Annotated in this window: 48 protein-coding genes (2 of these 48 only partly in view); 19 read left to right on the top strand and 29 right to left on the bottom strand. The window is 71.9% G+C overall.

The genetic code is table 11. The features are described 5' to 3' along the window. From hemE to WMF12_RS45010, 7 genes are all read left to right on the top strand, one after another. A protein-coding gene (hemE, locus tag WMF12_RS45040) for a uroporphyrinogen decarboxylase (RefSeq protein WP_437547498.1) crosses the window boundary here: on the top strand, nt 1-29 show its final stretch. 1,021 nt of this gene lie to the left of the window's left edge; only the last 29 of its 1,050 coding nucleotides appear in the window; its start codon lies off the left edge, out of view; its stop codon occupies nt 27-29. A 234-nt stretch (nt 30-263) separates the two neighbouring features. Beyond that, the gene (locus tag WMF12_RS45035; protein WP_272096333.1) at nt 264-1,049 is read left to right on the top strand and encodes a class II glutamine amidotransferase; all 786 of its coding nucleotides are present in this window, start codon (nt 264-266) and stop codon (nt 1,047-1,049) included. A gap of 1,060 nt (nt 1,050-2,109) precedes the next feature. After that, nucleotides 2,110-3,009, top strand: coding sequence for a diguanylate cyclase (locus tag WMF12_RS45030; protein WP_437742902.1), 900 nt, complete (start codon nt 2,110-2,112; stop codon nt 3,007-3,009). Between the two features lie 43 nt (nt 3,010-3,052). Further along, complete coding sequence (locus WMF12_RS45025) at nt 3,053-4,411, top strand: aspartate aminotransferase family protein (protein ID WP_437854890.1); 1,359 nt, start codon at nt 3,053-3,055, stop codon at nt 4,409-4,411. 40 nt (nt 4,412-4,451) lie between these two features. Continuing rightward, complete coding sequence (locus tag WMF12_RS45020; RefSeq protein WP_437854888.1) at nt 4,452-5,654, top strand: acyl-protein synthetase; 1,203 nt, start codon at nt 4,452-4,454, stop codon at nt 5,652-5,654. Beyond that, the gene (locus WMF12_RS45015) at nt 5,654-6,775 is read left to right on the top strand and encodes an acyl-CoA reductase (RefSeq protein WP_437873957.1); all 1,122 of its coding nucleotides are present in this window, start codon (nt 5,654-5,656) and stop codon (nt 6,773-6,775) included. Before WMF12_RS45020 ends, WMF12_RS45015 begins: the two co-directional genes overlap by 1 nt. 133 nt (nt 6,776-6,908) lie before the next feature. Beyond that, nucleotides 6,909-8,471, top strand: a complete 1,563-nt coding sequence (locus WMF12_RS45010; RefSeq protein WP_437854887.1) for a GAF domain-containing protein — start codon at nt 6,909-6,911, stop codon at nt 8,469-8,471. A 27-nt stretch (nt 8,472-8,498) separates the two neighbouring features. Here WMF12_RS45010 and WMF12_RS45005 read toward each other — a convergent pair whose 3' ends face one another. After that, entirely contained in the window at nt 8,499-8,639 is a 141-nt protein-coding gene (locus tag WMF12_RS45005) for a hypothetical protein (RefSeq protein ID WP_012241230.1), read from the bottom strand. 115 nt (nt 8,640-8,754) lie between these two features. Between WMF12_RS45005 and queD the strand changes: the two genes are divergently transcribed. Then, the gene (gene queD / locus WMF12_RS45000) at nt 8,755-9,117 is read left to right on the top strand and encodes a 6-carboxytetrahydropterin synthase QueD (RefSeq protein WP_012241229.1); all 363 of its coding nucleotides are present in this window, start codon (nt 8,755-8,757) and stop codon (nt 9,115-9,117) included. A gap of 4 nt (nt 9,118-9,121) precedes the next feature. Then, nucleotides 9,122-9,406: a (2Fe-2S)-binding protein gene (locus WMF12_RS44995; RefSeq protein ID WP_272096324.1), complete on the top strand. Its 285-nt coding sequence runs from the start codon at nt 9,122-9,124 to the stop codon at nt 9,404-9,406. 58 nt (nt 9,407-9,464) lie between these two features. Here WMF12_RS44995 and WMF12_RS44990 read toward each other — a convergent pair whose 3' ends face one another. Both WMF12_RS44990 and WMF12_RS44985 read right to left on the bottom strand, forming a co-directional pair. Continuing rightward, nucleotides 9,465-10,292, bottom strand: coding sequence for a class I SAM-dependent methyltransferase (locus tag WMF12_RS44990; RefSeq protein ID WP_437854883.1), 828 nt, complete (start codon nt 10,290-10,292; stop codon nt 9,465-9,467). Then, a complete protein-coding gene (locus WMF12_RS44985) occupies nt 10,292-10,969 on the bottom strand; it encodes a HEAT repeat domain-containing protein (protein WP_437713732.1) in 678 nt (225 codons plus the stop codon). Before WMF12_RS44985 ends, WMF12_RS44990 begins: the two co-directional genes overlap by 1 nt. Nucleotides 10,970-11,182: 213 nt before the next feature. On the opposite strand from WMF12_RS44985, the gene WMF12_RS44980 reads away from it, so the two are divergent. Continuing rightward, on the top strand, nt 11,183-12,118 hold the full coding sequence (locus WMF12_RS44980) for a M23 family metallopeptidase (protein ID WP_437854881.1): 936 nt from the start codon (nt 11,183-11,185) through the stop codon (nt 12,116-12,118). Here WMF12_RS44980 and WMF12_RS44975 read toward each other — a convergent pair. Next, nucleotides 12,100-12,789 (bottom strand): response regulator transcription factor, encoded by a 690-nt coding sequence (locus tag WMF12_RS44975; RefSeq protein WP_437713728.1) that lies wholly within the window; start codon nt 12,787-12,789, stop codon nt 12,100-12,102. The two genes, WMF12_RS44980 and WMF12_RS44975, sit on opposite strands and share 19 nt — an antisense overlap. Nucleotides 12,790-12,971: 182 nt before the next feature. Continuing rightward, nucleotides 12,972-15,326: a hypothetical protein gene (locus tag WMF12_RS44970; protein ID WP_437854878.1), complete on the bottom strand. Its 2,355-nt coding sequence runs from the start codon at nt 15,324-15,326 to the stop codon at nt 12,972-12,974. A 674-nt stretch (nt 15,327-16,000) separates the two neighbouring features. On the opposite strand from WMF12_RS44970, the gene mgtE reads away from it, so the two are divergent. Both mgtE and WMF12_RS44960 read left to right on the top strand, forming a co-directional pair. Then, nucleotides 16,001-17,386, top strand: coding sequence for a magnesium transporter (gene mgtE / locus WMF12_RS44965; protein ID WP_437854877.1), 1,386 nt, complete (start codon nt 16,001-16,003; stop codon nt 17,384-17,386). A gap of 254 nt (nt 17,387-17,640) precedes the next feature. Beyond that, nucleotides 17,641-18,258, top strand: coding sequence for a single-stranded DNA-binding protein (locus WMF12_RS44960; RefSeq protein WP_437854874.1), 618 nt, complete (start codon nt 17,641-17,643; stop codon nt 18,256-18,258). Nucleotides 18,259-18,380: 122 nt separating this feature from the next. Here WMF12_RS44960 and WMF12_RS44955 read toward each other — a convergent pair whose 3' ends face one another. From WMF12_RS44955 to WMF12_RS44940, 4 genes are all read right to left on the bottom strand, one after another. Further along, on the bottom strand, nt 18,381-19,043 hold the full coding sequence (locus WMF12_RS44955; protein WP_437854873.1) for a hypothetical protein: 663 nt from the start codon (nt 19,041-19,043) through the stop codon (nt 18,381-18,383). Continuing rightward, the gene (locus WMF12_RS44950; RefSeq protein WP_437854870.1) at nt 19,024-19,389 is read right to left on the bottom strand and encodes a MerR family transcriptional regulator; all 366 of its coding nucleotides are present in this window, start codon (nt 19,387-19,389) and stop codon (nt 19,024-19,026) included. The genes WMF12_RS44955 and WMF12_RS44950 overlap by 20 nt, the downstream gene beginning before the upstream one ends. Nucleotides 19,390-19,400: 11 nt before the next feature. Beyond that, complete coding sequence (locus tag WMF12_RS44945) at nt 19,401-19,706, bottom strand: integration host factor subunit alpha (RefSeq protein WP_012241218.1); 306 nt, start codon at nt 19,704-19,706, stop codon at nt 19,401-19,403. 319 nt (nt 19,707-20,025) lie between these two features. After that, complete coding sequence (locus tag WMF12_RS44940) at nt 20,026-21,591, bottom strand: glycosyltransferase family 2 protein (RefSeq protein ID WP_437854868.1); 1,566 nt, start codon at nt 21,589-21,591, stop codon at nt 20,026-20,028. A gap of 505 nt (nt 21,592-22,096) precedes the next feature. Here WMF12_RS44940 and WMF12_RS44935 point away from each other — a divergent pair. Beyond that, entirely contained in the window at nt 22,097-23,137 is a 1,041-nt protein-coding gene (locus WMF12_RS44935) for a hypothetical protein (protein WP_437854866.1), read from the top strand. A gap of 82 nt (nt 23,138-23,219) precedes the next feature. Here WMF12_RS44935 and WMF12_RS44930 read toward each other — a convergent pair whose 3' ends face one another. The 16 genes from WMF12_RS44930 to WMF12_RS44855 form a co-directional block, all read right to left on the bottom strand. Continuing rightward, nucleotides 23,220-23,594 carry a response regulator gene (locus WMF12_RS44930; RefSeq protein WP_012241215.1) on the bottom strand — a complete coding sequence of 125 codons (375 nt, stop codon included), beginning with the start codon at nt 23,592-23,594 and terminating at the stop codon, nt 23,220-23,222. Between the two features lie 272 nt (nt 23,595-23,866). Further along, the gene (locus tag WMF12_RS44925) at nt 23,867-24,625 is read right to left on the bottom strand and encodes an ABC transporter ATP-binding protein (protein ID WP_437742887.1); all 759 of its coding nucleotides are present in this window, start codon (nt 24,623-24,625) and stop codon (nt 23,867-23,869) included. Further along, nucleotides 24,622-25,422: an ABC transporter ATP-binding protein gene (locus WMF12_RS44920; RefSeq protein ID WP_437854863.1), complete on the bottom strand. Its 801-nt coding sequence runs from the start codon at nt 25,420-25,422 to the stop codon at nt 24,622-24,624. Before WMF12_RS44920 ends, WMF12_RS44925 begins: the two co-directional genes overlap by 4 nt. Beyond that, entirely contained in the window at nt 25,419-26,669 is a 1,251-nt protein-coding gene (locus WMF12_RS44915) for a branched-chain amino acid ABC transporter permease (protein WP_437854861.1), read from the bottom strand. The genes WMF12_RS44920 and WMF12_RS44915 overlap by 4 nt, the downstream gene beginning before the upstream one ends. A 56-nt stretch (nt 26,670-26,725) precedes the next feature. Beyond that, the gene (locus WMF12_RS44910; protein ID WP_437742884.1) at nt 26,726-27,448 is read right to left on the bottom strand and encodes a ClpXP protease specificity-enhancing factor SspB; all 723 of its coding nucleotides are present in this window, start codon (nt 27,446-27,448) and stop codon (nt 26,726-26,728) included. A gap of 205 nt (nt 27,449-27,653) precedes the next feature. Continuing rightward, the gene (locus tag WMF12_RS44905; protein WP_437854859.1) at nt 27,654-28,976 is read right to left on the bottom strand and encodes a phenylacetate--CoA ligase family protein; all 1,323 of its coding nucleotides are present in this window, start codon (nt 28,974-28,976) and stop codon (nt 27,654-27,656) included. Nucleotides 28,977-29,259: 283 nt separating this feature from the next. Then, entirely contained in the window at nt 29,260-30,183 is a 924-nt protein-coding gene (locus WMF12_RS44900) for a DMT family transporter (protein ID WP_437742882.1), read from the bottom strand. Between the two features lie 55 nt (nt 30,184-30,238). Then, complete coding sequence (locus tag WMF12_RS44895) at nt 30,239-31,948, bottom strand: IgGFc-binding protein (RefSeq protein WP_437854857.1); 1,710 nt, start codon at nt 31,946-31,948, stop codon at nt 30,239-30,241. A gap of 578 nt (nt 31,949-32,526) precedes the next feature. Beyond that, nucleotides 32,527-35,571, bottom strand: a complete 3,045-nt coding sequence (gene uvrA, locus WMF12_RS44890; RefSeq protein WP_437854855.1) for an excinuclease ABC subunit UvrA — start codon at nt 35,569-35,571, stop codon at nt 32,527-32,529. Between the two features lie 137 nt (nt 35,572-35,708). Beyond that, nucleotides 35,709-36,479, bottom strand: coding sequence for a PP2C family protein-serine/threonine phosphatase (locus WMF12_RS44885; RefSeq protein WP_437854852.1), 771 nt, complete (start codon nt 36,477-36,479; stop codon nt 35,709-35,711). A gap of 454 nt (nt 36,480-36,933) precedes the next feature. Next, entirely contained in the window at nt 36,934-37,377 is a 444-nt protein-coding gene (locus WMF12_RS44880; RefSeq protein WP_437854850.1) for a hypothetical protein, read from the bottom strand. Between the two features lie 13 nt (nt 37,378-37,390). Further along, nucleotides 37,391-38,368 (bottom strand): DUF2894 domain-containing protein, encoded by a 978-nt coding sequence (locus WMF12_RS44875; protein ID WP_437854848.1) that lies wholly within the window; start codon nt 38,366-38,368, stop codon nt 37,391-37,393. 29 nt (nt 38,369-38,397) lie between these two features. Next, nucleotides 38,398-39,030, bottom strand: coding sequence for an OmpA family protein (locus WMF12_RS44870; protein WP_437742875.1), 633 nt, complete (start codon nt 39,028-39,030; stop codon nt 38,398-38,400). Between the two features lie 115 nt (nt 39,031-39,145). Next, nucleotides 39,146-42,535, bottom strand: a complete 3,390-nt coding sequence (locus WMF12_RS44865; protein WP_437854846.1) for a hypothetical protein — start codon at nt 42,533-42,535, stop codon at nt 39,146-39,148. Nucleotides 42,536-42,553: 18 nt separating this feature from the next. Continuing rightward, nucleotides 42,554-43,360 (bottom strand): hypothetical protein, encoded by an 807-nt coding sequence (locus WMF12_RS44860; protein WP_437854844.1) that lies wholly within the window; start codon nt 43,358-43,360, stop codon nt 42,554-42,556. Nucleotides 43,361-43,552: 192 nt separating this feature from the next. Next, complete coding sequence (locus tag WMF12_RS44855) at nt 43,553-45,691, bottom strand: prolyl oligopeptidase family serine peptidase (protein ID WP_437854841.1); 2,139 nt, start codon at nt 45,689-45,691, stop codon at nt 43,553-43,555. A gap of 374 nt (nt 45,692-46,065) precedes the next feature. Here WMF12_RS44855 and WMF12_RS44850 point away from each other — a divergent pair, with 374 nt between their 5' ends. After that, nucleotides 46,066-47,172 (top strand): AraC family transcriptional regulator ligand-binding domain-containing protein, encoded by a 1,107-nt coding sequence (locus WMF12_RS44850; RefSeq protein ID WP_437854839.1) that lies wholly within the window; start codon nt 46,066-46,068, stop codon nt 47,170-47,172. Nucleotides 47,173-47,433: 261 nt separating this feature from the next. Next, complete coding sequence (locus tag WMF12_RS44845; protein ID WP_437854837.1) at nt 47,434-48,231, top strand: alpha/beta fold hydrolase; 798 nt, start codon at nt 47,434-47,436, stop codon at nt 48,229-48,231. A 127-nt stretch (nt 48,232-48,358) separates the two neighbouring features. On the opposite strand, the gene WMF12_RS44840 is transcribed toward WMF12_RS44845, so the two are convergent. After that, nucleotides 48,359-49,279, bottom strand: coding sequence for an AraC family transcriptional regulator N-terminal domain-containing protein (locus WMF12_RS44840; protein ID WP_437854835.1), 921 nt, complete (start codon nt 49,277-49,279; stop codon nt 48,359-48,361). 111 nt (nt 49,280-49,390) lie between these two features. Here WMF12_RS44840 and WMF12_RS44835 point away from each other — a divergent pair, with 111 nt between their 5' ends. The 4 genes from WMF12_RS44835 to WMF12_RS44820 all read left to right on the top strand — a co-directional run bounded on the left by WMF12_RS44835 (nt 49,391) and on the right by WMF12_RS44820 (nt 53,586). Then, nucleotides 49,391-50,278 (top strand): SDR family oxidoreductase, encoded by an 888-nt coding sequence (locus WMF12_RS44835; RefSeq protein WP_437854833.1) that lies wholly within the window; start codon nt 49,391-49,393, stop codon nt 50,276-50,278. 211 nt (nt 50,279-50,489) lie between these two features. Further along, entirely contained in the window at nt 50,490-52,820 is a 2,331-nt protein-coding gene (locus tag WMF12_RS44830; protein ID WP_437854831.1) for a nitric-oxide reductase large subunit, read from the top strand. After that, nucleotides 52,817-53,128 (top strand): hypothetical protein, encoded by a 312-nt coding sequence (locus WMF12_RS44825; RefSeq protein ID WP_437854829.1) that lies wholly within the window; start codon nt 52,817-52,819, stop codon nt 53,126-53,128. The genes WMF12_RS44830 and WMF12_RS44825 overlap by 4 nt, the downstream gene beginning before the upstream one ends. 224 nt (nt 53,129-53,352) lie before the next feature. Beyond that, a complete protein-coding gene (locus WMF12_RS44820) occupies nt 53,353-53,586 on the top strand; it encodes a hypothetical protein (RefSeq protein WP_437854827.1) in 234 nt (77 codons plus the stop codon). Between the two features lie 248 nt (nt 53,587-53,834). Here the strand turns inward: WMF12_RS44820 and WMF12_RS44815 are convergent, their stop codons facing one another. The 3 genes from WMF12_RS44815 to WMF12_RS44805 form a co-directional block, all read right to left on the bottom strand. Beyond that, on the bottom strand, nt 53,835-54,119 hold the full coding sequence (locus WMF12_RS44815) for a hypothetical protein (protein WP_437854825.1): 285 nt from the start codon (nt 54,117-54,119) through the stop codon (nt 53,835-53,837). Between the two features lie 209 nt (nt 54,120-54,328). Then, nucleotides 54,329-56,599 (bottom strand): hypothetical protein, encoded by a 2,271-nt coding sequence (locus WMF12_RS44810; protein WP_437854823.1) that lies wholly within the window; start codon nt 56,597-56,599, stop codon nt 54,329-54,331. A gap of 153 nt (nt 56,600-56,752) precedes the next feature. Then, nucleotides 56,753-57,018 carry the end of an aldo/keto reductase family oxidoreductase gene (locus WMF12_RS44805; RefSeq protein ID WP_437854821.1) on the bottom strand. The gene runs 595 nt beyond the window's last position, so 266 of the gene's 861 nt are visible here — the last part of the coding sequence; its start codon lies beyond the right edge, outside the window — the gene reads right to left on this strand; the stop codon is at nt 56,753-56,755.

The raw sequence follows: 57,018 nt of genomic DNA, 5'->3' as shown, positions 1-57,018 counted from the left end.
CGTCGCTCCAGGGCGAGCCGGATCGCTGACGCCGCGCATCGCGCCGCGGCGTCGACCGGGATCGCGCGGCGGGCGCCAGGCCGCGCCGGCGCATCGCGCCGCGCCAGCGCATCGCGCCGCGCCAGCGCATCGCGCCGCTGACCAGGATCGTGCGACGAGGAGCGAGGCCGCGCCGCTGCCTGGCCCTGATGAAGAAGCCGCATCGGCGCCTCACCGTCGAGATCTCAGACCCCCTCCCGGGGTGATATGGTCCAGCCGCGAGCATGTGCGAGCTCCTCGGGATGGAGTGCAACGTCCCCACAGACATCGTCTTTTCGTTCAACGGCCTCCGGCACCGGGGCGGCCGCACCGGTCCCCACGCTGACGGTTGGGGCCTCGCGTTCTTCGAGGGGCGCGCCGCGCGCGTGTTCCTCGATCCGAGCCCCGCCGCGGAGAGCCCGCTGGCGCGATTCCTCAGCGAGACGCCCATCAAGACGCTGCTCGCGATCGGCCACATCCGGCGCCGTACCCGCGGCGACGTGCTTCTCGCCAACACGCACCCGTTCGTGCGCGAGCTCTGGGGACGCCACTGGGTCTTCGCGCACAACGGCACGCTCCCTCGCGTCCGGCGTCGCGCGCTGGGCCGCTTCAACCCCATCGGAACGACCGACAGCGAGCACGCCTTCTGTTACCTGCTAGAGGGCCTCCGCAGCTCGTTCCCCGGCTATCCGCGCCGGCCCAGCGAGCTCTGGGAGGCGATCGCGGCGCTCGGCGGCGAGCTCGGCCAGGACGGCACGTTCAACTTCCTGCTCGGCGACGGGCGCCACCTCTTCGCCCGCTGCGCAACCCGGCTCTGTCACATCATCCGCAAGGCCCCCTTCGGCATCGCGACGCTCCTGGACGACGATGTCCGCGTCGACTTCTCGGCCGTCACGACCCCGAAGGATCGGATCGCGGTGGTCGCGACGAGCCCGCTCACCGCGAACGAGACCTGGACCACGGGACGACCGGGCGAGCTCTGGGTATTCGACGGCGGCGAGCTGCGCGCGACGCTGTCGTCGCTCGCCTGACCGACGCGCCAGCGCGGTGTCCACCCCTCGCGCGCTGTCGTGCCGCGGCCTGGAGATGGGCACGGCAGCCTGAAAAGAAAAACGCCGCGACGGACCTGGGGGGGGAAGGTCTCCGCCGCGACGCAGGTCTATCCTACGCACCCTGTGTGCCAAGTCAACTAACCGGCACGCTGGCGGGGCCGCTGCGCGGTCGCGGCGCACGCGGTTCCGCTCCGTTCCGCTCGGTTCCGCTCCGTTCCGCTCCGTTCCGCGCCGCTTCACGCCGTTCTGCTCGGCTTCGCTCGGTTCCGCTCCGGTGCAGCTCCGTTCCGTGCCGCTTCGCTCCGATGCAGCTCCGTTCCGTGCCGCTTCGCTCCGATGCAGCTCCGTTCCGTGCCGCTTCGCTCCGTTCCGCTTCGCACGGTTCCGGTCCGCTGCGTTCCGCTTCGCTCAGTTCAGCGTTGTGATGCGCCATGGTTTTGAGGCAGAACTCACAGAGCCTCGTCCCCGCAGAACGCGGACATGCCAGGCGAACAGACACATCGTGTTCCAGCGAACCATTCTCTCCCTTGCCGGCTCAATCGCTCGCCGGACGGGTGGCGGCGCGCTCGGGAAACGCATAGAGAGACCCGCGTCCTCGGCAGCTCGGGCTGCACAAGAGGAAAGAGATGGGGCGTCAACTGCGATAGCAGCGCACAGCGCCCCACAAGGCGCATCGGCGAGCACCGGCGGTGCGGGGCGCCGCGTGAGCGGCGGCAAACGGCGGCGAGGGGCGGACGGCGTGCGGGGAACAAGCCGAGAACGTGGAAGGGCGCGACGAGCGCAACGAGCGCGACGGAGCGCAGAGGGCGACGTAGGCCCTTGTCGGGTCGGGAAGGCGGAGGAAGCACTGAAGACGGCTCCGCCCGGATGGCCGTCTTGACGGGAGTCGGGGCATGTCAGTACGCTTTGACGTTGGGCGAGCTAGGGCATATCGAACCGTTGCATCGCGACCGAAGAGCCACGCCCGGGTAGGTTCCGTCTCGGGAAGAGCTCGAACGATGTCGAGGCTAGGTCGCACGACGGGTTGGGCTGAGCGCGCGTGAGTGACTTCGACGAAAAGACTCGTGTAACGCAGGTGGTCCAGCCCCCACCGGGCGGCGGCAGCAAGAACACGACCGACTGCCTGGTCGTGATCTACACGAAGGAGCCCACGCTGCTCGGCAAGCGGTTCGTGCTGGAGAACAACCCGACGCGGGTCGGTCGCGGCGCGGACAACCACATCGTGCTCGACGGCGACTCCGTGTCACGAAGGCACGCCCATTTCGAGCAGCGGCCGAACGCCTGGATGGTCGTCGACGATGGGAGCACCAACGGGACGTACTGCAACGATGAGCAGATCTCCCGCGAGGTGGTGCTGAAGAACGGAGACCGGGTGAAGATCGGCCCCACGATCTTCAAGTTCCTGTCCGGCGCCGACGTGGAGGCGCAATACCACGAAGAGATCTACCGGATGACCATCATCGATGGTCTCACGCAGATCCACAACAAGCGCTACCTCTACGAGGCGCTCGAGCGCGAGATCATCCGCGGCCGCCGCCACGAGCGGGACCTCGCGATCCTCCTGTTCGACATCGACCACTTCAAGCGCATCAACGACGTCCACGGCCACCTGGCCGGCGACTTCGTGCTGAAGGAGGTCGCGCGCATCGTGCAGAGCCGCATTCGCCGCGACGAGGTCTTCGCGCGCTACGGCGGCGAGGAGTTCGCCATCATCCTGCCGGAGACGTCCATCGAGGGCGCGGCGGCCCTCGGCGAGACCCTGCGTCAAAAGGTCGCGGAGCACCTGTTCGTGTTCCAGGCCGACAGCATCCGCGTGACGATCAGCGTCGGCGTGGCGCTCCTCCAGGAGGGTGATCGCACCGCGAACGACCTCATCAAGCGCGCGGACGAGCGCCTCTACCACGCGAAGAACAGCGGAAGAAACCGGGTGTGCGCCTGAGCAGCCGCCCGCGGGCGCGCTAGGTTCCGGCGGAGGAAGGACGATGCCGAACAGCGATCTGCCGCTGCCGGCGGCGCCGGACGCGGGCAGCGGCGCTGAGCTGCCCGCGATCCTGTCGACGCCGCCTGGTCCCCTGTCGCGGAGCGCCCTCGAGCGCCTCGAGCGCGTCGAGTGCCCGGCGTTCGGCCGGCGGCGCGAGGCGCGGGCGCAGAAGAGCGGCGCCGACATGCTGCCGATCGTGCTGTCGCACGGGCGCGGCGCGAACGTCTGCGACGTCGACGGGAACCGCTACGTCGACCTGTGCGCCGGCTTCGGCGCGCTGCTGCTCGGCCACTCGGCGGCGCCGGTGCGGCGTGCGGCGGAGGAGCAGCTGTCGCGGCTGACCCTCGCGCTCGGCGACGTGTACTCGGCCGACGTGAAGATCGCCCTGCTGGAGCGCCTCGCGGCGCTGCACCCCGGGCCCTCGCCCATGGCGCTGCTCGGCCAGAGCGGCAGCGACGCGATCACCGCGGCCGTCAAGACGGCGGCGCTCTCGACGGGACGGCCGGGGCTCGTCGCGTTCGAGGGCGCGTACCACGGGCTCGGGTACGCGCCGCTCGCGGCGTGCGGGCTGCGCGAGAGCTACCGGTCGCCCTTCGCGGAGCAGCTCAACCGGCGCGTGACGTTCGCGCCCTACCCACGCGACGAGGCGGGCGCCGCGCGCTCGGTCGACGCCGTCGAGCTCGCGCTGCGCGGGGGCGACGTCGGCGCGGTCCTCCTCGAGCCGATCCTCGGGCGGGGCGGCTGCGTCGTCCCACCCGACGCGTTCCTGCGCGCGGTCTGCGAAGCGGCGCACCGGCACGGGGCGCTCGTGATCGCGGACGAGATCTGGACCGGCCTCGGTCGCTCGGGGGCGATGACGCGGACGGGAGAGCTCGGGGCGCCGGTCGATATCCTCTGCTTCGGCAAGGGGCTCGGCGGCGGGCTGCCCATCTCCGCGTGCGTGGCGCCCGAGCCGATCATGCGGGCGTGGGCGCGCGAGGGCGAGGTGGTCCACACGTCGACGCACTCCGGATCGCCCCTCGCGTCGAGCGCCGCGCTCGCGACGCTCGACGCCCTCGACGAAGGTCGGCTGGCCGCGCGCTCGCGCGACGTGGGCGCTCGCTTCCAGGCGATGCTGCGAGAGGCGCTCCCGCGCAGGGCAGGCGTCGTCGACGTGCGGGGCGCGGGGCTCATGGTCGGCGTCGAGCTCGAGAGCGCCGAGCTGGGGCTCCGGGCCATGCGCGGGATGCTGGCCGAAGGGTACCTGGTCCTCACGGGCGGGGTGCGCGGCGAGACGCTGACGCTGACGCCGGCGCTCACCATCCCCGAGGCGCTGCTCTCGGCCGCGGCCGGCGCGCTCGCGCGCGTGTTGACGGCCTAGCGCGCGAGCGGAGCAGGACGCGCGTGCTATCCCGGTGCCCGTGGGACCGATAGACCAGAGCGAGGCGCTGCACCGCCGCGCGCGGGCGTTCATCGAGGCGGCGGCGCTCGGCGTGGACAGGGCGGGCTCGACAGGCGCCGGCCGAGCGGCGGCCGCCTCTCCTCCGCAGGACCAGGGCGAGCGCGGGGCGCTCCCGGAGACCTTCGATGCGCTCGCGATCGCACTCGCCCGGCACCAGGCCGCGCATTGCGCGCCGGTGGCCCGCCTCTTCGAGGCGCGCGGCGCGGACGTCGCCGCGATGGATCACGCGGCGCAGATCCCCGCTGTGCCGTGCGACGTGTTCCGGTTCGCGCGCGTCGCGGCCCACCCGCCGGAGGCGGACGAGCGCGTCTTCCGCACGAGCGGAACCTCCCTCGGCGCGGCGTCCCGCGGCGAGCACCCGTTCCGCACGACCGCCACGTACGAGCTGGCCGCGCTCGCGTGGGGGGAGCGCCTGCTGTGGCCCGACGGCGCGCGGCTCCGGGCGATCGTCCTCGCGCCGCCGCTCCACGAGGCGCCGGACTCGTCGCTCGGGTTCATGATCGACCGCTTCGCCGCGCGCCTCTCGGGGCCGGCGAGCTGGCACGTTCGTGGCGGCGAGCTCGACGCCGCGGGGTTCGCCCGCGCGTGCGCCGAGGCGCGCGCCTCGGGAGAGCCGGCGCTCGTGCTCGGCACGTCGTTCGCTTTCGTTCATCTGATCGAGCACCTGATCGAGGCGCGGCTGCCTGAAGGCGCGGCGCTGCTGCCCGAAGGGAGCCGGGTCATGCAGACCGGCGGCTACAAGGGCCGCTCGCGCGAGGTGCCCGCGGAGGAGCTGCGGGCGTCGATCGCGCGGGCGCTGGGGGTTCCCCTCTCGCACGTGGTGAGCGAGTACGGCATGACCGAGCTCTCCAGCCAGCTCTACGAGGGCACGCTCGCGGCGGCGCTCGCCGGCGCACCGGGCGCGGCGCCGGGGCTGTACCTCGCGCCTCCCTGGACGCGCGTCACCGCGGTGGACCCCGAGACGCTCGCGCCGCTCCCTGCGGGCGCGATCGGGCTCGCGCGGATCGTCGATCTCGCGAATGTCGACTCGGCGGTCGCCATCCAGACCGCCGACCGCGTGCGCGTCACCGCGGAGGGCGTCGAGCTCCTGGGCCGCGCGTCCGGGGCGCCGCCGCGCGGCTGCTCGATCGCGATGGACCAGATGCTCGGCGGCGGGCCGTGATGATGGACGACGGCGCGGCGCGGCGCCTCCGGGTCGAGCGCGCGGTCGCCGCGGCGGCGCGGATCGCGGACGCGCGCGATCCGCTGGGCGAGGAGGCGCGCCAGCGGTTGCCTTCCACGAGCGGCCTCTCGCCCGAGGGCGTGGAGCTCGCGCTCGACCGCCACCTCGAGATCGCGCCGAGCGACGGCGAGCTCGACGCGCTCGTGGCGTCCTCGGGGCGCGCGCGCCGCTGCCACGTGGTCCTGGCGGCCAACGTCTGCACGGCGCCGCTGCGGGCCATCGCCGTCGCGACGGCCACAGCGCCGGAGGTCTTCGTGCGCCCGTCCCGCCGCGATCCCGTCGTCGCGGAGCTCCTCGTGCGCGCGCTGCAGGCCGACGAAGGCTTCCGCCGCGCCGGCGGGGCCATCGCGCTGGTCGCCGACATCACGCTCGGGGACGCCGGAGCGGCGGCCGGCGAGCGGGTTCCCGGGGATCTGCCGCACGCCGAGCTGCACGTCTACGGCTCGGACCAGACCGTGGCGACGCTGCGGGCCCAGGCCGGCCCGGGCGTGCTCGTGCGCGGGCACGGCGCCGGCCTGGGGCTCGCCGTCGTCGGCCTGGACGCAAGCCTCGTCGAGGCGGCGCGGGACATCGCCGGGGACGTCGTGCCGTTCGATCAGCGCGGCTGCCTGTCGCCGCGCTTCGCGCTGGTGGAAGGCCCGGCCGAGCGCGCGGAGGCGCTCGCGCGCGGCCTGCACGAGGCGCTCGAGGAGGCGGGCGCGCGCGTCCCGCGCGGGCCGCTCGACGGCGCCGCCCGCGCGGAGGTCACCATGTACCGGGCCACGCTCGACGCCGTGGGCTCGTTCTGGGAAGGTCGAGGACACGGGGTCGGCCTGGATCCGGCGCCGCGATCGCTGCTGCTGCCGCCGGCGGCGCGCGTCGTCCACGTGGCGGCGAGCAGCGCCGAGGCCGCTCCGGCGCTGCTCGCGCCGATCCGCGGCGCGATCACCGCGATCGGCGCGGGCGGAGGCGGGATGCTCGCGCGCGCGGCGGCCGCGGCTGCCCCACGCGCCCGGCTCTCCGCGCTCGGGCGGATGCAGCGCCCGCCCCTCGACGGCCCTGTCGATCTGCGGACGCCCTGACGTCCAGCTGCCCGCGCTGGCGGCTCGCAGCGAGCGCGCACGTCGCGCGGCCACGCCGTCCAGACCGCGACACGATCGGGACGTGGTGGGAGCAAGGTGCGCTCGAGCGACGGTGTGTGATAGCGATCATGGCATGTCGTCGCGCACCGATCCGAAGGCGACCCATCCGCCCACGGAGCTCGAAGCGATCGCGAGCCCGTCGGCGACGCCGTCCGGCGTGGAGGGCTCACGGGACAGCCTCGTGGACCGCGCGCTGGACGAGCTCCGCCCCGACGAGGAGGACGCGTCCCTCTCGAGCGATCCGGCCGGCAGCTCGGCCCGCGTCGCGAACGCCGACGATGAGGGCGCGCCGCCGTCGGTCGCCTCCGCGAGGATCCAGGTGCGCCGCGACGAGCGCCTGGATCTCGTGATCGAGTACCTGGCCTTCGTGGCGAAGCCGATGCCGCTGTCGCTCCTCCTCGACGAGGCGCCGCAGCGGATCGCCGCGATCCTCGGCGCCGACGTGGCCTCGCTGTACCTCCTCGAGGGCGACGGCGACGAGCTGGTGCTGCGAGGCAACGTCGGCTTTCCGCGCGAGGCGCGCGGCACGGTGCGGCTCTCGGTCGGGCAGGGCATCACGGGCATGGCGGTCGAGTGCCTGCGGCCGATCTCGGTCGTCCAGGCGACCGAGCACGAGCGCTATCGAGCGTTCCCTGAGCTCCGTGAAGAGCGCTTCCCGGTCTTCCTCGCGGCGCCCATCCTCGGCAGCGGCCGCCCGCTCGGCGCCCTCGTCGTGCAACGGGCGGGCGATCGCGCCTTCACGGCGCGGGACGTCGAGCTCGTCATGGCGCTGACCGCTCCGATCGCGGCCGGCGCTCGCCACGCGCAGGTGCTCGACGAGCTGCGCGAGCGGCGGCGGCGCACGGGCGGTGGCACGCGCAAGGTCACGCTGCCGGGGTTGCCCGTCGTCGCCGGGCGCGCGCTCGGCGCCATCGCGGCCCTGCGGCGGCCGGCGACCTCATCGCTCGGCGCGCGGCAGGGCAGCGGCGATCCGAAGCTCCTGCGGCTCGCGTTCGACATCGCGGAGAAGGCGCTCCTCGACCTCAACGCCCGCGCAGCGAAGCGAGGGCTCGCGCAGGAGGCGGCGTTCCTCTCGACCTACCTCCTGATGATCGGCGACGGCCGCCTGCGCGCGCGCGCCTTCGAGCTCGCGGCCAGCGGGCGCAACGTCGCGCAGGCGCTCGGGACGGTCGCTCGCGAGGTGGCGCGGGCCGCCAACGGGATCGTCGGTGACCCGTTCCTGCAGGATCGCGCCCGTGACATCGAGGATCTCTGCGATGCGATCCTGATGCTGGCGACCCCGGATGCCCGGGCCGAGCTCCCGTCGAAGGCGGTCCTCGTGGGAGACCAGCTGACGGTCTTCGACCTCTTGATCTCCGCCCGGGCCCACCCGGTGGGCGTCGCGCTCAGCGACCGGTCCGGGCCGCGCTCGCTCGTGCTCCTCCAGCTGCTCGGCGTGCCGTCGATCGTGGATGTGGCGGGGGCGTTCCGCTGGGCGTCGCCAGGAGACGTCGCGCTCCTCGACGCGGATCACGGCTTCCTGGTGATCAACCCGTCCCGGGCCGAGGTCGCGACCGTTCGCGCGGCGCGACGCAGGGGCCCCGCGTCGCCGGAACCCGACGAAGACGACGACGAAGAGGACGAGCCGGCGAACTGAGCACTGGCCGGGGCCAGTGCTCGCGGCTCAGCTGCCGGACCGCGCGGCGGCGGCCGGCTCGGCCGGCGTTCCCTGGGCGCTCTGCAGCTCCTTCTTGGCGCGCCAGTTTGCCAGGCGCTTCGTATCGCGACGCTTCTTCTTGGCTCTCACTGCGGGCTTCTGCGGCATGGCCGGCGGTATAGTCGCTCGAGCCCCTCGAGGGAACCCCGTACCTCACGCCGCCCCCTGTTCAGGCCACGGGGCGTTGACGCCCCACGGCGACCGCCCCATGACCGCTGCTCCGATGAACGTCCGTCTCGTACACGAGTTCCGCTTCGAGGCCGCCCACCGCCTTCCCAAGGTGCCGCAGGGGCACAAGTGCGCGCGCCTCCACGGTCACAGCTTCAAGGTCGAGGTCGCGATCCGCGGCCCAGTGAACGAGGAGACGGGGTGGTTCATCGATTACAGCCACCTCTACGAGGCCTGGGCTCCCCTCCACGACCTGCTCGATCACCACTACCTGAACGAGGTCCCCGGGCTGGAGAACCCGACGAGCGAGGTGCTCGCACGGTGGATCTGGACCCGCCTCGCGCCGTCGCTGCCGTCCTTGAACCGGGTCACCATCTTCGAGACCTGCGACGCCCGCTGCGAGTACGAGGGCGACTAGGTCGATGAAGACGCTCGTCTGCCGCTGCGAGGACGTCACGCTGCACGAGCTCGAGGCCGCGATGGATCGCGGCTACAAGGACATCGAGTCCGTCAAGCGCTACACGGGCTTCGGCACCGGCTGGTGCCAGGGCAAGTGGTGCCTCGCGCTCTGCGCGCGGCTCATCGAGGAGCGCGGGGGCGACGCCCGGAAGCCGATCACCCCGCGGCCGCCGTACCACCCGGTCTCGCTCGCGGCGCTCGCCGGGCTCGACGAGCTCGGCCTCCGCGGCGGCGGGCGCGAGCGCTAGCCGCGCTCGCTGGCCGCGCTCCGCGCGATCAGCGCCCTGGCCCGATCGTCGATCGTGATCAGACGAGGGGGCGCCGAGCGCTCGCGCACCCGACGTTCACGGTCAGCTCGAAGACCCCTTCGGACCAGTACTTCGAGACCGCGTGGTGCAGGTACTTGAGCATCGAGTCGATGATCTGCGGCTCGACGTCGAGCATCGCCGTCGACTCCGGGATCACCATCAACCTCGAGATGGGATCCTCGAGGAACTCACGCCCGCTCTCGAACGACACGGCGATGAGCTGGACGTCGACCTCGACCTCGTCGAGCCCCGCGCCCTCGATCTCCTCGGCGATGGTCTCGATCGTGGGGCGGCTGACGGCGGCGGCGTCCACCGCGGCGCCGAGCTCCGAGAGATCTTGCTTGAGCGCGCACTCCCGCGCGATGTCCGCGATCTCCGGGAACGAACCGCGCAACGGCAGCGCGATGAGCGCCTGGCCGCCGGGGACGAGGACCCGGCGCAGCTCGGCGAGGAGCTGCGCCCGCTCGCTCGGACGGCAGACCGGGTGCAGCGTGAACGCGTGGGAGAAGCTCGCGTCCGGCAGCGGCGTCGGAAGGGCGTCGGCGAGCACGTAGCTCGCGTTCATCCCGGAGAACAGCGCGGCCTTGTCGCGCGCGAGCTCGAGCGCGGCGGCGGAGCCGTCGACGCCCACGAGGGTCGCGCCGGGCAGCTTGTCGGCCACGATCGCGTCGGGGAAGCCGCTCCTGCAGCCGAGGTGGACGACGCGCGCCGCCTCGGAGGGCAGCAGCATCTCGACCGCCAGCGAGGCGAAGAACGAGAGGTAGCGCGGGACGACCGCGTGCTCGAACAACACGGCGTCCGCCGCGCTCAGCGGCGGGCCGATCATCAGGCGACCCCGTCCTCCTCGTCGTCGTAGGGCGCGAGGAGGCTGAGCGCCTCTTCGGCGAGCTCGCCGATCGTGACCTCCGACGTCGCGTCGTCGCCGCCGTCGTCCGCGAGCTCGACCGTGCGCTTGTCGTCGAGCAGCGGCTGGATGAGCGGCGCATGCGCCGGGTCACCGATCTCGACCAGCGTCTCGATCGCCGCCGCGACCGCGTCCGGATCCTTGTGGCCCAGGAACTGGCTGAGCAGCTTCGGCACGCCCGGCTCCGGCACCTCGGCGATGAGGTACGGCAGCTCCGGGAGCGCCGACGAGCCCACCGGCAGCCGCTTCAGCGCGCGCTCGATCGCCTGCGCGACCTCCTTGAACCGATCGTAGGCCAGCGTTTCGATCTCCTCGCCCGCGGCCTGCCGCGCCTCGGGGTGCTCCGACGCGAGCACATCGATGAGCGCGTCGAGCGCGCGCGGCCCCTCGTGCTCGCCGAGCAGCGACGCGATACGCACCAGCCGGAGCGCCGCCTCGTCCTCGTCGTTCTCGCGCGTCGCGGCCGCGATCGCGTCCGTGAGGACATCCAGCAGCCCATCGCCGGGCATGGCCGTCAGGTCGTCGTGGAGCCGGCGAGCCGTGCGCTCCGCGTCGAACAGCTTGTTCAGGGTCGTCTCGATGGCTTGACGATTTTGCACGAAGAGGAGCTATCAACAGCGCGTCGCCTCCGCAAGCCGGCAGGCAACAAGGGCCTGTTCCTCGCGAATTCCCGTCCACGGCGGGCGCGGCCGCGCGTGCCCGGCGCCGCCCACGCCGGGACCGCCGCGCGCAGGCCGGGCGGGACGAGCACGCCGCCGCTGCATCGAGCTCGCCCGCCGCGCGCGATGCGGTAGACCGTTCGTGGCATGCGTGTGTCCGGCTCATTGCAAACCCGCCCGGCGAGGGCGGCGGTCTCCCCTTCCCCGCTGGTGCGCGGCGCCGCGGCGTCGGCGCTGGTCCTCGCGCTCGGCGGCATCGACGATCCCGAGCCGCCGCCGCCCGCGGTCGTCCCTCCGGCGGCCGCGGCGCGCGGCGCCGCGGGTGCGGCGGCGCTCTGCGGCCCGCGCACCGTGCCGGAGGGCGCCGCCTGCGTCCCGCTGCCTGCTCCGGGCGCGCCGCTCCCCGAAGGCGGCGCTGCGGCGCTTTCTGACCCTGCCGGTGCGCGCCCCGCCAGAGCGGGCACGCGCAGCCAGGCCCACGAGCACATCCCCCGCCGCCCGGAACGTCCGGCGAGCGCCGCCGCGTACACGTTCCCGATCGGCGCGCCGGACGCGCCGCCGGGGTTCCTCCTTGTCGAGGACGCTCCAGCCGGGGCGGGCGCGCTGTCTGCAGCGGGCTCCGTCGCCGCGATCGGCGCGGCGCGGCCCGAGCCGCCGTCGTGGATCGGCGGGATCGACATCGCCGCGACGCGCGGCGAGCGGGTGGCGGCGCTCAGGCTCGAGGGCCAGGAGGGGAAGGCCGAGGTCGTCTTCGTCGGCGCGCTGTCCGGGATCACGGTGGCCACGGCGCACGACGTGCGCGAGGCGCGCGACGTGGATCGCGTGCGCAGGTACCTCCTGCTCCATGGCCACCTCGATCGCCCTGGCCCCGGCGTCGTGGCGGGCGCGCGCCTCGACGCGGGCGACGTGGTCGGGTACGCCGGCGAGACGGGCAGCCCGGGCCTCGTCCGGCTGCGCCTCGAGGCGCGGCAGATCCGCGAGGGTGCGCGCCTCTCCGAGCCCGATCCGAAGCGCATCACCGACGCCGCGGTGACGGTGCCTTGCGACCTCCGCAACGTCCTGCCGCTCCGTCAGGGAGCGAGCTTGTAACCGAAGCCGTAGACCGTGAGGATGTGCTCCGGCTTGTCGGGCGAGCGCTCGATCTTCTTGCGCAGCTTGACGATGAAGTTGTCGACCGTGCGGTTCGACGGCCCGGCCTCGATCCCCCAGATCTTCTGGAGGATCTCCTCGCGCGAGACCGGCTGGCCCACGCGCTCGTGCAGCAGGCGAAGGAGCTCGACCTCGTAGAACGACAGCTGATCCGAGCGCGAGCCCCGCGAGACCGTGTGCGCGGTCATGTTGATCTGCACGTTGCCGATGGAGAACACCTCGACGGGCGCCTCGGCCGGCCGGGCGGCGCGGCGGAAGAGGGCGCGCAGGCGGGCGATGAGCTCGCCCACGCTGAACGGCTTGGTCACGTAGTCGTCGGCGCCCGCGTCGAGGCCGCGGATCTTGTCGATCTCCTGGCCGCGGGCCGTCAGCATGATGATCGGCACGAATGCGTCCCAGCGCCGCAGATCCTCGCAGACCTTGAAGCCGTTGGTGTCGGGGAGCATGAGGTCGAGGAGGATGGCGTCCGGCTTCTCCTGCCGCGCGAGCAGCACGCCGTCCTTCCCCTTCGAGGCCGACGCCACCGAGAAGCCCTCGAACTCGAGGGCGTCCGTCAGCCCCAGCACGATGTGGGGCTCGTCCTCGATGATGAGAATCTTCTTCCGTGCCACCACGACGGAGTCCGGTCTTAGCACAAAACCGGGCAGGTCCCTCCCCGAGCGCTCCTCCGGCCGGCTCGCTGGAGCCTCCTCAGGGCCACAAAAGCGCCGCGGGGCGCGACCTCACGATCGCACCCCGCGCGCCGGGCTCAATCAGTCGTCAGCGGACGTCCGCTGACGTCCGCTGACGTCGCCTACTCGCCGGAGCAGGTGATGAACAGCGTGGCCCCTTGCTGGGCTTCGCCCTGGCCCGTGAACCGGATCTTGCGCTGCTCGGTCGACGGGCAGTCGGCCACGATAGCGGCATCGCCGAGCCGGATCGACGGGTCGACGTAGCACCACCCGTGCACGTCTTCGATGTCGCCGACGTTGGTCCTGCACGCGACGGCCCCGTCGCCCTCGAGCTGCTGGATCTCGCACACGCAGTCCCAGCCGGACGCCTTCGCAATGTCGAGCGAGAGCACCTCGTCCTTCGCCGCCGTATGAGCGCCCGTCACCTCGAGACGCCCCGGCTTCCTCTCATCCAGGCAGTTGCACTGGCCCTGCGAGTTGCGCGCCTCGAGGATCAGGCAGGAGACCTGCTGGTCCGCGTCCGGCGTCAAGGTGCGCGGCAGGCACTGGCCGCCGAGCACCGTCTTCAGGCGGTCGATGATGGCGCCGATCGCCGGCCGGTAGCCGTAGTCAGCCGCGCCGGGGTTGTTGAGCTGGCCCGGGCACACCGAGCCGACGATGCCCTGAGGGCCGAGCTCCCGGATGAGCTGCAGCTCGCGGAGGCCCGGGTAGGCCTTCGCCTTGATCTGCGTCGTCGACCTGGGCGCCGGATCCTCCTGGTTGTTCCCCGCTTCCGGCTCGCACAGCGGGTTGTCGGTCGCCTGACCCCCCACCGCTCTGCAGTCGCAGCTCTGAGCCGTCCCGTCGCAGGTCTTCACCGCGTCCACGGGGAGATCGAAGATGCAGGCATACTGGAGGTCCCCCGTGCTGTCCGGCGGGATCGTGTACTCGCGGCCGTTGATGCGATTCCAGCCCGTCTCCTGCGGCCCGACGATCGCATCGCCCGTGATCGGGTTCATGCCCGAGCGAGGCTTCATCGACTCGACCATGAAGGGATCCTTCGGCGCCTGGTACTTCGCGGGATCGCCGAGGATGAGCTCCCAGGTGCTGGCGGCGCCGGCCACGGGCGCGCTGAGCTCGTCGGAGTTCTTGAACCCACCGACCGGCTCGCCGTCCTGGTTGAGGCCGTTCAGCAGGTCGGGCTGGCCTTGCGCGTTCTGACGCGCGATGTCGTGCCACGGCACGCCGACGATACCGGCGAAGAAGACGAGCCCGGGATCGCGGACGTTGGAGTCGAGGTCGTCCGGGTTCGGATCGCTGAAGATCGGGTTCGGGACCAGCTCGCCCCTGCGGTTCGGGATCTGCGCCTCGGTGAAGGCGCGCCGGTAGCGGTCGATCGGATAGAGGAAGTCGAAGCCGAACCGGCGCTTCTGATCCCAGCAGCGAGAGTTGACGGGGTCCTCCTCCTTGGTCAGCTGGGCGGTCTTGCCGTCCACGCCCGTGCACGCCTCGTCCTTGGGGCAGTCGTCCTGTCTCTGGCTGCACGACCTGCAGCACTTGTTGCCCGGATCGGTGGCGCACTCGGTGCGCGGCCGCCACAGGCGGAAGCCTGTGGTCTCTGCCACGAGGTAGTTCTTGCCCTCCTCGCGGATCGAGCAGTCGTTCTCGTCGGTGAGCATGACGATCGCGAGGAGCGAGCTCGGCCGCAGGAAGTCGGCGCGCTGCCTCTTGACGTCGGCATCCTCGCCGGTGACGACGATGTTTTCTTCCGCGTCAATGCCGATCGTCGCGTAGGGCTCCGGGTCGACGAGGAAGCGGTACACGCTCTCGAGCTGCGCCTCGAAGCCGCAGCCGGTCTGCCCCGTACCTTGGACCATCGCGGTGAGCTGCCCGACCAGCGACGTGTCGTTGAGGTCGGCGTTCGAATCATTAGGGCCGATGTCCGCCTCGCCGTCGTTCGGATCGGGCCTCTCCGGCTCGCCGTCGAGCTTCTGATCCGGGTCCCAGGCCAGGAAGCCCCGGTTGAGGTAGGTCGGGATGTTGTTTTCGGTGGCGTTCTCGTTGTCGCGCGCGAGGAGGTGCGCCATGTCCACGTTCGAGGCGCTCGTCGTCGCCTGGCAGGCGCCCGACCCGTGGCCGCCGAGGCTCGAGCTGATGATGCCGATGTGGATGTCCTTGACCGGCTCGAACTCACGCTTGTGGTCCGGCGGACAGGGCGTGTTGGGCGAGGCGACCGTGGTCGCCATCGTGCCGTCCTTGTGGATGCAGCGCGGGTTGACGAGACCCTGGACGAGGTCGGGGATCGCGAGGGCGAGGATGGCCTGCTTGTCGGCCATCGAACCCGAGTTGTCGATCGCCAGGAGGAGATCGATCTTGTCGACCGAGCTCTGCGTCAGCCGCTCGACGATCGTCGACGTCGACCGGGGCTTGTTCTCGGCGATGGGGCGGCTCAGACATCCGAAGGCGCTGCCTGTGCCCGCGATCAGCAGGCCCGCCATGGCGAACCTCACCGCGCCCCTCCACGGGCGCCTGCTCTCACGCTCTATCCGCGTCATATTCGACTTTCCTTTCGACCACCGATCCAGTTGCGCGGCGGTCAAGCCACCGAAAAGGCCCGCCGTCCACGGGCCCATGACCGACTTCCGCAGGCGATCCACGGCTCGACGGGAGCCCGATGCTAGGGACCCGACCGGAAGGCTGTCAATTCGACCCGGCCGGCCCCGCTCGACCCCGCGAAGGGGTCCCGTAGCAAACGAGATGCCGCCGCCGCAGACCCGTGCCCTCCATGCCCCGCGCGCCGCCGCGACGTCAACCTGATTGCGCGACAGCCAACGCAGTAGGCGACCCGCCCCTCAACCTGGGTCGACCTGGCTCCTCCGACCTGGTCCTCAACCTGGGTCGGCCAATAAGGAAAGTTCACTCATCACTGTATTGCAAACCACCCCTTCACGGGCCGCGGGAGCCCATCCTCCATCACGCGCGACCGGCGGTCGCGGGAGGCCCAACCTCGGTCGGCTGGGAGGCCCAACCTCGGTCGGCCGCGGCGCCGCAACCCAACCTCGGTCGATGCGGGGAGCTGGGTGGGGCGCCGGGGAGCTGGGTGGGTCGCGGGCCCGGCGCCGGTGGGGTTTGCCGCTTCCCAGCAGGGCCGAGTTGTGGTCAGTGCCCGGGCATGTTGCGCGTCGCCCTCGCCATGGTCCCGGAGGTACGGCAGCTGCTCACCGAGGATCCGGCGCAGCTCTCCGACCTGCTGGACGAGATCCACGACGAGGACCTCGCCGACCTCATCGGCCTGCTGGACGACGCCGAAGCGGCGAAGGTCCTGATGGCGCTCAGGGCCGAGGAGGCCGCGCCCATCTTCGAGCGCCTCGACGGCGAGACCCAGGAGGCGCTCGTCGAGCAGATGGGCATCGAGAGCATCGCGCCGATCGTCTCCGAGATGGCGGCCGACGACCGCACGGACCTCATCGAGGCCCTCCCGGACCAGGTCAGCGGCACGCTGCTCTCCACGCTGGAGAAGGTCGACCCCGAGGCGGCGGCCGAGGTCGAGGAGCTCGCCAAGTGGCCCGAGGACAGCGCCGGCGGCCTCATGACCACCGACTACGTGTCGGTGGGCATCCACCTCACGGTCGCCGACGTGATCGAGCGCATCCGCGCCGTCGGTGAGGACGCCGAGACCATCTACTACGTGTACATCGTCTCCGATCGCGGGCACCTCATCGGCGTCGTGTCGCTGCGCGATCTGCTGCTCGCCTCGCCGTCCGAGAAGCTCGCGGACGTGATGACCGAGAACGTCTTCGCCGTCAGCCCCGAGACCGACCAGGAAGAGGTCGCGCGGACCATGGCCAAGTACGACTTCAACGCGCTGCCCGTGCTCTCCGCGGACCGCAAGCTGCTCGGCGTCATCACCGTCGACGACGTGATGGACGTCCTCACGGAGGAGCAGTCCGAGGACATGCAGCGGCTCGGCGCGGTCGGCCCCATGGAGGACAGCTACTTCAAGACGAGCTTCTGGACGTTCATCCAGAAGCGAGCCCCGTGGCTCGCCGTGCTGTTCGTCGGCGAGTTCATGACCGGCGAGGTGCTCCGGCGTTTCGAGCACGACCTCGAGGCCGTCGCGACGCTCGCCTACTACGTGCCCTTGCTCATCTCCACGGGCGGCAACTCCGGCTCGCAGTCGTCGTCACTCATCATCCGCGGCCTCGCCGTCGGCGACGTGCGCGTCGGCGACTGGGCGAGCGTCCTCGTCCGCGAGCTCGGGCAGGCGGTCGTGCTCGGCCTTATCCTCTCCGTCATCGGCATGTTCCGCGTCTGGCTCTGGGGCGACGGCACCGGCTTCGTCCTGACGATCGGCGTGACGCTGATGGCGATCGTCCTCATGGGCTGCACCGTCGGCGCCATGCTCCCCCTCCTGCTCCGGCGCATCGGCCTCGATCCGGCGACCAGCTCCACGCCGTTCATCGCGAGCCTCGTGGACGTCCTGGGGATCCTCCTCTACTTCACGATCGCCCGGCTCTTCCTGGCCGACCTCCTCGCGCAAGCCGGAGCGGGCGGGTGAGCGGAATCACGCGGAATTGCGCGGAGCCTGGCGGAATTGGACGGCGATCGGACGGCGATCGGACGGCCATCGGACGGCGATCGAGCGACGCCGCGCCGCCCGTGCCGAGGCCCACGCCGGTCCCGCCGCGCGGGCGCGCCGCGTGCTTTTCGGCGCGCCACGACCCTTGACGCGTCGGCCCCCATGGGGGAGTGAAGCAGGCGACGTTCGTTCAGCGCAGCGTGCGCTGAGCCCCTCCTAGGGAAGGAGTGACGATGGCCGAAGGCTTGAATCGCGTAATGCTGCTCGGCAACCTGGGCGCCGACCCAGAGCTCCGGTTCACCCAGGGGGGTCAGGCCGTCTTGAACCTGCGGCTCGCGACGACCGAGTCGTACCTGGACCGCGACAAGGTCCGGAAAGAACGGACGGACTGGCACAATGTCGTGATCTGGGGCAAGCGCGCCGAGGCCTTGGGCAAGATCCTCAGCAAGGGTTCCTCGATCTTCATCGAGGGCTCGCTCCGCACGTCGAGCTACGACGACCGGGATGGCAACAAGCGCTACAAGACCGAGGTGATCGCGAACAACGTCCTGCTGACGGGCGGGGGCCGCGGTCGCGGCGCTGTCGGCGATGACGCAGGCGCGTTCGGCGCTGATCCCGGCGGTGGCTACAGCGGCGGTGGCGGTGGCTACAGCGGCGGTGGCGGCGGCGGTGGTGGCGGCGGCGGCGGTTACAGCGGCGGCGGCGGCGGCGGCCGCCCGGCGGGTGGCGGCTACAACCGCGGCGGCGGCGGTCGCCCCGCGCCGGCTGCGCAGGATCCAGGTCCTCCGCCCGACGATTTCGGCGGCGGCGGTTACGGCGGCGGCGGCAACGACGACGACATCCCGTTCTGATCGCTCCCCCTGCCCGGTCGAGTCATCAGCCTGGCGTACGCATCTCTCTTCAACATCTCGCATCCACGCGATAGGCCCTCTCCGAGGGCCGGGCAGCTCTCCACGAGCCCCTTTTCCCCGTCCTAGGGCCGCGGCCGCGGCCGCCGCGCCAGCAGGATGGTCACCCCCGCCGCCGCGAGCACTCCGAGCGCCGCGGTCATGGCGAGGGGCTGCTCCGCGGCGAGGAAGATCGTCCGCACGAGCAGTCCCGGCTCAGGTGGCGCCACGAACACGCCCTCGAACGCGGTCGCGCCGAGCAGCGCGCCGCACCGAGCGCCCGTCCCCTGCGCAGGCTCCAGGCAGGCCAGGCTGCAGAGCGCCGCGTCGTGCTCGCTCCCGGCGAAGCCGAGCACGTGCTGCCCGCGGATCACCACCGCGCGCGCGCCAGCCCTCCCGGCTCCCTCGAACGCCTGCTCGAACCGGTGCGACTGCGCGTGGATCGGCCCTGCCTCCCACCGCTCGATCGCTATCCCGAGGCCCCCCCGCACGAGCCCCGAGGCCCGATCGAGCACGAGCTCCTCCAGGCCGGTCACCCATTGCCGCGACGGGGCCGTCACGCACACCGCGCGCAGCGAGAGCCCGTCCGCCTCGACGCCCCGCAGGAGCGTCACCTTCGCGCCCGCGATCGCGGAGACGTCGATCGCGGGAAGCGCCTCCTCCGGCGCGCCGCTCGCCCCGGCCGGCAACACAAGGCGCAACCCGAGGCCCGGCGCCACGCCGTGGAGCTCAGACGCGCTCGAGCTCATCCATCAGCGCGATCACCTCGGTCCGGATCTCGACGAGGGCCGTGCGCATCCGCTGCACCTCCTCGTGGCTCGCGCCCGTGTCCGGCGTCGGCGGCTCGATGCCGCCCTCGCGCAGCTTGCGCCGCGCGCCCGCGATCGTGAAGCGGTGCGAGTAGAGCAGCTCCTTGACCTTGAGGAGCGTCTCGACGTCGCGCCGGCTGTAGACCCGCTGCCCCTTCGCCGACTTCTGCGGGCGGATGGAGCGGAACTCGGTCTCCCAGTACCGGAGCACGTGCGGCTCGACCCCCACGATGCCGGCCACCTCGCCGATCCGGTAGTACAGCTTCGCCGGAAGCTGCGCGCGCACCGCCAAGCAGTCTACTCCTCGGCCGCCGAGGCCGTCTCACGCGGGTTGAGGGCCTGCTTCAAGATCTGGCTCGCCTTGAAGTTCAGGACCCGGCGCTCCGTGATCAGGATGGGGTCGCCGGTCTGGGGGTTGCGACCCTGCCGCTGGCGCTTGTCGCGCAGCACGAAGTTGCCGAATCCAGAGATCTTGATCTTCTCCCCGCGACCCAGGGTTTCCTTCATGGTCTCGAACACGAGGTCCACCAGATCGGCAGATTCCTTCTTCGAGAACCCCCCAAGGCGGGAGTAGACCGCCTGAACGATTTCGGCTTTCGTCATGACACCCCCATCGCCCTTGCAGAAGGGGGGACGCGCCGCAACCCCTGAAGACCGTTCAGGAAGCCGCGTGCGGTCCCCCGACCGGCCTGGAGGGCAGAATGCCAGCGTGCGTCGGTAAGGTCTAGGGGGTTACGCAGGCTTCGCCCGATGTGCACCAGGCACGCTTCGTGGAGCCCCCCGAGCAACGCAGCGCTCGGAGCGAACCTGCGACCCCACGAGCAGCGCCCCACACCTCGCACCCTCGATCCGGCGGCCAGGAATCCGGCAGGCTCACCGGCGCGACCACGGGCGCAGGATGGGCTCGGCGGCGACGATCCGCTCAGACGGCAAGATCGCCGAGGTGGCGTTCCTTCGTCGACTGCCGGGACCAGGCGCCGACGACGGCCGCCTCGCTCGGCCGCGCGTCGCTCCAGCCGACGACCGGCGCGCTCGATGCCACATCGCGGCGGCGCACGATCTGCTCCTGGACGACCAGGAACGCCACGTAGAGGTAGCCGACGGCGAAGAGCACCGCGAACGGCGTGGCGAAGTAGTGCCCCGTCTCCACGGACGCGACCACCGCGCCGCACGACAGCACCGCGAGCATCGCCTCGGTGATCGGCAGGTCCGTGCGGACCTTGTACCGGCCCTTGTTGTCGCCCTGCTTCGGCGTCCGGACGAACTCGCCGGACATGCTGCGGAGCCCCTCGATCACGGCCTTCGACAGGTACGGCGCGAGCCCCGTCCCGAGCGCGATGAGCATCGGCAGGCGCCTGACCGCGCCCCAGCGCGAGCGGCCCTGCGCCGTCTCGGCCAGCATGTAGAACGCCGCGAGCGACCCCGTCGTCGCCGTGCAGAGCGGCAGATCGATGGCGATCATCGTCAGCGTGTCGGCCGCGGGGAACAGGACGAGCGCCGGCAGCAAGAGGATGCTCAGCAGCACCAGCAGCGGGTAGGCGAAGTGCGGCGTGAGGTGGAAGAACGCCTCGATCCGCTGCCCGAGCGAGAGCTTGGCGCTCAGCACGGTCGCCATCAGCTTGCGCGCCGTCTGCACCGTCCCCTTGGCCCAGCGGTACTGCTGCGCGCGCAGCGCCGAGATGTCCTCGGGGAGCTCCGCGGGCGAGACGACATCCTCGCGGTAGATGAAGCGGTAGCCCGCGAGCTGCGCCCTGTACGACAGGTCGAGGTCCTCGGTCAGCGTGTCGTGCTGCCAGCCGCCCGCCTCGCGGATGGCGTCCTTGCGCCACATCCCCCCGGTGCCGGAGAAGTTGAACAGGAGGCCCGCGCCGAAGCGCGCGCGGTTCTCGACGAGGTGGTGGCCGTCGAGCATGAGCGCCTGCACCTGCGTGAGGATCGAGACGTCGCGGTTCAGGTGGCCCCACCGCGTCTGCACCATGCCGACCGTCGGGTCCTCGAAGTGGCCGACGATGGACCGCACGAAGTCCGGCTGCGGGATGAAGTCGGCGTCGAAGATCGCGACCAGCTCGCCCTTCGCGATCTTGAGCCCCGCGTCGAGCGCCCCCGCCTTGTAGCCGACGCGGTCCACGCGGTGCAGGTACACCGCGTCGAGGCCCAGCGCGCGCAGCCGCTCGACGTGCGCGCGGACGAGGCCCTGCGTCTCGTCCGTCGAGTCGTCGAGCACCTGGATCTCCAGCTTGTCGCGCGGGTAGTCCATCTTCGCGACGGCATCGAGCAGCCGCGCCGCGACCGTCGACTCGTTGAAGAGCGGGAGCTGGATCGTCACCGGCGGGAGGTCGCGATCGGTCAGGGCCGCGACCTCCTGCGCGCGGGTGATCTTGGCGCGGTTCAGGCGACAGAGGACCACGAGATGCAGCCGGTGCAGGCCGTAGGCGCTGAGGCCGAGCAGCACGCCGAAGTAGAGGACACAGAGCAGCAGGGAGAGCATCGCGAGCACCTACCGCCGGCGGGTTGCCGTGCAGCCGTGGGACCGGGCGAGAACGCCGCTCTCCACCCCTGCAGGCGCCGGCAGACAACGAACGCGTACCATCCGCTGGATCCGAAGTTGTCAGGCACTTGTAATTCGTTGCAACTCTCTGTCGCGAGGTCCGCAAAGTTGACTTCGGCCCGAGTCGCTCCCCGCGGGAAATGACAATCACCGACAATCCCGCTTCGCCCGGGCGCGCGGCGCTGCCCGCAGGTGCGCCGCACGAACGCACGTACGCGAGCGGCGCGCCGACTCAGGGAGTCCCCGGATACTGGAGCTCCAGGTAAGGTGTTTTTGGTAAGGCTCCTCCGAAACCACGTTCGATGAGTAGGGTGCTCACCCGCTGGGCAGATTCACAGTACTGCGCGGTTTCGGGTCCTGGGCAGGGGCCGCGCGCCGCGTCGGCAGAGGCCCGGGGTCATCTGCGCCTGGCACCCGCGGGGGCTCGGGGCTATCGGTTCTCCCGATGGATCGCGCCCTACTTAATGAACTGAAGGCTCGTCAGATCGCGTTCCTCGAGGCGCGGCTCGTCTCGGAGGCGGCGGCGCGCGACTTCCGGGAGCGGCTGCCTGCCGGCTTCGCGGCGCTGCTCGCGACGCCGCTCGGCGAGCTCGTGGACGCGGGGGCGATCGGGCGCGCGCTCGAGGCGCTGGCGGCGGAGGAGCCGCTCCGGCGGGCGGTCCGGCCCGCGGCCGCCGCGGCGCTCGCGGCGCTCGTCGAGGCGGCGCGCGCCGAGCGGCGGAGCGCGAAGGAGCTCCTGCCGGAGGGCGCCCGCGACAAGCTCGACCGCATCCTCGAGCAGCCGAAGATCGTGCCGGAGCGGCTCGTGCGCGAGGTGCTGGAGAGCGCGGCGCTCGACGCGGTGATGCGCGACGTCCTCTACGACACGCTGATGGAGTTCACCGAGAAGGTGAACCCGTTCTTCGCCGAGTGGGGCCTGCCCGCGCTCCTCAAGCGGGTCGCCCCCTTCGGCCTCGGCGGGGTCGGAAAGACGATGGGCGCGATGCGGGGCGAGTTCGAGCGGCGGCTCGAGCCGGAGATCCGCCGGTTCTTGCAGGGGTTCTCGCGCACGGCGATGCGCCAGGTGCACGACATCCTCGTCGCCAAGGGCGACACCCCCGAGTTCGTCGGCCTGCGCAAGCAGGTCGCCACGTGGGTGCTGGAGCAGGAGATCTGCGCGCTCGTCGGTCAGCTCGACGCGAAGAGCTCGGCGATCGCCGCGGAGCTCGGCGCCGACATCGCCGCGCAGCTGCTCCGGGATCGGCCCGTCCGGACGCGGACCAGCGAGGCGATCGCGGCGTTCGTCGCGGCGCACGCGGGCGAGCCGCTCGGCGAAGCGCTGGGGCGGCTCGGGATCACGCCCGAGCTCGACGCCGGCGCGCTCGCGGACGCGCTCTGGCCCGTCGTGAGGAGCATGTGCGCGACCGGACCGGTGCGCGCCTGGCTCGCGTCCGTGGTGGAGGAGTTCTTCGACGGGTTGCCGGACGGGCTCGAGCCGTCCGCCTGAGGCGAGCCGATGCGAGAGGCGCCTGCCCCGGGTGGCACCCGGCCCGCGGTGAGCGCGGGCCCCCATCCGAGGCCGACCGCGGTCAGCCCATGGCCGAGGCGTCGGCCACCGCAGACTCGATGTACGCGAGGCCGCGCGACGGGCACGCGGGCACCGTGGGCGCAAACGCCTCCATGTCCAGGATGAGCTCGGGGCCGACCGCGGGCGTGAGCACCACGACGGGCACGCGCGGCGACATGCGGCGGAGCTCCTCCATCTCGCTGTGGAGCTCCGCCTCCTCCCGGGGCACGAGCACCATCACATGAGGACGCCAGCGGGCAAGCACGTCACGCGCATGGCCGAGCCCGCAGCACGTCTCCACCGTGTAGTCCCGGGATGAGAGGAAGTGGACGAGCGGCTGGGAGTTGCTGGCGTCGTCATCGATCACCAGAACGCGGGTCGTGCTCTCAATCTCCATGGGTATCCCCCGTCAGCGGCCGGCTCTGGCCGCCGCTGTGAAAACCAGGTCTTCATGGCCTGGCTCACAGTGACCATACTCCATATTCGGCAAAGAGCGATATCAATCGCGCCTCAGCGCATCACGCGATGCGTTGATACGCGCTTGAAACACCAGCGCTCTCTGCCTGTTTCTTTTCTGATCCGCTGTGATCCGCCGTGATCCGCGATGGCCCGTCTGCGACCCGCTCGGGGAGCCGCGACGCGCCGATGAGCGCCGGCGCGGGAGCGGGATCAGCCGCCGAGGTAGGCCGCGCGGATCTCTTCGTTCGCCGCGAGATCCTTCGACTCGCCGCTCATGGCGATCTGCCCAGTACGGAGCACGTAGGCGCGCGTCGAGTACTTGAGCGCCAGTCGGGTATTCTGCTCGACGAGGAGTACGGTTGTTCCCGACGCCGCGATCTTGGCGATCGACTCGAAGATGTCCGCGACGAGCCGCGGCGCGATGCCGAGCGAGGGCTCGTCGAGGAGCAGCATGGCGGGGCGCGCCATCATGGCGCGGCCGATCGCGAGCATCTGCTGCTCGCCGCCGGAGAGCGTGCCGCCGTGCTGGTGCATGCGCTCGCCCAGCCGGGGGAAGAGCTTCACCACGTCGCCGACGGTCTCCGCCATGGTGGGGCCGTGCTTGTGGCACCACGCGCCGAGCTCGAGGTTCTCGCGGACGCTGAGGTTCGAGAAGATCGCGCGCCCCTCCGGGACGAGCGAGATGCCGGCCGCGACGAGCTCCTCCGTCGAGACGGACGCGAGGTCCTTGCCGTCGTAGCGGATGCGGCCGGAGGCGATCGGGAGGAGGCGGACGATCGTCTTCAGCGTGGTCGTCTTGCCGGCGCCGTTCGCGCCGATCATCGCCACGATCTCGCCGCGCCGCACCTCGAGGCTGACGCCCTTGAGCGCCTTGATGCCGCCGTAGCTGACCGCGAGATCGTCGACGACGAGCAGGGGGTCGCCGGGGGCCACCGAGGGGGGCTGCCGCGTCGGATGCGATGTCTTCATGCGGGCTCCTCCGCCGCCGCGCCGGCCGCCTCGTCGTCGATCTCCTCGCCGAGGTACGCGGCGAGGACCTTCGGGTCCCTGCGCACGACCTCCGGGGTGCCGTGCGAGATGGTCTCGCCGTGATCGAGGACGTGGATCTCCTCGCACACCCCCATCACGACCTGCATGTTGTGCTCGACCAGCACGACCGTGATGTCGAAGGTGTCGCGCAGCCAGCGGATCTGCTGCTTGAGCCCCTCGGCCTCGCCGTAGTTCATGCCCGCCGCCGGCTCGTCGAGCAGGAGCAGCCTCGGCTTGAGCATCATCGCCCGGGCGATCTCGAGGCGGCGCTGGTTGCCGTACGAGAGCGACGTCGAGATCTCGTCGGCCATGTCCTCCAGCTTGAACACCGAGAGGAGCGAGAGGGCGCGCTCGGTCATCTCCTGCTCGTCCTTGAAGAAGAACGGCGAGCGCAGCAGGGCAGACGCGAGCGTGGATCTCCGCAGGTTCTCGCAGGCGACGAGCACGTTCTCGAGCACCGTGAGCTGGCCGAAGAGGCGGATGTTCTGGAACGTGCGGGCGATGCCGAGGCGCGCGATCTGGCTCGGCCGGAGCGGCGCGAGGTCGGTCCCGCCGAAGCGGATCGCGCCCTCGTCGTGCTTGTAGACGCCGGTGATCAGGTTGAACACCGTCGTCTTGCCCGCGCCGTTCGGGCCGATGAGCCCGAAGATCGAGCGCTCGGGCACGGTGAAGGAGACGCCGCCGACGGCCCGCAGGCCGCCGAACCGCTTGGTCACGTGCTTCAGATCGAGGTTCACTCGAGCTCCCTCCCGGCCGGCTTGCCCTCGCGGCCGACGGTGATGCCGGGCGGCGGCTCATCGGGCGGCGCGCCAGGGCTCGGCAGCGCGCCCTCGTGCCCGGCGCCCGCCTCCACGCCGGTCGTGGCGGGGACGGGCTCGGCCGGGCCCACCGGGAAGCGCTTCCTGCGCGACCAGCGCCGGCCGAAGAGCTCGCGCTCGCCGAACAGCCCCTCGGGGCGGAGGACCATCAGCCCGATGAGGATGGCCGCGTAGAGCACCATCCTGAGGGCGTTCAGATCGAGCGCGGGGTAGGCCGCCTTCAGCGCGAGGACGCTGTCGAGGCCCTGCAGCTGCTCGATGAGCTTCACCGTGAAGGTCACGAACACGCCGCCGAGGATCGCCCCGGAGACGCTGCCCGAGCCGCCGAGGATCACCATCGTGATGGCGTCGAACGAGTAGTTGAACGTGAACTGGTCCGGCTGGACCGTGGGGTTGCCGTCGCGCATCGACGAGAGCAGGGCGCCGGCGATGCCGCCGCCGGCGGCGGAGATGACGAACGACGTGACCTTGTAGCGCGTCGGATCGACGCCCACCGCGGCGGAGGCGATCTCGTCCTCGCGGAGGGCGCGCAGCGCGCGGCCCCAGCCGGAGAACTTCAGCCGCCAGGCGAGGATCGTCGCGAGCACGACGGAGCCGAAGATCCAGAACGGGCCGGCGTACTGCGGCACGCCGGTGTCGTCGGGGCCGGCGTAGCCGATCGGGCCGCCGAGCGCCCCGAGGAGCTTGCCGACCGCCCCCTGGTCGGAGCCGCCGGTCGTCGCCGTCGCGATCGTCAGGCGGAAGATCTCGGCGAACCCCAGGGTCACGATGGCGAGGTAGTCGCCGCGCAGCCGGAGGCTCGGCAGGCCGACCACGAGGCCGAAGAGGGCCGCGACGAGCCCGGACGCGAGCAGCGCCGCGGGCATCACGACGAACGAGTTGCCGAAGAGCGGCTCGCCGCCGCCGAGGTGCTGGTGCAGGTTGCCGGCGACGACCGCCCCGGTGTACGCGCCGATCCCGACGAAGCCGGCGTGGCCGATCGAGAACTGGCCGGCCATTCCGTTGATGACGTTGAGCGAGAGCGCCGCGATGACGTTGACCATCGCGAACAGGGCGAGCTGACGCCAGGCAGCGTCCGGCAAGAGGGTCTCGAAGCCGAACTCGAGGGCGACGACGACGCCGAGGAGCAGGAGCGCAGTGAGGACGCGCTGCAACGGTCGAGGCATGGCCGGCCAGAGTTGGAATGGCCGAGCCGCACCGTCAAGCAGTAGCGTCAGTAGCGTTACTTGATGACCCGCAAATAGGGGGGCAGTTCGCGCTTCGGCTTGCCCGCCCCTTGGCGAGGCTTGGGCTCGGGCTCACCGGAGCCACCCGATTCGTCGTCTTCGCGCTCCTCGGTGGACCGCACCGGCGCGAGGGCCGGCACCGGCGCGAGCGGCCTCACGGGCGCGCCGGCGTCCCGCGCCGGGGCCTCGCCCGCGCCGAGGCGCTCGCCGGCCTCCACGGACTCGAGCTGGGGGCGCGCCCTGTCGCGCGCCGGCGCCTCGTCCGCCGCCTCGTCGCTCCGCTCGTCGTCGCCGCTGGGGGGCGCGACGGCGGCGAGCCGAGGGCGCGGCCTCTTGGCGGGCTTCTGCGGCGGGGCGACGGCGGGACGCTGCTGCTTCTGCGCGGCGAGATCGGCCGGGATGTCCTCGGGCCACACCATGCCGCGCTGGTCCTCGCTCACGAGCGCCCAGATCGCGTGCCACGGCAAGCGGCACCAGAACGGCGCGCGGTTGAACGACAGGGTGCAGCTGATCCCGTCGTCGTCCACCTTGAGGTCGGGGATGGCGATCGCCATGTTCATGCCGACCTGGAGGATCAGCTGCGGCTGTCCCGTGAACCACTTGGGGACGGAGACACCGGGCCGGCGCGGATCGAGGTGGATGAACACGCTCGGCTCTCGCTCGAGGAGGGCCAGCGCGACGTCCTTTTTCGGCGGGAGCGGTCTCTGCACGTCGGACATCGTACTGCTCTGCCCAATACCCCGGACCGCGCGGCTCCGCCAGCGCTTCGGGGAGGCCACGCGCCGAGCAGCGTGCCGGGTGAGCAGGCCGCCGCGCCCCCGCCACCAGGCGCTCCAGCAGATCTGTAGAAAACGCGCTGTGAGCGCAGCGCGCGGCGCGGCCGGCGCCGGCGCCGCTCGAGCCTCCCGGCAGCCCCGGCGACGCTCACGCTGCGCGCCCCCGGCCCAGCTGGACGGGGACCTCGGAGAGGGTGACCCGGTGCTTGCCGCCGCTCGTGAGGGGGATCTCGTCGACGATCTGGACGCAGACCTCCGCGCGCTCGCCCAGGTGCTGCCGGACGAGGCGCTCGATGAGCCTCGCGGTCTCGGGCTGGAAGCCCTTGCCCGGCACGAGCTTGACCGTGAGCGCGCGCCGCCGGTCCTGGTGGACCTGGTAGCGGGCGATGGTCGGCTGGTCCTTGATGAGGTGCGGGAAGAACTCCCCGGCGAGCAGCTCGCCGTCGGGGCCGACGAGCAGGTCGAGGACGCGGCCCTCGACGGAGGCGAGCATCGGCAGCCCGCGGCCGCACGCGCACGGCGCGCCGGCGGCGATCGCGACGTCCTGGTTCTTGTAGCGGATGAGCGGCATCGAGCGGCAGACGAGGTCGGTGACGACGACCTCGCCGGGCTCGCCGGGGAGGGCGTGCCGCCCGTCCCGGAGCAGCTCGACGAACACGTTCTCCATGTTGATGTGCTTGCCGGCGTGCCGCTCGCACTCGGCGGCGATCAGCATGAGCTCCCGGCAGCCGTACCGATCGAACACCGGCGCGCCGAACGCGCGCTCGATGGCCTCGCGCTGGTGCGCGAACAGCCGCTCGGCGCTGGTGACGATGCCGCGCGGCGCGGGGAGCGCGCGGCCATCCGAGAGCGCGTAGCGCGCCGCGTGGTACAGCGCGCTCGCGTACCCGACGATGAGCTGCGGCCGGTACCGCGCGATCTCGTCGAGCAACGCGGCGAGGCGCCGGTCGGACAGGTCGAAGGCGGAGATCATCTTCTTGCGGAGGATGGCCTCGTGAAGGGAGCGCTTGGCCTTCGTCGCGAGCGTCTCGCTGACCAGCACGGCGCTCCACAGGTGGAGCTCCCGGTCGCCGAGCCGGGCGCCCGCCCACCCGTCGGACCGCATGGCGGCCGCGATGCGGCGCTCGTAGGTGCGGTGGTCGAACCGGAACTGCACCGGCTCCCCCGTCGACCCGCCCGTGCCGCTCGCGTAGAGCCGGCCGACGAAGCCCTCGGCGAGGAGATCCTGCCCGTGGGCGCGGAGGTCGGCCCTCGTGAGGACGGGGAACCGCAGGAGGTCCTCCGGCGCCTTCACCGAGGCGGCGCGCACGCCGTGCTCGGCGAAGCGAGCCCGGTAGAACGGGACGTGCTGCTCGGCGAACTGGAGGGCGGCGAGCATCCGCCGGAAGCTGAGATCGCGAATCTCATTCTCCGATCGCCACTGGGAGCGCTCTATCCGCTCCAGGTCTTTCAGGGTCTCCCTGCCCCTCAAACGGGTCTCGTAGAGCGGAAACAGGATGTTTCGAAACAGCCCACCGTACATGCGGGAGAGCGTTCTTTCGAATCATCGACCGTCAAGCGCGCGCGGGCGCCTCTCCCGTGAAATCCATGTGTTCGAGGCGCGGAGTCCGACCGGAGCGGCGCGCGCGGGCAAACTCCGTCGCAGCAGAGCCGGTGAGCGCTCGGCGCGACCGCTGCCCGGACACACGCAGTCAGGCGTTCACGCCGCGCCGGGCATCGAGCGCCAGCCGGGGGCGCGCCGGCGGGGGCGCGCGTCAGCCTGCGCTCGTGGCCGCGGACGAGCTCGACCCGAGGATCGCGACGGTGGCGCCGGCGAGGATGATCGCGGCGCCCGCGATCTCGAGCGCGGTCGGGGTGGCGTGGAGCCACAGGGCGCCGATGACGATCCCGCCGAGCGTCTCGCCGGGGGACACGAGCGCGACGATGGATGGGGACATGCGGCGCGCCGCGATCTGGACCGCGGTGTGGCCGACGACGGTGGGGACGAGCGCGAGCGCGACGATGGCGACGGCGGCGTGGGCCGGCGGCGGGGCGACGCCCTCGAGCGCGCCGGGCGCGAACGGGAGCGCCACGGCGAGGAAGACGGCGGCGCTGCCGTAGACGAGGGCGGCGTAGCTCCGCGCCGGCAGCGCGTCCCGGAGCGCGCGGGCGAAGGACACGTAGAGGCCGTAGAGGAGGGTGGCGCCGACGACCAGGAGGTCGCCCGAGAGCCGGTGATCGCCTGCGCCGGCCGAGCGCGCGACGACGAGCGCGCCGACGGTGGCGAGGAGCACGCCCGCCTGCTCGGAGCGCGTGGGGCGGACGCCGAAGAACGCCCACGCGCAGAGCACGACGGCGAGCGGCTCGAGCGAGACGAGCGAGAGGGCCGCGGCGAGGGACGTGCGGTCGAGCCCCCAGAGGAAGAGCGCGAAGTGGACGGCGAGCAGGAGGCCGGCGCAGAGGACGGCGGCGCCCTGGCGCGGCGAGAGGCGGGCAGCCGAGCGGGCGATCGCGCGCAGGTCGACCAGGGAGAGCGCGATCGCGGCGAGGGCGACCCGGCCGAAGGCGATGGCGAGCGGGTGGACCGGGCGCGCATAGCGGGCGAGCGGGCCGCTCGCGGCGAAGGCGAGGCTGGCCAGGACGACGAAGAGCGCGGCGCGGCGGGCGCGACGTGCCGAGGAGCGCGGCTCGTCCGTCATGCGAGGGTGCTAGTTCAGGAGACCGGGAAAGACAACCAGCGCGGCGCGCGCGGGGTCAGCGGGGCGGGGGCGGCGGGGGCGCGATGGCGACGAGGTTGAGCCCGCCAGGGTACTGGTAGCTCGTGTAGGCGCCGTAGCCGAGCACCTGGATGCCGACGGGCGCCGAGGCGGTCAGCACGTGCGCGCCGCCGTTGCCGGGGCCGAGCCGGACACGCGCGACACCGAAGCCGGAGCCGTTGCCGATCGGGGTCGGGGCGACGTCGACCGAGCCGTCGTCGAGCGTGATCGCGGCGTCGAGCGGCTGGATGATGTCGACGTAGCTCTCATCGTAGTCGCTCGGCGCGAGGAAGACGTACTTGGAGCGGTATTGCTCTACCGCGGTGGGGTGGCTCTGCGACGGATCGCCCTTCTGGCGAGACTCGGTGTCCGCATCGACGATCTCGGCGCCGAGCATGAACGTGCTGACCGCGAACTCGTGGTCTCCCACGACCTCGAAATCCCGCCTCACCACGTCGAGGTCGACGACCTGGCCAGCGTCGATGGTGGTCGGCGCGCCGTCCGGCTTGCCGGACGGATATGTCAGCGCCGTGCCATCGACGTTCCCGTAGAGGCGCACGATGTGGCCGATGACGCGGCCGCCCGGCGACGTCGGGAGCGTCACGAAGTACCGCTTGCCCAGCGTCTCGGCGGGGAACACGGACTCCTCGATGTGGTCGCAGGCCTGGTGGCCGACCGGCGCCTGCACGCACGGTATGCCCGTCAGCACCTGGACAGGGCGGGTCGCGGTGACGAGGCTGCCGCTGAGGTCGCTCCTCGGGTGCCCGAGGACCTCGACGACATCCCCCTCGTCGAGCTGGACGGTGAAGCTGCCGCCGCCGCTCGTCCGGGGGATGCCGTCGCCCGCGACCACCGAGCCTCCCTGGGCGACGTTCACGGTGACGCTGGTGCCGTCCTGGATCCCGCTGATGACGATGTAGCCGCCGAAGTCCGCCTCCGCCCAGCCGCGCTGGCCCGTGATGCGGTAGTTGCCTGTCATCGCGGTGCTCGGCAGGAGCAGCGACGCGTCGTTGGTGAAGGAGAAGCAGCCGAAGGGCTCCCCGTCGTTGGCCGCGCACGCCTCGTTGCCAGGGCAGGACGACCAGTCCTTCCCGGACGGGCCGCCCTCTCCCTTGTACTCGAGCGCGTTGAATTGATAGACCGTGACCGGCCTGGTCGAGACGAGGTGGTAAGCGCCGCCGTCGACGCGGACGGAGCTCGTGATCGAGTCGCCCCCGGTGCAATGGGTGGCGTCGGGCCCCTTCAGCTCGCGCACCCAGGGGAGGTAGATCTTGCTCAGGCTGTTGGGCTTGACCTCGGCGCGCGCCACCGCGGCGCCGGCGCGCGTCACCTCGACCTCGGCGATCTCGTCGCCGGCGTTCGCGACGACGACCGCGTAGTCGAAGATCGACCAGACGATGTTCGCGGTGACCGTGGGCCAGAAGTCACAGCCGATATAGGATTTGCTCGCGGCGGCCTCCGCGCACGTCTTCGGGTCGCCGACCAGCTCGGGGCCGACGTCGCCGCCCCCGGTGCCGGCGCCGATGTCGTCGCCGAAACCGCCGGAGCTCATCGACCCGACGGCGTCGCCGCCCGAGCCGCCGCCGCTGGAGGTGGTCCCAGGCCGAGGGTCGCCCGCCGACGAGCCGCTGGCGGAACACGCCGCCGCCGAGGCGGCGCCCACCCAAAGTCCTACGCCGAGAAATAGAGCATGCTTCGAGATCTGCATGGGCCCTCCCGTCAACGGATCTCGAGCGCAGGGGCCTGTACGACAGCCCCGCTGGCACGAGAACTCATGATGTTGTTCGCTGAAGGTGCTGGTCGGGTGCTCGCGCACTCCTGGACACGTTGGTGTCCATCGATCCCGGCTACGCGCTTTTGCAGCGCGGCGCAAGCCGATCGAATAAATCAGTCAAGGGCGCCACCAATGAATATCGCGCTTCTCTGAAATGGATGGTCAGCAAGAGACGCAAATCACAAATGCGTCTGTCTCAGGCGCGTCGGAATGAGCCGTCGCAGACGTTCTCTGCCCCACTCTGCCCCAGATGATCCATCCCCGCTCGGCCAGCGCCCGCACAGGACAAGAGGGCATAGGTGTTAGCCGAGCTCGTTCGGTTGCATTCAGCGCACGAGCTCGCCCCACCATCAGTCACCAATGTGAACGTGAACGTGGTCGTGAACGTGAACGTGAACGCGGTCGTGGTCGTTCACGGTCCAACGTTGACGACCACGACCACGACCACGACCACGTTCACGACCACGACCACGACCACGTTCGAATGTAGGAGAACGCGGCGCTAGGCTTCGTTAACGCCTAGGGGGGAGAAGGGGGCTAAGGAACTGTCCTGTGTACGAGCCCTTCACCTTCGCGACGTGCTCCGGCGTCCCCTCGGCGATGACCCGGCCGCCGCCAGCGCCGCCCTCGGGGCCGAGATCGATCACCCAGTCCGCGCACTTGATGACGTCGAGGCTGTGCTCGATCACCACCACCGTGTTCCCCGCCTCGACCAGCCGGTGGAGCACGCCGAGCAGCTTGCGGATGTCCTCGAAATGCAGGCCCGTCGTGGGCTCGTCGAGGACGTAGAGCGTTCGCCCCGTCTGGCTCTTGCCGAGCTCCCGGCTCAACTTCACGCGCTGCGCCTCGCCGCCGCTCATCGTCGGCGCGCTCTGGCCGATCTTCATGTACCCGAGGCCGACCTCGACCAGCGTCTCGAGGACGCGGCGCAGCGCGACGTGGTGCTCGAAGAGACGCAGGCAATCCTCGATGCTGGTGTCGAGGATATCCGCGATGCTCTTGCCCTTGAACCGCACCGCGAGCGTCTGCGCGCTGTACCGCTTGCCGGCGCACACCTCGCACGGGACATAGACGTCGGCGAGGAAGTGCATCTCCACCTTCACCATGCCGTCGCCGCTGCACGCCTCGCAGCGCCCGCCCTTCACGTTGAAGCTGAACCGCCCTGGACCGTAGCCGCGCGCGCGCGACTCCGGCAGCTCGGCGAAGATCTCGCGGATCTGGTCGAACGCCTTCGTGTACGTCCCCGGGTTCGAGCGCGGCGTGCGGCCGATCGGCTTCTGATCGATCGCGATGACCTTGTCGAGCGCCTCGAGCCCCTGGATCGCGCGGTGCGCGCCGACCGGCTCGGTGCTGTGGTGAAGCGCCCGGCCCAGCGCCGGCAGGAGGATGCCGTTCACCAGCGAGCTCTTGCCGGCGCCGCTCACCCCGGTCACCGCGAGCAGCACCCCGAGCGGGAAGCGGACGTCGATGCTCCTCAGGTTGTGCTCGGCCGCGCCCAGGATCTCCAGCCACCCGCGCGGCGCGCGCCGCGCCTCGGGCACCTCGATGCGCGCGCGCCCCGCCAGGTACGCCCCGGTCACGCTCTCGGGGTCACGCGCGATCTCCTCGGGCGTCCCCGCGGCCATCACCCGGCCGCCGAGGTGCCCGGCCCCGGGACCGAAATCCACGACGTAGTCGGCGGCCCGGATCGTCTCCTCGTCGTGCTCCACCACGAGCACCGTGTTGCCGAGATCCCTGAGGCGCCGCAGCGTCTCGATGAGGCGCTGGTTGTCCCGCTGGTGCAGGCCGATGCTCGGCTCGTCGAGCACGTACATCACCCCGGAGAGCTCGCTGCCGAGCTGGCTCGCCAGCCGGATGCGCTGCGCCTCGCCGCCGCTCAGCGTCGGCCCCGAGCGGTCGAGCGTCAGGTAGTCGAGCCCCACGTTCAGGAGAAAGCTGAGCCGGCTCGTGATCTCGCGCCGCACCCCCTCCGTGATCTTCTGCCGGTTGCCCGGCAGCTCCAGCCGGGCGAAATGCTCGTAGGCGTCCCTCACCGTCATCGCGGTGACGTCGGCGATCCCCTTGGCCGCGACGCGCACCGCGAGCGACTCGGGGCGCATCCGCCGGGAGCCGCAGGCGTCGCACGGGCGCTCGCTCATGAACTTGCGGTAAGCGTCCCGCGCCGACTCGGACGACGACTGCTGGAACCGGCGCATCAGGCTGGGGATCACGCCTTCGAACTTCATGCCCCAGGTGCCGTGCGTCTCGGTCCCCTCCTTCCCCCACGTCACCGCGATGCGCTTGCCGGAGAGGCCATGGAGCACCATCTCCTGCTTCTTCGCCCCGAGCTTGCGCCAGGGCACGTCGAGGTCGACGGAGCACGCCTTGGCCACGGCGTCGATGATGCGGAACGTCCAGCCCTCCCCGCGCGCCATGGCCGACGCCCAGGGGGCGATGGCGCCCTCCCGGATCGACAGCGCAGGATCCGGGATCACGAGGGCCGGATCGATCTCGAGGCGGGTGCCGAGGCCGTTGCAGGCGCCGCACATGCCGAGCGGGCTGTTAAAGGAGAAGCTCTGCGGCGAGAGCTCGGGGAAGCTCTGGCCGCAGCAGGAGCGCGCGGCGCTGAACAGCAGCGGAGCGTCGGGGCGACGCCGCCGCCCGGACGCCCCCTCGTCGGCCTGGAGCTCGACCCGGAGCTCGCCGCGCCCCTCCTGGAGCGCGACCTCGACCCCCTCCGTGATGCGCTGGCGCTCGTCCGCCCGCACGACCAGCCGGTCCACCACGAGCGCGATGGTGTGCTTGAGCTTCTTGTCGAGCTTCGGCAGCTCGTCGAGCCGGTGCTGCGCCCCGTCGATCTCGACCCGCACGAAGCCGCGGCCCCGGAGCTCCTCGAACAGGTCCTTGAACTCCCCCTTCCGGTGCGTCACGAGCGGCGCGAGCAGCACGAACTTCGTCCCCTCCGGCATCCCGAGGAGCTCGTCGACGATCTGCTCCGAGCTCTGCGCCTTCACCGGCTTGCCGCAGAGGTGGCAATGCTGCTCGCCGGCGCGCGCATAGAGCACGCGCAGGTAATCGTAGACCTCCGTGATCGTGCCGACCGTGGAGCGCGGGTTGCTCGACGCGCTCTTCTGCTCGATGGCAATGGTCGGCGACAGGCCGCGCAGGTGCTCGACCTGCGGGCGCTCGATCTGACCCAAAAACTGGCGCGCGTAAGAGCTCAGCGTCTCGACGTAACGCCGCTGCCCCTCGGCGTAGAGCGTGTCGAACGCCAGGCTCGACTTGCCCGAGCCGCTCACCCCCGTGAACACCACGAGCTTCCGCTTCGGCACCTCCAGCCGATCGATGCGGAGGTTGTGCTCCCGCGATCCGAGCACCTCGATGAAATCCGGCTCGCGCGCCGCGTCGAGGAGCTTGAGCGCCGGCCGGTGGTGCTCCGCAGGATCGAGCTCCGCCGCCGCCGGGCCGGCGCGCCGCGCGCCCGATGAGCTGCCCTTCCCCGGCTTGCTCAGCGCCGCGCTCCGGGACGGGGATTCGATGGATTGCGGGTGTGTGGATCCGTTCGTTCGCGCGACCATTGGGATTCCCCACCGCCATTAACACGGTGGCGCGCTCTCTGGCACCTCCAGGCACGCCGTGTTCCATGGAAAAACTGGCGGGCTGAGCGCAATGCTCTCGCCCGCACACCGCCGGAGCGGCAGCGCGGGCGCGCGGATCAGCGCCTGGTCGGGCCGCCGGGCGAAGCGCGCCAGCGCACGACAACGCAGGTGACGTTATCGGGGCCACCGTTCTCGTTGGCGCGCTTGACGAGCCGGGACGCGATGCCGGCCAGATCGGCGTGGGTCGCCAGGATACTTGCGATATCTTGCGCCGGCACCACGCCGGACAGGCCGTCTGAGCAGAGCAGGAGGACATCCCCTCCCTCGATGGCGTCGATCCGCGTCTCGACGTCGACCGCCTCGTCGGTGCCGAGGGCGCGGGTGATCACGTGCTGGAGCGGGAACGAGCTGGCCTGCTCGGGGAGGAGGTGGCCGAGCCGGATGCACTCGTTGACCAGCGAGTGATCGCGCGTGAGCTGCTCGAGGCGATGATCGCGGAGGCGGTATACGCGGCTATCGCCCACGTGCGCGACGGCGATGAAGCCGTCGCGCGCCAGCACGGCCGCGATCGTGGTGCCCATGCCGCGCTTCTCCCGGTCGCGCCGCGCGGCGGAGAAGATGCGGCCGTTCGCGAGCTGGATGCCCGCGACGAGCAGGGGGAGCCCCTGATCGACGTAGCGCGCCTCCGAGCCCCGCGTCGTGGGCGGCCCCACGCCGACGGCGACAGGCCAGGTGGAGTCCGGGTCGTCGAAGAAATCACGCACCGTATCGATCGCCATGCGCGAGGCGACCTCCCCGGCGGCGCGCCCTCCCATGCCGTCGGCCAGGAGGAACAGCCCCCGGGGCTCGAGGATCGCGAAGCTGTCCTCGTTCGTCTCTCGGACCATGCCAGGATGGCTGATCCCGGCGGCTTCAAAAACGAGGTGACGCTGCACGGCGCTTCCCTCCAGCTTGCTCGCAGGCACGCTCTGCCGGACTGCCGGACGACGGGCGCGCGTCTTCCGTCATCGCGTCATCCACACCCTTCCGGCGCCTTCCTCGGACCGATCGCGCGACACGGGGTGCTTCGTCTGCTCATCTTGCCGCCCGCTCCGACTGCTCCTAGCGAGCCTACGCGCCAAGGATCGGTCGCGTCCACCAGATCAGGCCTCGGGGCGCGCCCGCCCGCGGCCGTCCGCGCAGGGCTCCGCACGGTGGGCGATTGCGCCTCACGCCGCGCGCCCGTCGCCGTTCCGTTTCCAACGTCTTGATTTGCCGCGGCTTCGGGGCGGCCTCCCGTCGGGCCAGCGAGCCGACCGGGCCGCCGGGCCGAGCCGGGGACGCCGGCGCGCGGCGGCCTCGTCACGGGACCGCGAACCGGTCGGCGCCGCCGCCGGAGCACGCGCTCAGCGCGAAGCCGAACCGGTCGTCGGTGCCCTCCTGCATGATGCGCTCGAGGTTGCGGCACTCGTGGCGGAAGACGCCCCGGAGCGCGTAGCGATCCTTGCTGTCCACGACGACCACGACGCCCGTGAGCGTGACCTCGAGGCGGTAGGTGACGGGATCGCCTTCGATGGTGTACCGCGTGGTCGTGAACTCGGACGGGTCGTGGTTCCTGTACGCCTGCCAGATGCACTCGCGCGCCGCGCCGTTGTAGCCGTCGCCGCGCTTGACCACCTCGGTGCCGCACTGCTTGAGCGGCGGCGTGAGCGGCCCGCTCTGCACCTTGTCGGGCGAGGACGAGCAGGAGCTGGCGAGCAGGAAGAGCGCGAGGGAAGCGAGCGATCGGCCTGGCGAGCAAAGCATGGGGACTACTTACCTAACGCGATCCGCGAAAAAGGGATTCTTTTTTTCGGACGGACCGGGCCGGCCGTCGGCGAGGGGCGGCGTCGCTCGTGTTCCGAGGGGCGGCTTTTTTCCGCGCTGGCTTCTCGGGCTGCGGCTCGAGCGCGGCGGCCAGGGCGCCGAGGTCCTGGAGGCCGGCCACGAGCGCGCGCAGGTAGTGCTCCGAGAGCCGCTCGGCGGCGCAGAGCGCCCGGGAGGCGAGCACCTGGGCGTTGTAGGGGCCGGCGTCCTCCGGCACGTTGTCGGCCGCGCGCGCGACGGCGAGCGTGGCGCGCGCGCTCACCAGCGACTCGTGGAACAGCGCGGTGGACAGCGCGCTGCTGAGGGCCTGGGCTTGCCGCTTCACCCGGCGCTCGACGACGTCGCCGTCGCACGGGAGCTCCGCGAGATCGCGCGCGAGCGGCCCGGGGAGGCGCACGTCGCGCGCGGCCACCTCGCCGCGAAGGCGCGCGAGCGAGGGGACGGCGGTCGTCTTCCGCTCGGCGGCGAGCGCGCGCAGGCGGCGGCGCGCGGTCCTCACGACGGCGGGGAAATCGCCGAGCGCGAGCGCCGCGGCCAGGGCGCCGTCGTGAGGGAGGCCGGCGTCGGCGAGGGCGCGGAGGTGGGCCTCGGCGTCGGCGCGGGCGCGGTGGAAGGCGGCGTCGAGCGCCGCGAGCCGCGCGGAGGCGCGGGCAGCGAGGCGCGCGCGGGCGCCGCCGTCGAGGGCGCGAGCGCGCTCGAGGAGCGCCTCGACGAGGCGGTAGCCCGCGGGGTCGAAGCGGTGGGCGCCGGCCGCCCGCAGGGCGGCGAGGCGCGCGTCGGCCGGGGGCGACCCGGGTTGGGGGCACGCGGCCGACCCAGGTTGGGGGGACGCGGCCGACCCAGGTTGGGGGGACGCGGCCGACCCAGGTTGGGGGGACGCGGCCGACCCGGGTTGGGGGGACGCCGCGGCCAACCCGGGTTGGGAGGGCATTGTCGGAGAAAAATCCGACGTGGATGTCATCAGGGCGCGCCTCGCCGCGGGATCGGCGAGATCTCCACCCGGCGGTTCTTCGCCCGGTTCTCGCTCGTGTCGTTGGGCGCCACCGGGTGCCGCTCTCCGAAGCCGGCCGCGAACAGCGACGTGTCGGGGACACCCGCCGCGGCGAGCGCCCGCGTCACCGTGAGCGCTCGCTGCGCCGAGAGCTCCCAGTTGTCGGCATAACCGCGGGACGAGCTCGTGAGCGGGCGGTCGTCCGTGAAGCCGCTCACCATGATGAGCTCGTCATGATGCTCGAGGTACGCCTTGAGCGGGTCGGCCAGCGCGCGGAGCAGCGCGATGCCCGCAGGCTGAAGCTCGGCCGAGTTGAGCTCGAACAGGATGCTGCCGCGGATCCCGATGCGCCCCTCCGTCAGGGTGATCCTTCCCTCGGCGAGCGGTCCGGCCAGGGCGCGCTCGAGCGTTTCCAGACGCGCGCGCTCCGTCGCGCGGGTAGCGCGCTCGGCGGCGAGATCGCGGGCCAGATCGACCTGAAACGAGATCGCCCAGACGAAAAAGAGCACGAAGAGGCCGAAGAGACAGGCCATGAGGTCGCCGAAGACCGGCCAGACCGCCGCCTGCTCGGGGACATCGTCTTCGGCCGGCGTCAGGGACATCGCATCGCTCTCGCGGCGGACGTCAGCAAACGCGGTGAGATCTCGCCACGATCCGCCGAGCGCACGGTCTCCGGGCGCGAGAGACCAGGGCCAGACGCACGCGAGGCGCGGCGCATCAGCTCGTCTTGCTCCTCAGCGCCCGCAGCTCGGAGAAGAGCTCGCGCTGGAACTGCAGCGAGTGATCGAAGACCTCACGGGTCTGGTCGAGGTAAGCGCCGAGGAGGTCCGTCGCCTCGCCGTGCTCCCGGCGCTCGATCGCGTCCTCGATCGCCCCCAGGCTGTTCAGCCAGCGATCGCTCGCGTCGCGGTAACGGTCAACCGCAACGGTGAACATCTCCGCCACAGACGTCATCTCGGCACCGCCGGCCCGCACGAGCTCCGAGGCCTCCCGCACCACCGCTGCGGTTGCCTCGAGGCTCTCGCCGAGGCCGCGGGCGTGGGCGCTGAGCCGCTCGGCGAGCCCGTCGGCCGCCTCCCGCCGCGCTCCGTCGAGCCGCTCCTCGAACGCCAGCAGCCGCGCCGCCTGCTCCGCCAGCTGCGCCCGCGCCGCCTCGCCCAGCGCCGCCACGCGCGCCTCCGCGCGCGCCTCGCGCTCCGCGCCGCTCCGCTCCGCCGCCTCCGCCAGCGCGGCCACCCGCTCCGCCTGCTCCCGCGCGCTCCCGGCCATCCCCGCCGTCGCCTCCGACAGCTTCTCCAGCAGCGCGTCCAGCCTCACATCCCGCGCTGCGTCCGCCTCCGCACGCACCGACAGCCGCTCCGACGCCTCCCCGATCAGCCGCGACGCCGCCTCCGGCGCCGCCTGCGCCGCCCGCGCCGCCTCCGACAGCGCGCCCGACAGCGCCTCGCCCAGCGCCGTCAGGTGCGCCGCCCGCTCCGCGTCCAGCTCCGCCTGCCGCTCCGCCGCTTCCGCGGCGCGCGCCGCATGCGCTCGCTCCAGCCGCTCGATCGCCTCCCCCACCACCGACGACAGCCGCTCCGCCTGGCCCTCCAGCCTCGACGCCGACGCCGTCTCGAGCTCGCGCCGGCGCGCGGCGGCCTCCTGGTCGAGCCGCTCGAGCCGCTTCGCTGCGCCCTCTTCCATCCGCTCCAGCCGCGACGCCACGCCCCCTTCCAGCCGCTCCAGCCGCGACGCCACGCCCCCTTCCATCTGCGCCAGGCTCTCGCCGAGGCCGCGGGCGTGGGCGCTGAGCCGCTCGGCGAGCCCGTCGGCCGCCTCCCGCCGCGCTCCGTCGAGCCGCTCCTCGAACGCCAGCAGCCGCGCCGCCTGCTCCGCCAGCTGCGCCCGCGCCGCCTCGCCCAGCGCCGCCACGCGCGCCTCCGCGCGCGCCTCGCGCTCCGCGCCGCTCCGCTCCGCCGCCTCCGCAAGCGCGGCCACCCGCTCCGCCTGCTCCCGCGCGCTCCCGGCCATCCCCGCCGTCGCCTCCGACAGCTTCTCCAGCAGCGCGTCCAGCCTCACATCCCGCGCTGCGTCCGCCTCCGCACGCGCCGACAGCCGCTCCGACGCCTCCCCGATCAGCCGCGACGCCGCCTCCGGCGCCGCCTGCGCCGCCCGCGCCGCCTCCGACAGCGCGCCCGACAGCGCCTCGCCCAGCGCCGTCAGGTGCGCCGCCCGCTCCGCGTCCAGCTCCGCCTGCCGCTCCGCCGCTTCCGCAGCGCGCGCCGCGTGCGCTCGCTCCAGCCGCTCGATCGCCTCCCCCACCACCGACGACAGCCGCTCCGCCTGGCCCTCCAGCCTCGACGCCGACGCCGTCTCGAGCTCGCGCCGGCGCGCGACGGCCTCCTGGTCGAGCCGCTCGAGCCGCTTCGCAGCGCCCTCTTCCATCCGCTCCAGCCGCGACGCCACGCCCCCTTCCATCTGCTCCAGCCGCGACGCCACGCCCCCTTCCAGCCGCTCCAGCCGCGACGCCGCGCCCCCTTCCATCTGCGCCAGGCTCTCGCCGAGGCCGCGGGCGTGGGCGCTGAGCCGCTCGGCGAGCCCGTCGGCCGCCTCCCGCCGCGCTCCGTCGAGCCGCTCCTCGAACGCCAGCAGCCGCGCCGCCTGCTCCGCCAGCTGCGCCCGCGCCGCCTCGCCCAGCGCCGCCACGCGCGCCTCCGCGCGCGCCTCGCGCTCCGCGCCGCTCCGCTCCGCCGCCTCCGCAAGCGCGGCCACCCGCTCCGCCTGCTCCCGCGCGCTCCCGGCCATCCCCGCCGTCGCCTCCGACAGCTTCTCCAGCAGCGCGTCCAGCCTCACATCCCGCGCTGCGTCCGCCTCCGCACGCGCCGACAGCCGCTCCGACGCCTCCCCGATCAGCCGCGACGCCGCCTCCGGCGCTGCCTGCGCCGCCCGCGCCGCCTCCGACAGCGCGCCCGACAGCGCCTCGCCCAGCGCCGTCAGGTGCGCCGCCCGCTCCGCGTCCAGCTCCGCCTGCCGCTCCGCCGCTTCCGCAGCGCGCGCCGCGTGCGCTCGCTCCAGCCGCTCGATCGCCTCCCCCACCACCGACGACAGCCGCTCCGCCTGGCCCTCCAGCCTCGACGCCGACGCGACGTCCGCCTCCCGCCGCGCGCGCGCCTCCTCGTCGAGGCGCCGCTCGACCGCCTGCAGCGCGCCGCCCGCGACCGCGCCAGCGCGCTCCACCGCCTCCGCCAGGATCGGCCTGACCACGCTCGCCGCGACGTCGGCGGTCTGCCGGAGGCCCGCGGCGATGTCGCCGCGGACCTCGGCCGCGGCGGCCGCGAACGAGGCGGCGGCCTGGCGCGCGCCCTCCACCTGGACCGCGAGCAGCCGCTCCTCGAGGCGCTCGAGCCGGCTCGTCGCCTCCCGGAGCGACGCCGCCGCGGCGGGGAGCGCCTCGCCCTGCCGCGCGAGCGCCTCCAGCGCCGCGAGCTGCCGCCCCGCCACCGTGAGCGCCGCGAGCGGGCCCGACGCGTAGGCCTGGAGCGCCGCCGCGGCCCGCGCCTCGGCCCGGCGCAGGAGCACGCCGGCGAGCCCGAGCACCCCCGACGCCGCGACGCCCGCCGCCGACGTGCCGAACGCGCGCGAGAGGCCCTGCATGGGCGCGGCCAGGCTCTCCCGCAGCGCGTCGACGTCGGCGCTCAGCGTCAGCGCCTCGCGGGCCCCCCGCAGCGTCTCGAACAGGCCGAGGAACGTGCCGAGCAGCCCGATCATCACGAGCAGGCCGACGAGGTACGACGCGAACGTCGTGCTCGCCGCGGGCAGCGCCGCGCCGGCGATCCGCGCCTCGAGCATCGATCGGAGCGGGGCGCCGCTCTGCTCGATCGCCGCCCGCGTCGCCGGCCGCGGCAGCGCGCCGAGCTCGCGCTCGATCCGGGCAGCCCGCCCCGCGCGCACGAACAGCTCGAGCGTGCCGAGCGCGAGCCCCAGCGCGATGAGCTGCACGAGGCGGTACGCGAGCGGGTCCGCCCCGCGGTAGACGAGCGCCGCCCGCCCCACCAGGGCGAGGCCGACCCCGCCGGTGAGGAGCACCAGGATCCGCGTCGTCCACTGCCGCGCCGTCGCGAACCGCATCGTGAAGCCCCCCGCGAGCTACGCGGGCGCGCCCGCCGCCGCCGCCCCGTCGACCAGCGAGAGCAGCCGGCCCGCCTCGTGCGCGAGCACCGCCTGGACCACGAGCTCCATGCGCTGGAGCTCCCGCAGGAGCCACTGCTCCTGCCCGAACCAGCCCGCGACGTCCTCGAGCCCGGCCCCCTCCGGCAGCGCGCCCACGGCCGCGCGGAAGGCCCGCGCGAAGGCGCGCGAGAGCCCGGGGACGAGCTCGGCGAGCGCGCGCTCGCGCCGCTTCTGGGTGGCAGCGGAGATCGCGGCGTCGAGCCGCTCGAGCCGCGCCGCCTCCGGGCCGAGCGCCCGCAGCGAAGGCGCGAGCTCCTCGCGCAGCGCGCGCGTCTCGAGCCGGATGCGGCCGAGGGCGCGGCCCATGAGCTCTCCGAACGGCTCCCAGAGCTGCCCTGCCGCGGACGCGAGCGGGCGCCCCCCGCGGTCGCGGGCCGCGCGGGCAGGCAACACCCCGGTCTGCTCCAGCGTCGCGTGCACCGCCACCGCGTCGGGGAGCTTGTTCCGCCGGTGGAACGGGGCGGCGAACACGTGGTCGAGCGCCTCCGCGAGCTCGCCGAGGCGATCGGCGGCGAGCGCCCGGACCTCGGCGCGAGCGCCCTCGGACGCCGGCGGCGGCGCGGCGTGGCGGTCGAGGAGCGAGAGCTCGCGCGCGAGCGAGACGCTCCCGTGCAGGTCCATGAGCCCGGCCAGCACCGCCGCAGGATCGGCGAGGTCCGCGAGCGGCGCGCGCGGGCCCTCCGCGAGCGCCGAGACGGCGGCCGCGAGGGGGCGCGAGATCAAAGGCCCGCGGCGGGAAGCCCCGGCTACGGGGTGAAGCGTTCGCACAGCGGCGCGTTGTTAGCCGTCGCGGCGCGGAGCCGCAAGCCTGTCCGTCGCCCCGCCCGCGGCGCGCGTCCCGCGCCTCACGCGCGCCGCTCGTGGTGCGCCGCGCGCCTCACGCGTCTTGCGGCGCACGCGCGCCGCCTCGACGCCTCACTGCTTGATCGCCGGCGCCTGCGCGCTCGTGGCCCACAGCGCGAACGAGATCTGGTCGGCGCCCTTCGCGACCGCCGACTTGATGAGATCCGCGCCGCCGTGCCCGGCGTTCCGCTCGATGCGGAGCAGGACGGGACCGCCCGCGCTCGCGGACTGCAGCGCGGCGGCGAACTTGCGCGCGTGCATCGGATCGACCCGATCGTCGCTGTCGGCCGAGAGCAGGAGGACCGGCGGATACCGCTTCCCCGACTGGACGTGGTGATAGGGGGAGTAGGCGTAGAGCGCCTTGAACTGCTCCGGATCGTCGGCGGAGCCATACTCGCTGATCCACGTCTTGCCGGAGCCGAACAGGTGGTATCGCACCATGTCGAGCAGGGGGACGCCGCAGAGGACGGCCCCGAACAGGTCGGGCCGCTGCGTGAGCGCGGCGCCGACGAGCAGGCCGCCGTTCGAGCCGCCCAGGACGGCGAGCCGCTCGGGCCGCGTGTACCCCTCGCCGACCAGGTGCTCCGCGGCGGCGATGAAGTCGTCGAAGACGTTCTGCTTCTTGAGCAGCATGCCGTCCCGGTGCCACGCCTCTCCGTACTCGCCGCCGCCGCGCAGGTTCGCCACCGCGTACACGCCGCCCCGCTCGAGCCAGGGGTACATCGAGGAGGTGAACGCGGGGGTCTGCGACATCTGGAACCCGCCGTAGCCGTAGAGCAGCGCGCGGGAGCTCCCGTCCTTCTTCATGTCCTTGCGGCGGACGATGAACATCGAGATCTTCGTGCCGTCCTTGGAGGGGAAGAAGGTCTGCTCGACGCTGAAGGGCGACGGATCGATGGGCACCTCGATGCGCGCGTAGAGCTCGGTCCGACCCGTCTTGATCGAGGTCGCGTGGATCTCGTGAGGCGAGGTGTAGGACTCGAACGAGAAATACGCCTCGTCCTCGTCGGGCAGCCCGGAAGGGCCGCCGACGGTGCCGATGCCCGGCAGCGGGACCTCGCGGACCAGCTTGCCGTCGAGCGCGCGCACCTCGACCCGGCTCGAAGCGTCCTTGAGATAGCTCAGCGCGAGGTGCCCACCCACGATGGAGACGCTGTCCAGCGTGGCGTCGGGGCGCTCCGGGACGATCTCCTTCCATGCGGCGCGATCCGGCCTGTCTGGATCGACCTCGAAGACGCGGTAATGCGGCGCGCCCTCGTCGGTGTGGACGTAGAGCCGGTCCTTGTAGACCTCGACGGTGTAGTGGGCGTCGCGCCCGACCGCGAGCGGCTTGTCCGCGGCCTGGCCGCCGGGCCTGCGGAGATCGCGAAAGTAGACGTCAGCCGAGGTCCACCCGTGAGAGACGGTGAGCACCAGGAAGCGGCCATCCTTGGAGAGGGACGCGTTAAGGAAGGTCCTTGGATCGCCCGTCCTGCCGCGCACCACGCGATCCTGCTTCGGATCCTGGCCGAGCCGGTGGAAGCGCACCTCGGCATAACCCGGCCGCTCGGCGACCGGGATGGACGGGTCCGTGGGGAGCCAGACGTAGTAGAAGCCGTCGCCGGAGGGCGTCCACGACGCATACGCGTACTTGGCCCCTTCGATGACGTCCACCTCGGAGCGCTTGCCGGACGCGACATCCATCACATAGAGCGTCGCCTCATCCGAGTTGTTCTGCTGGATCTTGTAGGCGACGTTCTTGCCGTCCCACGACACCTCCCATCCGCCCAGCGAGACGCTGCCGTCCTCGGACCAGGTATTCGGGTCGAACAGCACGCGTTCCTCGCCGCTCTTTCCCTCCTTCCAGTAGACGACCGACTTCTCCTTCGTCGCGTGCCGCCGGCTCAGGAAGTACCGGCCCCGGCGGTGGCGCGGCGCGGAGACCGCATCGATGTAGAATAGCTGCTTCAGCCTTGACGCGATCGCGTCCCGCTCGGGGAGCCGGGCGAGCTCGGCGCGCGTGAACGCGTCCTGAGCCTTCATCCACTCCTTCACCTCGGGCGCGTCGCCGTCCTCGAGCCAGCGGTACTTGTCGGTGATCTCGACCCCATGCACGGCGTTCGTCACCGGGGCCACGCGGGTGGGCGGGTACGCGGGGCGGCTGGGACCTTCGGACGCGGGCGCGGGCGCGGCGCTGGCCGCGGTGGGGAGCAGAGAGGAGCTTGCGGTCATGGTCGGACCCGATGGGTGTGCCTCGCCCCCTCCGCAGGCGCCAGCGAGAAACGCCGAGAGGAGCAGGCAGGGAGAGTACTTCATGGTGCGACAAGCATACCGTGCCCCTGCCGACAGGGGCACGCGGGTTCGCGGGGCTCGCGCCGGGGCGCGAGCGGCCTGGGAGGCGGGTCGCCGGGGAGGGCCGTGTTCCCGCGCCGGCCAGAGGGTGGGAAGTCACATGATGGGCTGGAATATCCGATAGATACGCTTCGAGCGCGCTCCTCGTCGTGTCCTGGCCTGGTGTTCGTGGCGGGGCTGGAGGGCCGGCTGCGGCATGACATCTCTTGATTCTCGAGAAGGCGTTTGCTCCTCTTGGCTCCTCACCTCGGACGATGCCTCCGCGCGGTATAAAAGGCGCAGCACCGAGCCACAGCGCTGCTGCCGGCTCTTTCCTGTCGATTCTCGTCTTTTCCGACGAGCTCGCCCCCGGCGCTGCGAACCGCCTCCGCGCCGAGGTGCTCGCCGGCATCGCGCTCGACGGCGTCGACGCCCGAGGTCCGGCCGAGAAGCTCCCCGAGCTCCTGGGGGCCGCGGTCGAGCTGACCCGCGCCGACGATCTCGGGCTTCGCCTTGCGAAGGCGGCGGACCCGCGCCGCTTCGGGGTCGTCACCTATGCTGCTTCCACGAGCCCCACGCTTCGCGCCGCCTACGAGCGGACCGCTCGCTACATCGGGCTCTGGAACGAAGGAGTCCGCCTCGAGCTCGATCGCGATCGCGCGGCGTGCCTCACGTCCATCGTGCTCCGGCCTCAGGGAAAAACGGCCATGGCCGCTCCCGATGGCCTTCGCCAGCTCGCGGAGCTCGGCAGCGCGACCATGCTGATGCTCGGCCGCTCCTTCACCGGTGCGCCGATCTCCCCGGTGCGCGTCGAGCTCGCGTCCTCGGCCCCGGCCGACGTGCGGCCTCACGAGCGCCTGTTCGCCGCGCCGATCGCCTGGAACGCGCCGGTGCCGCGGCTGATCTTCGATGACGCCGTGCTCGACCAGCCGCTGCCGCAGCACGACGCCGTGCTCCAGGAGCTCGTCTCCCGCTCTGCAGAGGCGCTCCTCGCCGCCCTGGCGACCCGGGAGACCTGGTGCGCGAGGACGCGGGAGGCGGTCGCCGCCCTCCTGCGGGACGGCTCGCCCGACATCGCCGGTGTCGCGAAGGCGCTGGGGACGAGCCGGCGCACGCTCCAGCGCAGGCTCACGAGCGAGGGCCAGACCTTCGAGTCGGTGCTCGATCACGTCCGATACGAGATGGCGGCGGGCTTCCTCGCCGACGAGCGGCGATCGATCGCCGACGTCGCGTGGCTCGTCGGGTTCCGCGAGCTCAGCGCCTTCTACCGGGCATTCCGGCGGTGGAGCGGGCGCACGCCGGCCGAGTACCGCGCTTCGCTGGCGCCAGGCGCCGCGACACAGCCGCGTCCGGGCAAGGCGCCGGCGCGCCGGGCTCCGTAGCGCGCCGAGCCCGCGCGCGGGCTCGATCCCTGGCAGCGCGCGGCCTCCGGCGAGCTCGCAGAACACCCTGCGCTTGGCGTCGCGCGCCACCTTTCTGGCACGTCCGGACAATGTACGCCGTCGAGCAAGGCGCTAGGGTCGAGTCATCGAAGCCGCCACGCCGCGCCCCAGCGGGACGATCCGCGCGCGCGCCGCTTCGACAAGAGCCTTACCACCAGCGGTTCGGCGAGCGCGCTCGCCGCAACCGCACAAGGAGCCCCCATGGCAACGCACAGCCTCACCCTTCCCGGCCAGGGCCACGTCGATGTCACCGTCGACGCGTACGGCGCCGGACACCCGTTCCTGCTCCTGCACGGCGGCGCCGGTCCCCAGTCGGTGGCCGGCTTCGCCAAGACCCTTGCCGAACGCAACCACGCCCGGGTGATTGTTCCCACCCATCCCGGCTTCGACGGGACCCACCGCCCGCAACGACTGACCACCATCGCTGGCCTCGCCCAGCTCTACAGCACCCTGCTCGATCAGCTCGAGCTCGTCGACGTCACCGTCGTCGGCAGCTCCATTGGCGGCTGGATCGCCGCCGAGCTCGCCCTCCTGCAAAGCCAGCGCATCAGCAGCACCATCCTCATCGACGCCGTCGGTATCGACGTCGCCGACCAGCCCGTCGCCGACATCTTCTCCCTGACTTTGGCCGAGCTGGCCGAGCGCAGCTACCACAACCCCGAACGGTTCCGCATCGACACGGCCAGCCTCAGCGACACCCAGCGCGCCGCCATGGCCGCCAACCGGGCCACCCTCCGGACCTACGGTGGCACCATGACCGATCCGACCCTGCGCCCGCGGCTGGCCGCCATCTCCCAGCCCACCCTCGTCCTCTGGGGCGACAGCGACGGGATCTGCACCCCCGACTACGGCCGTGCCTACGCCGCCGCCATCCCCGGCGCCCGCTTCGCGCTGCTCCCCGACGCCGGTCACCTCCCCCAGATCGAAACCCCCGAACCCCTCCGCAAGCTCGTCTGGGACTTCGCCCATACCCACGCCACCCGACCCGCCGCTCACTGATCCAAGCCATCGAGCCATCAGGTCCCATCGCACCGTCGCAGCGTCGAAGCTGCCGAGTTGCTGGGTCCTCTCGATCCTGAAAGTCACAGCATGGCGAGCTTGAAGGACGTCGATGGGAGCGGCCGGACTACATGTCCTGGACGACTGCGGCCCTCTGCTGCAGGGCGCGGGCATCACGCAGCGGCGAGTTGCCGAACATCCGCGAATACTCGCGGCTGAACTGCGAGGCGCTCGTGTAGCCGACGCGGAACGCCGAGACCTCGGCGCCCACGCCCTCTTCGACCATCAGGCGGCGCGCCTCGAGCAGGCGCAGGCGCTTCTGGTACTGCAGCGGGCTCATCGCGGTGGCCTCCTTGAACCGCTTGAAGAACGCCGCCCGGCTCATCCCTGCGGTGCGCGCGAGCGCGGTGATGTCGACGTCCTCGTCGAGCGACGCCTGCAGGTGATGGACCGCCTCGGCGATGCGGTGCGCCTGGCTGCCCGCGCGCACGAGCTGGCGGATCGCCGGGCCGTCGGGGCCTTTCAGCAGGTGAAAGGTCAGCTCCTTCCTCACGAGCGGCGCGAGCACAACCGCGTCGTCGGGCGTCGCGAGCAGCGCGCCCAGCCGGACCGCGGCGTCGAGCATGCGGTCGCTCGCCTTGCCGATGAAGATCACGCGCCCCGGGTTCTCGAGGCCATCCGGCCGCGCGCGGTCGAGCTGCGCCGCGACCTCGCGCAGCAGGGCCGCGTCGAAGTCCATCTTCAGGCCCAGAAGCGGCTGCGCCGGCGACACGCCCATCACCCGGCTCGTCACCGGCAGGTCGATGGGGCTGACGATGTAGTGCGGCTCCCGCTCGCGAAAGACCTGCCGCTCGAGCAGGATCTCCTTCGTACCCTGGACGACGACGCAGAACGACGCGCGCCAGTGCCGCTTCGCGCGTTGCTGAGGGCGCGAGACTTTGATGCAAGAAATTCCGGGCACCGGCGAGGCGTGCACGCCGTCGCTGGGGCACCAGCGCGCGATGAGGGCCTTCAATTCGTCGCGCAATTCGTCGCGCCCAAAGCTCACGGTGGCAGCCTAGCCTCGCGTAGACGATCGGGCAAGAACTGGAGACGGCCGTGTATTTCGCGTGCGCCGCGGCGGTGACATGGTGGATCGCGAACCAAGGAGAGGTGTCCCATGCGTATCTTCCTCACGGGAGCCAGCGGCTTCATCGGATCTGCCATCGTCCCCGAGCTCGCGCGCGCCGGCCACCGCGTGCTCGGCCTCGCGCGCTCGGACGCGTCCGCCGAAAGGCTCGCCGCCGCCGGCGTCGACGTGCACCGCGGCTCGCTCACGGATCTCGATGGCCTGCGCCGCGGCGCCGCCGCCTGCGACGGGGTGATCCACTGCGCGTTCTCCCACGACGACTTCACCGACTACGCCGGCAACTGCGAGAAGGACCGCGGCGCGATCGAGGCGCTCGGCGGCGCTCTCGCCGGCTCCGAGCGCCCGCTCGTCATCGCCTCCGGCATCGCGCGCTTCACGGCGGGCCGGGTCGTCACCGAGGACGAGGCGCCCGACCCGTCGGCCGGCGGCCCGCGGGCCGCCTCCGAGCGGCTCGCCCTGTCGTTCGCGAGCCGCGGCGTGCGCGTGTCCTCGGTGCGGCTGCCGCCGTCGGTCCACGATGATGGCGACCACGGGTTCGTCCCGATGCTGATCGAGATCGCGCGCAAGGCCGGGCGCTCCGGGTACGTCGGAGCCGGCGAGAACCGGTGGCCCGCGGTGCATCGGCTCGACGCTGCGCGGCTGTTCGTCCTCGCGCTCGAGAAGGCGCCGGCCGGCGCGTGGCTCCACGCGGTCGGCGACGAGGGCATCCCGACCCGCGACATCGCCGGCGTGATCGGCCGCAAGCTCGGCTTGCCAGTGGAGTCGGTCCCCAAGGAGCACTTCGGCTGGCTCGGCGGGTTCTTCGCGCTCGACACCCCCGCGTCGAGCGCGATCACGCAGGCGCGGTTCGGCTGGAAGCCCGAGCAGGCGGGCCTGCTCGCCGACCTCGAGCACGGCACGTACTTCGCGCGCGCATAGCGGAGTACGCGATCCCGGCCCTCGCGGCCGAGCTCCAGGGGCGCCGAACGCCGCCCGACCTCCAGCACGAGCTCGCCGGCAGCGGCCAGGAGGAATCCGCGGAAAGACCCCCGTTTCCTCGTCCAAGCGCACGAACGCCGCGCAACGCAGCCTCCTCGGTCGTCATCTCGGAGAACGGGTGGGCCCTCCTCGGCTTGCTCCCGGCATTCCCATGGCGCGCTCCTCCGAACGGCGAAACCTCCTCATCTCGCGCGGCTGGGTCCAGGCGACGGCCCTCGTTTTCCTGCTCGGGTTCTTCGTGCTCGGCCTGCTCGCCTACCGCACCTACGCGGCACAGCCACCCATCCCCGCCCGGGTGGTCGACCCTGCGGGGCGCGTTCTGTTCACGGGCGACGACGTGCTCACGGGTCAGGAGCTGTTCCTGCGCAACGGGCTCATGGAATACGGATCCGTCTTCGGCCACGGCGCCTACCTCGGCCCGGATTTCACCGCCGATTACCTCCGCCGGGCCGCCTCCCACGCCGCCTCTCGCCACGGCGGCGTGGACTCGGCGGAGGCGCTCGCGCGCACCGTCGGCGATTTTCGTCAAAACCGCTATGATCCCGCGACAGGGACGCTGGTCTTCACCGATGCCCAGGCGGAGGCCTTCGAGCTGCTGAAGGATCACTATCGCCGCTTCTTCGCCCAGCCCAGCGGCAAGCACGGCCTGCGCTCCGGCCTCTTCTCGGACGCTCGCGAGCTCTCGCAGCTCACCTCGTTCTTCGCCTGGACGGCCTGGACCGCCGCGGCGGAGCGACCCGGAGAGGCCTACTCGTACACCAACAACTGGCCTCCAGAGCCGCTCGTCCGGAACCAGCCCACGGGCGAGCTGGTGGTATGGAGCGTGCTCTCGCTCATCGCGCTCCTCGGCGGGACAGGCCTGCTCTTCGCGGCCTTCGGGCGATGGCGCTTCCTCGGTTGGCACGGGCGGGAAGGGCACCGGCTCAGCTTCCGCCAGCCGGGCGAGGTCGCCTTGACCCCAGCCCAGCGCGCGACGGCGTGGTTCTTCCTGGTCATGGCGCTGCTGTTCACCCTCCAGTCCGTGCTCGGAGGCGCCACGCAGCATTATCGCGCCGAGCTGTCCAGCTTCTTCGGTATCAACCTGGCCGGGGCCTTCCCCTTCAACCTGGTGCGCACATGGCACCTGCAGCTCGCCATCTTCTGGGTCGCGGTCTCCTATCTCGGCGCGGGCATCTTCATCGCGCCCATGATCAGCGGGCGCGAGCCGAGAGGCCAGAGCTGGCTCGCCTATGGTCTGCTCGGGGCGCTCGTCATCGTCGTCGCGGGCAGCCTCCTCGGCGAGCTCCTCGCCATCCACGGCGCCTCGAACAGCATCTGGTTCGCGCTCCAAGGGTTCGAGTACCTCGATCTGGGCCGCTTCTGGCAGGTGCTCCTGACGCTCGGCCTGTTCTCCTGGGTGGCGCTGCTCTTCCGCGTGCTCCGGGGTCGGCTCGCCGTCGAGCACCGGGGCAACATGCCCTGGCTCTTCTTCTTCGCTGCGCTGGCCATCCCGGCCTTCTACGCCGTAGGCCTCCTCGCGCACCCGCGCGCAAACTTCACGAGCACCGACTTCTGGCGCTTCTGGGTGGTGCACCTCTGGGTGGAGGACTTCCTCGAGCTGTTCACCACGCTCATGGTGGCCTATCTCTTCGTCCTGCTCGGGGTGGTGGCCGAGGCGATCGCGCTGCGGCTCATCTACCTGGAGGTCATCCTCTATTCGGCGGGCGGGGTGATCGGCACCATGCACCATCTGTACTTCTCCGGCACGCCCGTGGAGCACATGGCGCTCGGCGCCTTCTTCTCGGCCGCGGAGGTGATCCCGTTGACCTTCCTCACGGTGGAGGCGTGGACCTTCCTCCGCCTGGGGATCGCGCAAGGCGAACAGTCGACGAAGCCCTTCCCGCATCGCTGGGCGATCATGTTCCTGGTGGCCGTGGGGTTCTGGAACTTCCTGGGGGCCGGGATCTTCGGGTTCCTGATCAACCTGCCGATCGTGTCCTATTACGAGATCGGCACCGCGCTGACCGCCAACCACGGGCACGCCTCGATGATGGGCGTCTATGGCATGCTGGCCGCCGGGCTCGCGCTCTTCGCGCTGCGCTACCTGATACCCGCCGCGCGGTGGTCCGACAGGGCGGCCAAGATCAGCTTCTGGTCGCTGAACGTCGGGCTCGCGTGGATGGTCTTTGCCACGCTGTTCCCGCTCGGGCTCATGCAGCTCCACCACGCGGTGAGCTACGGGTATTTCGAGGCTCGAGAGCTCCAGTACCTGACGAACCCCACGAACCGCCTCATGGAGTGGATGCGCCTGCCGGGCGATGTGCTCTTCATCCTCGGCGGCACCCTGCCGCTCCTCCTCCTCGCCTACCGCGGCGTCCGCCATCGCGTCCCGCAGCTCGCGGGACCGGAAGCCCAGGACAACCTCTTCACCGAGATCGAGGCGCCGCCGGACAGCGCCGGGAGGGCAGCGCCTTCGGGCGCGGGGCAGGGCGAGTTCCCGTGAGCGTCGCGCCGGAGGCGCTGCTCGGCGCCGGATATGCGGTGTTTCTCCTGGGGATCGCCGCCGGGATCCGGGCGTTCGGAGGAGCCAGGGCCGAGCCCGCGCCCGGGTGGCCGCACGACGACGCGCGCCGCTTTCAGCTCGGCCTTTCGCTCGTGGTCCTGCTCGCGGGCGATTGCATCGTCGGGGCGGTCGCGCTGCGGAACCACGGCCTCGCTGATCTCGGGATCCTTGGCCTCGCCGCGGCGCTCGTGACGAGGGCGCTCGCCAGGGGCCTGGCCGCGTTCGCCCGAGGTGGTCGTCGCGCCTAGATCGGCTGTTCCAGGCGCGGTGGAGGGCGTTCTCCGAGAAGGGACGTGCTTCATAGAGAGGAAGCCGTGGAACTTTCGCCCGGCGACAGCGACCTCATCGCGCATCGCCTTTCACAACCCGTTGAGACGGCGGCGTCCGGCGCGATCCACCAGGCCGAGCGGAGACCTCCCCGCTCCGGCGGCCAGCCGTCGTTGCTGGTACGAGGCTTGCTTCGAAGCTCCTCATGAAAAAGCAGCAGAAGAATCGGCCGAGACCGCCGACGAGCCGGCAGGAGCAGCCGGACCCGGCGGTGGAGGGAGAAGCGAGGGAGTCCTCGTCGGAGGACGAGCTCGCCGGAGGCGCTGCCAAGGGGGCGCTCGTCGGAGGCCTCCTCGGAGGCGCCAGCGGCGCGGCCGTGGGCGGCGCGGCCGGCCTGATCGGCGGCGCGCTGGGCGAGGACGAGAAATCCGGCTGGTGACCGGCGTCAGCCGCCCGGGTCGGTCGCCAGCTGCGACGCGTCCGCCGTTTCGCCCCACCCCGGGCCGTCGATGAGGCGGGCCACCACACCATGCGGCTCACGTCGTCGCCCACGGCGTTGGCAGGCGCGGGCGACTCAGGCGCAGGCGACGCGGGTGCAGCGGGCAGAGGCGCGTGCCCCGCGCACGGTTCAGGCGTCACGGCGCGGGCCGCAGGCTGTGGAGTGAAAACCGATCGGTGGAATGGCCATCAATCGGAGAGGGGGCACTGCTCGTAGCAGCGCCAGGCCTCCGTGTTGCGGTCCGTGCCGCCGGCGAAAGACGCCTTGATCTCATCGCAGGGCGCGTCGAGCACGCACGACGCGCGACACTCCTCGTGTTCGGAGCAGCCGGAGAAGTCGTCCTCGAGCTCGAGGTCGTCGACCCCGCAGGCCTCGGCGTGCTCGACGGCATCCGCGCATGTCCCCGTTTTGCAGCCGGCCCCCAGGAGCGCGGTCGCAACGAAAATCGACGCCATGAGATAAGTCTTGCGCATGGTCCAGCCCTGCAGCTCGCAACGTGTGGATGGAGGGGAGCCGGCCGGCCCATGCAGCGCGGCGCCCCGGAAGCGGCCCGCCGTTGTCGCCGGCCCCTTCGCCCTAGGAAGAACGTGACGGAGCCAGTCTGGGCACGGGCCGATCTCGATTTTTGAGTTCGCGTCTTGCTGGAATCCGGCGGAGGTTGAACCAGGCGCCGCACGCCGGCTCAGTAGGTCTCTGCGCACACGCCGTAGCCGCACGGATGGACCATGAAGGCGCCGGCGACGGCGCTTCGCAAGCCCGGGAAGGTCGCGAGCGCCGCCCCCGTCTCGATGTCGTAGAGGACGCCGTCGTAGCGCGAGTAGAGCGCCGTCGCCGAGACCGGCTGGATCCCGTAGTTGTCGCTCACATCCCCGGAGTCGGTGCGGATAGGGATCCTCGGCAGTGGCGGCGCGTCGACCGGGTTGCCGAGCTCGTCGTAGATCGTGGAGGCCTGATACGTCCAGGGGCTGCTTTGGAGGAAGCGGGTGTACGACTGGACGAGAACGTGGGTGTCGTCGAGCCAGCCGATCGCGCAGCCGGGCACCACGTTGACGAGCGCGCTGTCCTCGTAGAGCTGCGTGAACCCGCAGCCTTCCGAGGGGGCGGAGTCCGTGACGACGACGTGGTGACCGTCGGGGGAGACGAGCGGCGCCGGCCGGTGCCCGGTGTCCTGGAAGAGCGGCGCGCTGCCCGCCCAGTCGCTCACGACGCGCTCCGTCCTGTGCGAGTCGACGTGGTAAGTGCGGCCGACCGTGCTGCCGTCGAAGGACATCGAGAAGTCTTGAATCACCTCCTCGCGCGAGAGCGAGGCGAGCTGCGCGCCGTCCGGCAGCGAGAAAAGACGGAGTGATGTGTCCGTGACCATCGGATCGAGGGCGGCGCGCGCCGCGAGCAGGCCGCCGTCCGCCGAGAGCAGCACCTTGTTGCTGTGGAACGGAACGACCGCCGAGGGTCCGGCGTCGAGCGCCGCCGTATCATAGACGAGCGTCTTCCCCGAACCCGTCGCGAGCGCCACGTGCCCCGAGGGAGCGCCTGCGACGGAGTGGAGCGCGCCGCAGCCGAGCAGCCCCGTGCTATCCGGATCGGTGAGGGTGCCCTTGTACGAGATCGCGCCGTACACGTTCGAGACCGCCAGGCGCAGCTCCTGGTCGATGTGGACGTGGGCGTTCGCGACCAGCGGCGGCACGTGTTCGCTCAGGGTCACCTCGGGGCCGTCGAGATCGATGATGTCGAGCCTCGACGCTTGCTTGTGGAGCAAGGCGAGCGCACGCTCGGTCGGCGTGAACGTGTAGCGATAGTCGGCTCGGTCAGGGTACTCGGCGACGGGAACGGCCCCGCCTCCGACGCGATAGACCATGAGCGGAGAGCCCGCTCTGTTGTCCGCGAGCATCCAGAAATAGTCGCGCGTCCCCGCGAGTTGCGTGATCGACGGCAGGTTGACGATGCCCTCCTGGATCGCCGCCTTCGAGTACACGCGCACCGTCGTGCCGACGGTGGTGAGAAATCGCTCGCCATCCTGGAACCAGGAGTGGAATGAGCCAGAGAGCTCGGGGGTGACCGTGGGAGGCGAGCCGTCAGCGGGGAGCACGGCGATGCTATTTTGCGGGGGAACAGGAGGCTCCGGTGCGATCCGGAGCGCGTCCGGCGCCGCGTAGACGTCGCCGTGGTGGCTCACCGGTGCGGACCAGCGCTCGACCCCCGCGGTGCTCCAGAGCGTGATCGTGCTGGTGGACTGGCGGCGCGTCCAGGCGTAGCTGCCGTCGCTCGCGAGCCCCGCCTGGTCGTACTCGGTGGTCACGGAGGCCAGGACGGAGCCGTCGATGGCGCTGCGCAGCTCGAAGGCGTGCTCGGGGTCCGTCTGGATCAGCACGATGTTGCCGCGGAGGACCACGCCGCCCGGCAGCTCGAACGGCAGGGTCCCGAGCGTCGGGCTGCCGGGGTCGAAGCCGCCCGGCGCGTGTCCGTCGGCGATCGCAGCGCTGGAGTCGGTATCCCAGAGCATCCAGCGATCGTAGTCCCAGCTCAGCACGCGGCTTCCGGAGACGAAGAGCCGGCTGAGGCCTTTCTGGTGACCGAGATCGAGAAAGGCCTCCGGAGGGCCGAACGAGGTGCCTGCAGTGCCGCACGGCCCGAAGGCGGCACTGCCCCCTTCGCCGCCGCCGGCGCCGCCGGCTCCTTCGCCGCCGGCGCCGCCGGTGCCTGACGTGGAGTTCTCACCGCCCGAGCCCGACGTGGAGCTCTCACCGCCCGAGCCCCCGGCGCCGCCGTGGCCTCCGGAGCCGGGGGTGGGATTCTCGCCGCCGGAGCCTCCGCCTCCGCCCCCGGAGCCGCCCTCCGTGCCGGTCGTCGTTCCAGGAGCAGCTCCGCCTCCGCCGAGGTTTCCGCCCCCTGCGTCGGAGCAACCGAGGAGAGCGATGAACGACACCGCGACAATCTGGGTGGATCTCGTGTGCATGGCGCCTTCGATGCCGCCGATCCCCTGGCCATTCATTGCCAAGGCGGCTCCAGGGGGCGTCGCAGGGATCGAGTCTGCACAATCGAAGTTGTTGCGCGTCCCCTCCCCTTCTACCACCCGAGGTGAGCGGGACAATGCGACCTTGAGAGTGATCTAGATACGGTCGAGCGCCTCCATCGCGCCGTCGGACAGCTCGAGATCTGCCGCCGCGAGGTTCTCGCGCAGGTGCTCGACGCTCGACGTCCCGGGAATGAGGAGGATATTGGGCGAGCGCCGCAGCAGCCACGCGAGCGCGACCTGCATCGGCGTCGCGCCGAGCCGACGCGCGACGTCGGACAGCGTCGAGGACTGGAGCGGCGAGAAGCCGCCGAGCGGGAAGAACGGCACGTACGCGATGCCCGCCGCGGCGAGGCTGTCGA

Source organism: Sorangium sp. So ce363 (genome assembly GCF_051520435.1).
Taxonomy (GTDB): Bacteria; Myxococcota_A; Polyangia; order Polyangiales; family Polyangiaceae; genus Sorangium; species Sorangium cellulosum_B.
This window is presented reverse-complemented; position numbering and strand designations above follow the sequence as displayed.

What these genes read in the sequence shown, in the direction of transcription:
- WMF12_RS45035 (WP_272096333.1), top strand. Translation starts at nt 264, where the DNA reads ATGTGCGAGCTCCTCGGGATGGAGTGCAACGTCCCCACAGACATCGTC.
- WMF12_RS45025 (WP_437854890.1), top strand. Translation starts at nt 3,053, where the DNA reads ATGCCGAACAGCGATCTGCCGCTGCCGGCGGCGCCGGACGCGGGCAGC.
- WMF12_RS45015 (WP_437873957.1), top strand. Translation starts at nt 5,654, where the DNA reads ATGATGGACGACGGCGCGGCGCGGCGCCTCCGGGTCGAGCGCGCGGTC.
- WMF12_RS45010 (WP_437854887.1), top strand. Translation starts at nt 6,909, where the DNA reads ATGTCGTCGCGCACCGATCCGAAGGCGACCCATCCGCCCACGGAGCTC.
- WMF12_RS45005 (WP_012241230.1), bottom strand. Translation starts at nt 8,639, where the DNA reads ATGCCGCAGAAGCCCGCAGTGAGAGCCAAGAAGAAGCGTCGCGATACG.
- queD (WP_012241229.1), top strand. Translation starts at nt 8,755, where the DNA reads ATGAACGTCCGTCTCGTACACGAGTTCCGCTTCGAGGCCGCCCACCGC.
- WMF12_RS44995 (WP_272096324.1), top strand. Translation starts at nt 9,122, where the DNA reads ATGAAGACGCTCGTCTGCCGCTGCGAGGACGTCACGCTGCACGAGCTC.
- WMF12_RS44990 (WP_437854883.1), bottom strand. Translation starts at nt 10,292, where the DNA reads ATGATCGGCCCGCCGCTGAGCGCGGCGGACGCCGTGTTGTTCGAGCAC.
- WMF12_RS44970 (WP_437854878.1), bottom strand. Translation starts at nt 15,326, where the DNA reads ATGGCGGGCCTGCTGATCGCGGGCACAGGCAGCGCCTTCGGATGTCTG.
- mgtE (WP_437854877.1), top strand. Translation starts at nt 16,001, where the DNA reads ATGTTGCGCGTCGCCCTCGCCATGGTCCCGGAGGTACGGCAGCTGCTC.
- WMF12_RS44960 (WP_437854874.1), top strand. Translation starts at nt 17,641, where the DNA reads ATGGCCGAAGGCTTGAATCGCGTAATGCTGCTCGGCAACCTGGGCGCC.
- WMF12_RS44955 (WP_437854873.1), bottom strand. Translation starts at nt 19,043, where the DNA reads ATGAGCTCGAGCGCGTCTGAGCTCCACGGCGTGGCGCCGGGCCTCGGG.
- WMF12_RS44945 (WP_012241218.1), bottom strand. Translation starts at nt 19,706, where the DNA reads ATGACGAAAGCCGAAATCGTTCAGGCGGTCTACTCCCGCCTTGGGGGG.
- WMF12_RS44940 (WP_437854868.1), bottom strand. Translation starts at nt 21,591, where the DNA reads ATGCTCTCCCTGCTGCTCTGTGTCCTCTACTTCGGCGTGCTGCTCGGC.
- WMF12_RS44935 (WP_437854866.1), top strand. Translation starts at nt 22,097, where the DNA reads ATGGATCGCGCCCTACTTAATGAACTGAAGGCTCGTCAGATCGCGTTC.
- WMF12_RS44930 (WP_012241215.1), bottom strand. Translation starts at nt 23,594, where the DNA reads ATGGAGATTGAGAGCACGACCCGCGTTCTGGTGATCGATGACGACGCC.
- WMF12_RS44925 (WP_437742887.1), bottom strand. Translation starts at nt 24,625, where the DNA reads ATGAAGACATCGCATCCGACGCGGCAGCCCCCCTCGGTGGCCCCCGGC.
- WMF12_RS44915 (WP_437854861.1), bottom strand. Translation starts at nt 26,669, where the DNA reads ATGCCTCGACCGTTGCAGCGCGTCCTCACTGCGCTCCTGCTCCTCGGC.
- WMF12_RS44910 (WP_437742884.1), bottom strand. Translation starts at nt 27,448, where the DNA reads ATGTCCGACGTGCAGAGACCGCTCCCGCCGAAAAAGGACGTCGCGCTG.
- WMF12_RS44900 (WP_437742882.1), bottom strand. Translation starts at nt 30,183, where the DNA reads ATGACGGACGAGCCGCGCTCCTCGGCACGTCGCGCCCGCCGCGCCGCG.
- WMF12_RS44895 (WP_437854857.1), bottom strand. Translation starts at nt 31,948, where the DNA reads ATGCAGATCTCGAAGCATGCTCTATTTCTCGGCGTAGGACTTTGGGTG.
- uvrA (WP_437854855.1), bottom strand. Translation starts at nt 35,571, where the DNA reads ATGGTCGCGCGAACGAACGGATCCACACACCCGCAATCCATCGAATCC.
- WMF12_RS44885 (WP_437854852.1), bottom strand. Translation starts at nt 36,479, where the DNA reads ATGGTCCGAGAGACGAACGAGGACAGCTTCGCGATCCTCGAGCCCCGG.
- WMF12_RS44880 (WP_437854850.1), bottom strand. Translation starts at nt 37,377, where the DNA reads ATGCTTTGCTCGCCAGGCCGATCGCTCGCTTCCCTCGCGCTCTTCCTG.
- WMF12_RS44875 (WP_437854848.1), bottom strand. Translation starts at nt 38,368, where the DNA reads ATGCCCTCCCAACCCGGGTTGGCCGCGGCGTCCCCCCAACCCGGGTCG.
- WMF12_RS44870 (WP_437742875.1), bottom strand. Translation starts at nt 39,030, where the DNA reads ATGTCCCTGACGCCGGCCGAAGACGATGTCCCCGAGCAGGCGGCGGTC.
- WMF12_RS44865 (WP_437854846.1), bottom strand. Translation starts at nt 42,535, where the DNA reads ATGCGGTTCGCGACGGCGCGGCAGTGGACGACGCGGATCCTGGTGCTC.
- WMF12_RS44855 (WP_437854841.1), bottom strand. Translation starts at nt 45,691, where the DNA reads ATGACCGCAAGCTCCTCTCTGCTCCCCACCGCGGCCAGCGCCGCGCCC.
- WMF12_RS44850 (WP_437854839.1), top strand. Translation starts at nt 46,066, where the DNA reads ATGCCTCCGCGCGGTATAAAAGGCGCAGCACCGAGCCACAGCGCTGCT.
- WMF12_RS44845 (WP_437854837.1), top strand. Translation starts at nt 47,434, where the DNA reads ATGGCAACGCACAGCCTCACCCTTCCCGGCCAGGGCCACGTCGATGTC.
- WMF12_RS44835 (WP_437854833.1), top strand. Translation starts at nt 49,391, where the DNA reads ATGCGTATCTTCCTCACGGGAGCCAGCGGCTTCATCGGATCTGCCATC.
- WMF12_RS44830 (WP_437854831.1), top strand. Translation starts at nt 50,490, where the DNA reads ATGGCGCGCTCCTCCGAACGGCGAAACCTCCTCATCTCGCGCGGCTGG.
- WMF12_RS44820 (WP_437854827.1), top strand. Translation starts at nt 53,353, where the DNA reads ATGAAAAAGCAGCAGAAGAATCGGCCGAGACCGCCGACGAGCCGGCAG.
- WMF12_RS44815 (WP_437854825.1), bottom strand. Translation starts at nt 54,119, where the DNA reads ATGCGCAAGACTTATCTCATGGCGTCGATTTTCGTTGCGACCGCGCTC.
- WMF12_RS44810 (WP_437854823.1), bottom strand. Translation starts at nt 56,599, where the DNA reads ATGCACACGAGATCCACCCAGATTGTCGCGGTGTCGTTCATCGCTCTC.